Genomic DNA, 55,936 nt, shown 5'->3' with positions numbered 1-55,936 from the left:
CGCGATGACCGCGGTGGCGACCGCCCGAGCTACCCCCGTCGCGATGACGACCGTGGCGGCTTCCGCGGCGGTCGTGACGACCGTGGCGGCGACCGCCCGAGCTACCCGCGTCGTGACGACCGGGACGACCGTCCCGCCGGTGGTGGGTTCCGTCGGGACAACGACCGCCCGAGCTTCCCGCGCCGCGATGACCGCGGTGGCGACCGCCCGAGCTACCCCCGTCGCGATGACGACCGTGGCGGCTTCCGCGGCGGTCGTGACGACCGTGGCGGCGACCGTCCCAGCTTCCCCCGTCGTGACGACCGTGGTGGGGACCGTCCCTCGTACCCGCGTCGTGATGACGACCGTGGCGGCTTCCGCGGCGGTCGTGATGACCGCGGTGGCGACCGTCCCAGCTTCCCCCGTCGTGACGACCGTGGTGGGGACCGTCCCTCGTACCCGCGTCGTGATGACGACCGTGGTGGCTTCCGCGGTGGTCGCGATGACCGTGGCGGCGACCGTCCCAGCTACCCGCGCCGTGACGACCGTGGGGGCGACCGTCCGTCGTACCCCCGTCGCGACGACCGTGGCGGCGATCGTGGTGGGTACCGTGGCGGTCGTGACGACCGTGGTGGCGACCGCGACTTCCGTGCCGACCGTGACCGGGACCCGGTCAAGCGGCTTCCGATCGACGAGGACGTCACCGGCTTCGAGATCGACTCCGACGTTCGCCAGGAGCTGCTGAGCCTGCCCAAGGGCCTGGCCGAGGAAGTCTCCAAGAACCTGGTCATGGTGGCCCGGCTGATCGACGAGGAGCCGGAGCAGGCATACGCGTACTCGCGCATCGCCCTGCGACTGGCCTCCCGCGTCGCCGCCGTGCGCGAGGCCGCCGGCTTCGCCGCGTACGCCACGCAGAAGTACAGCGAGGCGCTCGCGGAGTTCCGCGCCGCCAAGCGGATGACCGGTTCCGTCGAGCTGTGGCCCGTCATGGCCGACTGCGAGCGCGGCCTCGGCCGTCCGGAGCGGGCGCTGGCCATGGCCGGCGAGCCCGAGGTGCAGAAGCTGGACAAGGCCGGCCAGGTCGAGATGCGTCTGGTCGCCGCCGGTGCCCGCCGGGACATGGGCGAGCTCGACGCCGCCATCGTGACCCTGCAGAGCCCGGAGCTGGCCTCCAACTCCGTGCAGCCGTGGACCGCGCGCCTGCGGTACGCCTACGCCGACGCCCTGCTGGCGGCCGGTCGTGAGGACGAGGCGCGCGAGTGGTTCGCGAAGACCCTCGAAGCCGACAAGGACGGGGCCACGGACGCCTCCGACCGCCTCGCCGAGCTGGACGGTGTCGAGTTCGTCGACGCCGGCGCCGGCCTGGACGACGACGAGGCCCTCGTCGACCAGGACGACCAGGACGACGAGGACGACGAGGACGACGACTCGAACGACCCCGAGGTGCTCGCCGCCGAGCGTGCCTCCGACGTCGCCGAGTACTACGACGAGGACGACGAGGAATACGAGTCGGACATCGATCTCACCGACGAGATCGTCGTCGTGGACGAGGACGACAAGGGCCGCGACCAGGCCTGAACGCGTCACTGAATGAGTGAGAAAGGGCGGTACCCCGGTCGGGGTACCGCCCTTTCGCATGTCCGGGACCGCTCGCCGGGCGAGCCGGTCAGTCCAGGCTGCGCAGGACCAGGCCGGTGGCCGGTTTCGGTCCGAAGGACGTCGACTTGCGGGGCATCGTCACACCCTGGCGGGCCAGCTCCCGGACCACTGCCTCGCGTACGGGATGCATGAGGACCGCGGTGCCGCCGTTGCGCTCGGCCATCGCGACGGTCGCCTCGGTGTCGTGGATGTACGAGATGTGGTCCGGGGCGTCGGGCACGTTCCACAGCGTGTCCAGCAGCGTGGCGTGCAGCACGGTGGCGTCCAGCCGGCGCCAGGCCTCGGGCCGGTCGTGGCGGACGGTGCGCTCGATCAGGGCCGGGTCGGGGTCGGTGACCAGGTGGAAGGTGCCGTCGCCGGTGAGCAGGAAGGCGTTGCCCCGCTCCGCGGCGTCCTCCAGGGCCTCCATGGCCAGCGGCAGCGGGCCGTCGACCCGGCGGACCCGGAAGTGGCCCTCGACCGCGGTCAGGGCCTTCGCCACCGGGAGGCGGCGCAGCATCCGGTGGATGGCGCGGACCTGGAGCGGGTAGCGGGCGGTGTCGACGAGGAGGACCAGGCCGAAGTCCCACGGGGTGGGGGAGGGGTGCTCCTCCTGGAGGCGCAGGTAGGTCGCCCATCGGTGGTGGCCGTCGGCGATGAGGGCCTGGCGGCGGCCGAGGTCGGCCGTGACGGCGGCCAGCTCGGCGGGGTCGGTGATGGACCACAGCCGGTGCTGGAAGCCGTCCTCGGTGGTCGTCGACAGGAGGGGCTCGCGCCGGGCGGTCCGCTCGACGACCGCGGCCGCGCCCGCGTCGGGGGTGTCGCCGCCGAGGTAGGTCAGCAGGAGGGGTTCGAGGTTGGCCGAGGTGGCCCGCATCAGGCCGGCCCGGTCGGTGACCACGTCCGGCATGACGTCCTCGTGGGGCAGGACGATGCCGGCGTCCGCCGCGGACAGGGCGAGGGCGCCGATGAGGCCGCGCTGGAGGAGGCCGGCCCGGCGCTGTTCGTACACGTAGAGCGCGGGCGCTTCGTCGGTGCTGAGGACGCCCTCGGCGAGCCAGTCGCGCAGGGTGTGCGCGGCCTGCTCGTTGCGTGCGGCGGGGGTGTCGGCCTGCGGGAGGATCAGGCGGACGATGTTGTGCGGGTCGGCGGATTCGAGGTGGTTGAGTCCGTCGGGGCGCACGACCACGTCGTACGGCGGCGAGGTGACGGCGGCCAGGCTGCCGACGCGCTCGGGGACGTAGCGCAGGCCATGGAACGGGATCAGGCGCAGTCCATGGTCCGCGGTGCCAGAAGTGGTCATTGGTGCATGGTAAGACCGGTCTCGCCATGCGGGATGATCGGGGAGTACGGAAACCGGACAAGATCGATCGTATGAGGAGCTGACACGATGACCCGGCAGAGCAGGACCAGCCCCGCGGGGAGCGAGCGGAGCTTGCACCAGGCGTACGACACAGCTCTGTTGGACCTCGACGGAGTGGTCTACGCGGGGGGCGAGGCCATCGCGCACGCGGTGGAGTCGCTCGCCGTGGCCCGGGCGGGCGGGATGCACCTCGCGTACGTGACGAACAACGCGCTGCGTACGCCGGACTCCGTGGCGGAGCACCTGAGCGAGCTGGGGATCCCGACCGAGGCGGGCGAGGTGATCACCTCGGCGCAGGCGGTGGCGCGGCTGATCTCGGAGCAGGTGCCGGCCGGGTCGAAGGTGCTGGTGATCGGCGGCGAGGGGCTGCGGGTCGCGCTGCGCGAGCGCGGGCTGGTGCCGGTGGAGTCGGCGGACGAGGAGGGGCTCGCGGCGGTCGCCCAGGGCTACGGGGGGCCGGACCTGCCGTGGGGGCGGTTCGCGGAGGCCGCGTACGCGGTGAACCGCGGGGTGCCGTGGTACGCGTCGAACACCGACCTGACGATTCCCGGTGCGCGGGGGATCGGGCCGGGCAACGGCGCCGCGGTGGAGGTCGTGCGGATCGCCACGGGCGCCGAGCCGCAGGTGGCGGGCAAGCCGCTGCCCCCGATGCACCGGGAGACGGTGCTGCGGACCGGGGCCGAGCGGCCGCTGGTGGTCGGGGACCGGCTGGACACCGACATCGAGGGGGCCTTCAACGGTGAGGTGGACTCGCTGCTGGTACTGACCGGGATCGCGGACGCGCAGGAGGTGCTGCGCGCCGAGCCGAGGCACCGGCCGACGTACGTGGACCGGGACCTGCGCGGGCTGCTGACCGGTCAGCCGGAGGTGGCGGCGGTCGCGGACGGCTTCCGCTGCGGGGGCTGGACCGCGGCCGCGCTGGACGGCGTACTGGAGCTGCGGGGCGAGGGTGATCCGCTGGACGGGCTGCGGGCGCTGTGCGCGGCGGCCTGGACGCACGCGGGTGACGGGTCGTGCGGGCTGGACGCCGGGAAGGCGTTGGCCAGGCTGGGCCTGTAGGCGGCGTGATGGTGGGGCCGTTCGGGTGATCCACGCAGGTACAGGGTAGGCTAACCTAACTTTCGTGTTGGTCGAGAGTCCTCCTGAACAGAGCGCGGCGCCGGGCGCCCCCACCCGCTCACGGCACGCCGTGCGTGCCGCCGGTCTGCTGGCCGCTTTCGCGGTGCTGGCCCTGATCGCGGTGGCGAGCATCGCCGTCGGTGCCAAACAGATGCCCCTCGGGGAGGTTTGGCACGGCCTGTTCGACTACTCGGGGACACCCTCCGACGTGGTGGTGCGGGACCTGCGCGTACCGCGCACCCTCCTCGGGCTGCTCGTCGGCCTGGGCCTCGGCCTCTCCGGCGCGGTGATGCAGGCGCTGACCCGCAACCCGCTCGCCGAGCCCGGCATCCTCGGCGTCAACGCGGGCGCCGCGGCGGCCGTCGTCTCCGCGATCAGCTTCTTCGGCGCCAACTCCCTGAGCGAGTTCGTGTGGTGGGCCTTCCTCGGCGCCGCCGTCGTCTCGGTCGTCGTGTACGTCCTCGGCGGCAGCCGCACCGCGACGCCGGTGCGCCTCGCCCTCGCCGGTACGGCGGCCAGCGCGGCCCTGGTCGGCTACATCAACGCCGTGCAGCTGATGGACAGCAAGGCGCTGGACAAGCTCCGCTTCTGGACGGTGGGTTCGCTGGCCTCGGCCAACATGGACACCGTCCGACAGGTCGCTCCGTTCCTGCTGGTCGGAGCCGTACTGGCGCTGTCGCTCGGCCGGCCGCTCAACGCGATGGCCATGGGGGACGACACCGCGCGGGCGCTCGGCGCCCATCTGACGCGGACCCGGATCGGCGCGATGGCCGCCATCACCCTGCTGTGCGGGGCGGCGACCGCCGCCTGTGGGCCCATCGTCTTCGTCGGCCTGATGATCCCGCACCTGGTACGGGCGGTCACCGGGCCGGACATGCGCTGGGTGCTCGCGTACTCGGCGGTCCTGTCGCCCGTGCTGCTGCTCGGCGCCGACGTCCTCGGCCGGGTCGTCACCCGCCCCGCCGAGCTCCAGGTCGGCATCGTGACCGCGCTCGTCGGCGGCCCCGTCTTCATCTACCTCGTCCGGCGCAAGAGGATGGCCCAGCTGTGACCGTGAAACTCGCCGCGGCCCGCCGTGGGCCCCGGCCGCTCCACCTGCCCGGCGGGGTGTCCCTGCGCGTCGAGCGGCGGGCGCTGGCCGTCGGGCTGCTGCTCGCCGTCGCCGCCCTGGTGCTGGCCGTACTGCTCATAGGCACCGGCGACTTCGAGATCGCCCCGATGGACGTCGTGCGGACCCTGCTGGGCAACGGGACTCCCGCGCACGACTTCATCATCAACGACCTGCGGTTGCCGCGGGTCCTGGTGGCGCTGCTGGTCGGCGCGGCCCTCGGGATGTCCGGGGCCGTCTTCCAGTCCGTGTCCCGCAATCCGCTCGGCTCCCCGGACGTGCTCGGCTTCGGCTACGGCTCGGCGGTCGGCGCGCTCACCGTCATCATCCTGTTCAAGGGCAGCGCCGGCGAGGTGGCGGTGGGCGCGCTCCTGGGCGGTGTGCTGGCCGGCCTGGCCGTCTACCTGCTCGCCTACAAGCAGGGGATCCAGGGCTACCGGCTGGTCCTGGTCGGCATCGGCGCCTCCGCGATGCTCGTCGCCGTCATCCAGTACCTGCTGACGAAGGCGCAGCTCGTCGACGCCACCCGCGCGATGGTCTGGCTGACCGGCTCGCTGGCCGGCCGGGACTGGGCGCAGGTGTGGCCGCTGCTGGCGGCCTGCGCGGTGCTCTTCCCGCTGATCCTGGGGCAGAGCAGGGCCCTGCGGATGATGGAGATGGGTGACGACGCGGCGTACGCGCTCGGGGTGCGGGTGGAGCGGACCCGGCTGCTGCTGATGGTGGCGGCGATCCTGCTCACCACCGCGGCGAGCGCCGCGGCCGGGCCCATCAGCTTCGTCGCGCTGGCCGCGCCGCAGCTGGCCCGGCGGCTGACCCGGTCGCCGGGGGCGAGCCTGCTGACCGCCGCCCTGATGGGCGCCGTGCTGCTGCTGGTGTCCGACTGGGCCTCGCAGCGGGCCTTCGGCTCCGACCAGCTTCCGGTGGGCGTGGTGACCGGGCTCGTCGGCGGTGTCTACCTGCTCTGGCTGCTCGTCACCGAGCGCAGGGCGGGACGTATATGAGCGCGACCGATCGGGCTGCGACCCGTCAGGAACTGAGGAGTACCCAAGTGCAGCGGCTGACCGCGGAGAACGTGACCCTCGGCTACGACCAGAGGGTCATCGCCGAGAACCTGTCGGTGGAGATTCCGGACAACTCCTTCACGGTGATCGTCGGTCCCAACGCCTGCGGCAAGTCCACGCTGCTGCGCGCCCTGTCGCGGATGCTGAAGCCGTCCGCCGGGCGGGTGCTGCTCGACGGGCAGGCCATCGGGTCCATGCCCGCGAAGAAGGTCGCCAAGACCCTCGGCCTGCTGCCGCAGTCCTCGATCGCGCCGGACGGCATCACGGTCGCCGACCTGGTCTCGCGCGGCCGGTACCCGCACCAGGGCCTGCTGCGCCAGTGGTCCGCGGAGGACGAGCGGATCGTGGGCGAGTCGATGGCCTCCACCGGGGTCGCCGAGCTCGCCGACCGGGCCGTGGACGAGCTGTCGGGCGGCCAGCGCCAGCGCGTGTGGATCGCGATGGCCCTGGCCCAGCAGACGCCGCTGCTGCTGCTGGACGAGCCGACGACCTACCTGGACATCCAGCACCAGATCGACGTGCTGGACCTGTGCGCGGAACTGCACGAGACCCGGGGGCGGACCCTGGTGGCCGTGCTGCACGACCTGAACCACGCCGCCCGCTACGCCACGCACCTGATCGCGATGCGCGGCGGGAAGGTCGTCGCGCAGGGCCCGCCGGCCGAGGTGGTCACGGCGGAGCTGGTGGAGGAGGTGTTCGGGCTGCGCTGCCAGATCATCGACGACCCGGAGACGGGGACCCCGTTGGTGATCCCCGCCGCGCGGGCGGCCCGTACGAAGGTCGTCGTCTGAGCCTCAGAGGAGGCTCTTGAGGCGCAGCAGGTCGCGGAAGCCGGCCTCCAGCCTGACCCGGCCGGAGGCCCAGGCCTTGGCGAACTTCAGCTCGCCCGCGACCAGCGAGACCAGGTCGTCGCCGCTCATCGCGAGCCGGATCTCGGCCTTCGCCGGCGGTGGCCCCGGGGCGACGGCGTCCACCCGGATCCGGCCTCCGTCGAGGCGGCCCGTGAACGTCCGGTCCAGGTCGGTGATGTGGCAGCTGAGGGAGCGGTCGAGCGCGGTCGCACCGCGCACGTCGCCTTCCGCCCGTGCCAGGTTGTCTGAGAGTCGGTCGAGTGCTTCGCGGCACTCCTCGATCGTAGCCATCGTGATCACGACCGTACCGCAGAGCCGTGCGTGGTCGTGAGGCGCTTCGGGGTAGCGTCAGGGCATGACCGACGAAGCGTGCGACGCACCCGGGGAGACGGCCGCGGAAGAGGCCCCGGCACAGGCTCCCGCCGAGCCCGCCGGCCCCGCCGCGCTGGGCGTCGTACGCACGCCCACCGGGCATCCCGGGGTGGACGCGCACCTGGAGCGGCTGGCGGACGCCGACCACCTCGCGGCGGACGGACACGTCGGGGTGTACGAGGATGTGCACAGGGGGCTGCGTGACGCGCTGACCGCGCTGGACGCGCCACCCGTACCATCCGCATCACCCGGACCTCGTCCGTACGAAAACAGGAGCTGAACCCAACGTGGCAGGAGTGGCACGCCGCCGTCTGGACGCCGAACTGGTACGCCGCAGCATGGCCCGCTCGCGCGAGCACGCGGCCCAGCTGATCGCCGCCGGCCGGGTGACCGTCGGGGGCGCCACGGCGACCAAGCCGGCCACCCAGGTCGAGACCAGCGCGGCCCTGGTCGTCCTCAAGGACGACAGCGACCCCGACTACGTCTCCCGGGGCGGCCACAAGCTCGCGGGCGCGCTGGCCGCCTTCCAGCCGCAGGGGCTGCTCGTCGAGGGCCGCCGGGCGCTGGACGCCGGGGCCTCCACCGGCGGGTTCACCGATGTGCTGCTGCGCGCCGGGGTGGACCACGTGATGGCCGTCGACGTCGGCTACGGGCAGCTCGCCTGGTCGCTGCAGAGCGACGACCGGGTCACGGTCAAGGACCGCACGAACGTCCGTGAGCTGACGGTCGAGCTGCTCGACGGTCTCCCGGTCGACCTGGTCGTCGGCGACCTGTCCTTCATCTCCATCGGCCTGGTCCTGCCGGCGCTCGTACGGTGCTGCGCGCCCGACGCCGACCTGGTGCTGATGGTCAAACCGCAGTTCGAGGTGGGCAAGGACCGCCTCGGCAGCGGCGGAGTGGTCCGCAGCCCGGAGCTGCGGGCCGAGGCCGTACGGGACGTCGCGGCGCAGGCCTGGAAGCTGGGCCTGGGAGTGCTCGGGGTGACCGCGAGCCCGCTGCCCGGCCCGTCGGGGAACGTCGAGTACTTTCTTTGGTTGAGGGCGGGGGCACCGGCACTCGACCCGGCGGATGTCGACCGTGCAGTGGCGGAGGGGCCGCAGTGACAGATTCATCAGCTTCAGGGGTGGGGCGGACCGTCTTCCTGCTCGCGCACACCGGACGGCCGGCGGCCATCCGCAGTGCCGAGCTGGTCGTACAGGGTCTGCTGAAGAGCGGTCTTGGCGTACGGGTCCTGCGGGCCGAGGCGGTGGACCTGCCGCTGCCGCCCGAGGTGGAGCTGGTGGACGAGTGCACCTCGGAGGTGCTCGTCGGCTGCGAGCTGCTGATCGTGCTCGGCGGCGACGGCACCCTGCTGCGCGGCGCGGAGTTCGCGCGCGGCTCGGGGGTGCCGATGCTGGGCGTCAACCTGGGCCGGGTGGGCTTCCTCGCGGAGGCCGAGCGGGACGACCTGGACAAGGTCGTGGACCGGGTGGTGACGCGGGCGTACGAGGTCGAGGAGCGGATGACCCTCGACGTCGTCGTGCGGACCAACGGAGACGTGGTCCACCAGGACTGGGCGCTGAACGAGGCCGCGGTCCAGAAGGTCTCCCCCGAGCGGATGCTGGAGGTGGTCCTGGAGATCGACGGGCGCCCGGTGTCGGGCTTCGGCTGCGACGGGATCGTCTGCGCGACTCCGACGGGCTCCACGGCGTACGCCTTCTCGGCGGGCGGGCCGGTGGTGTGGCCGGAGGTGGAGGCGCTGCTGATGGTGCCGATCAGCGCGCACGCGCTGTTCGCCAAGCCGCTGGTGACCTCGCCGGACTCGGTGCTGGCGGTCGAGGTGCAGACCGGGACCCCGCACGGGGTGCTGTGGTGCGACGGGCGGCGGATGCTGGAGCTGCCGTCCGGGGCGCGGGTCGAGGTCCGGCGGGGGGCAGTGCCGGTGCGGCTCGCCCGGCTGCACCACGCCTCGTTCACGGACCGGCTCGTCGCGAAATTCGCGCTGCCGGTGTCCGGGTGGCGCGGGGCCCCGCACTAATTAGTGCGACTGTTCGACTGGATCCGGATGGGTGACGTCACATGGCACCCGTGAAACCTCGGTATCGTCGTCCCGTGCTTGAGGAGATGCGGATACGGTCGCTCGGGGTCATCGACGACGCGGTGGTCGAGCTGTCGCCCGGTTTCACCGCGGTGACCGGCGAGACCGGCGCGGGCAAGACGATGGTCGTCACCAGCCTCGGGCTGCTGCTCGGCGGGCGCGCCGACCCGGCCCTGGTACGGATCGGCGCCAAGGCGGCGGTCGTCGAGGGCCGCATCGTCATGCGCCCGGACGCGCCCGCGGCCGTACGGGCCGAGGAGGCCGGGGCCGAGCTCGACGACGGCGCCCTGCTGATCAGCCGGACCGTATCCGCCGAGGGCCGCTCGCGCGCCCACGTCGGCGGCCGCTCCGTACCCGTCGGCCTGCTCGGCGAACTCGCCGACGACCTGGTCGCCGTACACGGGCAGACCGACCAGCAGGGCCTGCTGCGTCCCGCCCGGCAGCGCCAGGCCCTCGACCGGTACGCCGGCGACGCGGTCGCCGTCCCGCTGGAGAAGTACGCCTCCGCCTACCGGCGGCTGCGCGCCGTCGCCGTGGAGCTGGAGGAGATCACCACCCGGGCCCGGGAGCGGGCCCAGGAGGCGGACCTGCTGCGCTTCGGGCTCGACGAGGTCGCGGCCGTGGAACCGGTGGCCGGCGAGGACACCGAACTCGCGGCCGAGGCGGAGCGCCTGGGCCACGCCGAATCCCTGGCCTCGGCCGCGCAGGTCGCGCACGCCGCGCTGGCCGGCAACCCCGAGGACCCCGAAGGCGTCGACGCCAACACCCTCGTCGCGGGCGCGCACCGGGCACTGGAATCCGTACGCTCCCACGACCCGGCCCTCGGCGCGCTCGCCGAGCGGATCGGCGAGCTGGGGATCCTGCTCGCGGACGTGGCCGGGGAACTGGCCGGGTACGCCGACGACCTGGACGCCGACCCGCTGCGGCTGGCGGCGGTCGAGGAGCGCCGGGCCGCCCTGACCCAGCTCATGCGCAAGTACGGGGACCCGGCGCAGGGTCTGGGATCCGTACTGGAATGGGCCGAGCGCGGATCGGCGCGACTGCTGGAGCTGGACGGCGACGACGAGCGGATCGGGGAGCTCACCGCGGAACGCGACGGACTGCGGGCGGAACTCTCGCTGCTGGCCCAGGCGTTGACCGACGCCCGGGTCGAGGCGGCGACCCGCTTCGCGTCGGCGGTGACGCAGGAGCTGGCCTCGCTGGCGATGCCGCACGCGCGGGTCACCATCGACATCCGGCAGGCGGAGGATCCCGAAGGGGTCGAGGTGGACGGCCGCCCCGTCGCGTACGGGCCCTCGGGCACGGACGAGGTGGAACTGCTCCTGGCCCCGCACCCGGGCGCCCAGCCCCGGCCGATCGCCAAGGGCGCGTCGGGCGGTGAGCTCTCCCGCGTGATGCTGGCCGTGGAGGTCGTCTTCGCGGGCTCCGACCCGGTGCCGACGTACCTCTTCGACGAGGTCGACGCCGGCGTCGGCGGCAAGGCGGCGGTCGAGGTGGGCCGACGGCTCGCGAAGCTGGCCAAGTCGGCGCAGGTCGTGGTCGTCACGCACCTGCCGCAGGTGGCGGCCTTCGCGGACAGGCAGCTGCTGGTGGAGAAGACCAACGACGGCTCCGTGACCCGCAGCGGGGTCACCGTCCTGGAGGGCGAGGACCGGATCCGCGAGCTGTCGCGCATGCTGGCCGGCCACGAGGACTCGGTCTCCGCCCGGGCCCACGCCGAGGAACTCCTCGCGGCGGCGCGCGCGGACGCGTGAACGGCCGGCCGGAGGCCCGGGGCGCACGGCGTCCCGGGCCTCCGGCGGCTTCAGGGTGACGTGCGGCTAGCCCGTGTGGGTGAGGCTCGCAGGTGCGGAACGGTATCTCGTACGGCATCCGCACCCGTATGGTCCCGGAACGCGCGTGCGGAATGGCATCCTGGGCGACGTCTCTGCCTCCCTCACCCTGGAGCTTCGGCCCGTGAGCAGCTCCCCGGTCTCCGACCCCGTCCCCGCGCAGCCGTACGGGCGGCCACCGCTCCGTACCGTCCAGGTCCTCGGCGGTACGGGCGCGGGCAGCAGCGCACACGTGCGGTCGCTCGCGACCGGGCTCGCCGCCCGGGGCGTGGGGGTCACCGTGTGCGCCCCCGTCGCGGCGGAGGGGGAGTACGACTTCACCGGCGCCGGGGCGGACTTCCTGCCCGACGCCGTGAGCGCGCTGCGGGTCGCGTGCGCCGGAGCCGACGTGGTGCACGCGCACGGCGTACGGGCCGGGATGCGGGCGGCGCTGGCGCTGCGCGGGCGCCGGGTACCGCTGGTGGTGACCTGGCACGGCGGCGGCCCCGCGGCCGCCGGAGCGGTCGGGCGGCTGGGCCGGCTGCTGGAGCGGCACGTGGCGCGGGCCGCCGCCGTCGTACTGGGCTCCTCGCCGGACCAGGTGGAGCTGGCGCGGCTGCGCGGGGCGCGGGACGCCCGGCTGGCCCCGACGGCGCTGCCGGCCGGCGCGGCGGCCGCGGATCCGGGCAAGGTGCGGGCGGACCTGGGCTCGATGGAGCGGCCGCTGCTGATCGCCGTCGGCAGCCTGGTACCGCGGCGCGGGTACTCCGTACTGCTGGACGCGGCGCGCGCTTGGCGGGCGCTGGATCCGCTCCCGCTGCTGGTGATCGCGGGGGAGGGCCCCATGCGGGGCGAACTCGCGCGCCGGATCGAGGCGGAGGGGCTGCCGGTGCGGCTGCTGGGGCGGCGCCGGGATGCGGCGCAGCTGCTCGCGGCGGCGGACGTCGCGGTGCTGCCGAGCCGGTGGGAGGCGCGGTCGCTGCTCGCACAGGCGGCCCTGCGGGCCGGGGTGGCCCTGGTGGCCACGCGGGTCGGGGGAGTGCCGGAGCTGGTCGGGGACGCGGCCGTACTGGTCCCGTACGGGGATCCGGCCGCGCTGGCCGAGGCCGTCTCGGGGCTGCTCGCGGACCCGGACCGCCGTGCGGCCCTGGCCGCGGCGGGGCGCCTCCAGGCCGCGACGTGGCCGTCGGAGGACGACACCGTGGCCCAAGTCCTGTCGGTCTACGACGAACTGACGACCCGCGCCCGCTAGCCCCCCCCGCCGAGTTCCGCCCGGCGCCCCGCGCCTCAATCGCCGGCGGGGCTGGGTTTTGGCTGATGCCGCCTGCTGGCGGGCTGGATTGCCCGCAGGGCAATCTCAGCCCCGCCGGCGTTTGAGGCGCGGGTCCGGGCAGAGCCCGCTGCACCGCTGTACTGATTCAGCCCGTCCGGCGTTTGAGGCGCGGGTCCGGGCAGAGCCCGCTGCACCGCTGTACTGATTCAGCCTGTCCGGCGTTTGAGGCGCGGGTCCGGGCAGGGCCCGGGGAACGGTGGAAGGGCGGGTAGGGGACGGCCCCGCGCAGCGGCAACCCGCGCCCCCGGCGCCGCCCAAGGCCCGACGGACAAAGTCCGGCGCAGCGCGCCGAAGCCCGCGCAGCGGCGCGAGGGGCGCGTCGGGAAATGGGCCCGCGCAGCGGCGCGAGGAACGCGTCAAGAAGGCGTGTGGCGGCGCGCCCGGAGCGCCAGGCTCAGGGAGAGCACCGTCTCCGGGTCGTCCAGGTCCGTGCCCAGGAGCTCCGAGATGCGGGCCAGGCGGTTGTACAGCGTCTGGCGGTTCAGATGCAGCTCACGCGCCGTCTCGGCCTTGCGCCCCGCATGGGCCAGGTACGTCTCCAGCGTCGGCAGCAGCGGCGGCCGCGAGGTCGTGTCGTGCACCCGCAGCGCACCGATCGCGCGGTCCACGAAGGCCGCCAGGTCGGGGTGTTCGCGCAGGCGCCAGAGCAGCAGGTCGATGTCCAGGCGCCGGGCGTCGTACCAGGGGCGGGCCGGGAGCCCGTGCGCGGCGGTGGCGGTCTCCGCCGCGTGGCGCAGGCCCGCGGAGGCCGCCGCCCAGCCGCCCGCGACGCCGACGACCACCGCCGGCGGGGCGGTGGCCCGGTCCAGGCCGGCCCGCTCGACGCCGGCCCGCAGCGCGAGCGCGACCCGGTCCGCCACCGCCGTGCGCTCGGACTCCGTACGCAGCGAGACCAGCAGCGGGACCCGGCCCTCCACCGGTCGCACGCCCAGCAGGACCGGCACGCCGACGGAGGCCAGTTCCTCCAGCACCGCGCGGGCCAGCACCGCCCAGTTCCCCGACGGGCCCAGGTCCGAGGACAGCCGCATGACCACCGGCAGCAGGGGTCCCGCACCGGGCTTGAAGCCCAGGACACGCGCCTGCGCCGGCGCGTCCTCCGCCGAGATGCGGCCCTCCGCCAGGTCGGTCAGGAAGTCGCCGCGGCCGCGCGCCGCCAGCTCCTCCTCCTGGCGGGCCTGCATCATCACCACCGCCAGCACGCCCGCCGTCCGCTCGGCCGCCATCCTGTGCACGGGCAGCAGCGGCGCCGAGACACCGACCAGCACCACGCGGGCGCGGACCGAGCCCGTGCCGTGGCCGCCGCCGGGGACGTCGATCACCACCGTGTTGGCCGACGGCTGCGCCTCGCGCGGCCCGCGCAGGCCCTCCCACACCTGGAGCGGGTCCGCGGCCGCCTCTCCCGAGACCGGGCCCGCGGCGTACAGCAGTTGCCCGTCCGGGGTCTCCAGGAAGACCGGGTTCGCCGTGAAGTCGGCCAGGATCCGCAGCACTTGCGGGATCCCGCCGCCGCCGAGCAGGGCCTCCGTACAGCGCCGGTGGACCTCCTCGGCGCGCTGGAGCAGGGCGTAGTGACCGTTGACGATCTCGGTGTGGACCTCCTCCGTCACGGTGACGAAGGGCACTTCCCGGTGCAGTTGGACCAGTGGCAGCCCGGCCGTCCGGGCCGTCTCCACGATCGTGGCGGGCAGGCGGGTGAAGCGCGGGCCCAGTTCGACCACGAGCGCGGCGATGCCCCGGTCCGCGAGCCGGCGTACGAACGCGCGCTGTTCGGCGGGCCGGGTGCCGAGGCCGAGGCCCGTGGTCAGCAGCAGCTCGCCGCCCTTGAGCAGGGAGGCGATGTTGGGGACCTCGCCGGCGTGCACCCAGCGCACGGTGCGGCCCAGCCGGTCGGCGCAGGCCACCACCTCCGGCAGCCCGCTGCGCAGCCCCGGCAGCTCCAGTGCCCGCTGAACCGTGATCCCGCCCTGCCCGCCCTGGTCGTCCATATCGCGGGACGCTATCAGGGGGTCAGGCCGGCTTGATGTTGTGGTTGAAGCGGAAGACGTTGTCCGGGTCGTACTCCCGTTTCACGGCCCGCAGCCGCTGGAGGTTCGCCTCGCCGAGCCCTGCCGCCACGCGGTCCGGACCCTCGTCACCGGTGAAGTTGAGGTAGACCGCACCCGTGCTCCACGGCTGCACGTCGGCCCGTACGTCCTTGACCCACTGCCTGCACCGCTCGTCGTCGGCCGGGTCCTCCCAGATGCCGAACGGGTGCGTGGCCCAGGCCGCGTCCCGGTACGGAATCGGGAACTCCGGGGGCCCGTCCGCGATGGCCCCGCCCAGCGGGAAGAACACGTGCTGGGTCCCGGTCGGTACCGGCATCGAACCGGCCCTGGCGCAGAACACCTCCACCAACTCGTCGGGCAGCCCCGTCAGGTACTCCGCCGACCAGTAGTTCCGCATGCCCGGCGGGTCGTCCATCATGCACTGGAGGTCGGCGTAGGGGATGGCCGTGACGACCTCCGCCTCGTGCGGGATCGCCAGCAGCGGCTCCGCGAGCTTGCGCATCTGCTCCTCGGGGCCGGCGTACGTCAGCAGCGCACCCGCCAGCAACCGCCCCACCAGGTGCGGCGGTACGAAGTCCTCCGGCGGCCCCGTCATGTAGATGACCGCGCCGTTGGCCTCCACGGGCCCGGACTCGATCAGGTCCCGGTACGTCCGGGTCACCTCGGGGCCGCGCTCCGGCAGGTAGAGCACCAACGCCATCGACATCGCCGGCAGGTCGTGCAGGCGCAGCGTCAGCGAGGTCGCGACACCGAAGTTCCCGCCGCCGCCGTGCAGCGCCCAGAACAGCTCGGGGTGGTCCTCGGCGGTCGCCGTGAGCGTGCAGCCGTCGGCGGTGACCAGGTCCACGCCGAGCAGCCCGTCCACGGCCAGCCCGAACCTGCGGTCCAGCCAGCCCGAGCCGCCGCCCAGCACGAAACCCGCGACGCCGGTGGTGGAGACCCGGCCGCCCGTGGACGCCAGGTCGTACGGCTGGCACGCGCGGTCCAGGTGGCCCATCACCGCGCCGCCCGCCACCCGTACGGCCTTCGCCGCGGGGTGCACCGTGACCTCGTGCATCCGGCGCATGTCCACGACCAGGCCGCCGTCGTTGAGGGACATCCCGGCCACGCTGTGGCCGCCGCCGCGCACCGCGATCGGCAGGTCCAGCTCACGGGCGAAGCGCACGGCGGTGACCACGTCCGCCTCGCTCTCGCACTGGGCGAGGACGGCCGGCCGGCGGTCGATCATGGCGTTGAAGATCGTGCGCGCCTCGTCGTACCCCGGGTCCTCCGGGGCGAAGACGTCGCCGGCCAGATCCTCGCGGAGCGCGGCAAGGGCCGTACCCGCCTTCGAGAGGGGTGCCATGGCTACCCCCCCTTCCCAAGAAGGGCATAGGACCCTTCCAGCGTAGGCGGGCCCGGCCCGGCGGGCGCGTCAGCCTCCGTACGCCCCGCTCGCCGTGAGCCGCAGCGCCGTGTCGATCAGCGGAACGTGGCTGAATGCCTGCGGGAAGTTGCCGACCTGCCGCTGGAGCTTGGGGTCCCACTCCTCGGCCAGCAGCCCCAGGTCGTTGCGCAGCGACAGCAGCTTCTCGAAGAGCCGGCGCGCCTCGTCGACGCGGCCGATCATCGCCAGGTCGTCGGCCATCCAGAACGAGCACGCCAGGAAGGCCCCCTCGTCGCCCTCCAGGCCGTCCACGCCCGCCTCCTCGCCGGCCGTCGGGTAGCGCAGGATGAACCCGTCGGGGGTCGACAGCTCGCGCTGGATCGCCTCGATGGTGCCGATCACGCGCTTGTCGTCCGGGGGCAGGAAGCCCATCTGCGGAATCAGCAGCAGGGAGGCGTCCAGCTCCCTCGACCCGTAGGACTGGGTGAAGGTGTTGCGCTCCTTGTCGTAGCCCTTCTCGCACACGTCCTGGTGGATCTCGTCGCGCAGCTCGCGCCACCGCTCCAGCGGGCCGTCCGCGTCGCCGCTCTCGATCAGCTTGATCGTGCGGTCCACCGCCACCCAGGCCATCACCTTGGAGTGCACGAAGTGCCGGCGCGGGCCGCGCACCTCCCAGATGCCCTCGTCCGGCTGGTCCCAGTGCGTCTCCAGGTAGCGGATCAGCTTGAGCTGGAGCAGCGAGGCGTAGTCGCTGCGCGCCAGGCCCGTCATGTGGCCCAGGTGCAGGGCCTCGGTGACCTCGCCGTACACGTCGAGCTGGAGCTGGCCGGCGGCGCCGTTGCCGACGCGGACCGGGCGCGAGTTCTCGTACCCCGGCAGCCAGTCCAGCTCGGTCTCGCCGAGCTCCCGCTCGCCCGCGATCCCGTACATGATCTGCAGGTTCTCGGGGTCGCCGGCCACCGCGCGCAGGAGCCACTCGCGCCAGGCGCGGGCCTCCTCGCGGTAGCCGGTGCGCAGCAGCGAGGACAGGGTGATGGCCGCGTCGCGCAGCCAGGTGTACCGGTAGTCCCAGTTGCGCACGCCGCCGATCTCCTCCGGGAGGGAGGTCGTCGGCGCCGCGACGATCCCGCCCGTGGGGGCGTACGTGAGGGCCTTGAGGGTGATCAGGGAGCGGACCACCGCCTCCCGGTAGGGGCCGTGGTACGTGCACTGCTCGACCCAGTCGCGCCAGAACTCGGTGGTGGCCTCCAGGGCCTCCTCCGCCTCCGGCGGCTGCGGCTGCTCCTTGTGCGAGGGCTGCCAGCTGATGCAGAAGGCCATCCGGTCGCCGGGGCCGACGGTGAAGTCGGAGTAGGTCGTCAGGTCCTTGCCGTACGTCTGCGCCTCGGTGTCCAGCCAGACGGAGTCGGGGCCGGCCACGGCGACGGTACGGCCGTCCACCTTGTGCACCCAGGGCACGACCCGCCCGTAGCTGAACCGCATGCGCAGCGCGGAGCGCATCGGGACGCGTCCGCTGACGCCCTCCACGATGCGGATGAGCTGCGGTGCGTGGTCCTCGCGGGGAGGCATGAAGTCGATCACACGCACGGTCCCCCGCGGTGTGTCCCACTCCGACTCCAGCACCAGCGAGTCTCCGCGGTACCTGCGGCGGTCGGCTCGCGGGGCCTCGGCGCCGGCCGGGAACGCCGGGCCGATCCGCCAGAACCCGTGATCCTCGGTGCCGAGAATGCTCGCGAAGACGGCATGGGAGTCGAACCGTGGCAGGCACAGCCAGTCCACTGCCCCGTCCCGGCAGACCAAAGCCGCGGTCTGCATGTCCCCGATCAGTGCGTAATCCTCGATGCGCCCGGACACGTTGCTCTCCAGTCGAACAGCCACGACCGCCCCGAAGGGCGCTTGCATTGCGCGGTTGCGCGGTCTCCTGTGGTGTGGATCGCCGCGTGAGCCCATGATTCCGCCAGGCGGCGGGTTACGCCGTCCGGTGGACTGCTCGGCGGTGATGTGAGCGATATCCGAGCAGGATATGACGGCACCCTAGTGATCCCCTTAAGTCTTGGAACAATGAGACTCGGCTAAACGGGTGAGCTGGGACGATGCCCGTGGGACGGGCGGGGAAGCCGCCGGGCGGGGCTCGCGGAAGACGGCCGCGCCGCGTCGCCGGAGGCGGACCCTCCCGGGCGCTGATAGGCTGGTACCCCGTGGACCGGTGGTCTGCCTGTGCGAATCAGGAGCCCCGAAACCGCAGCTTCGGCGCCCCCAGAGACCCTTCGGATCGACGGTGGCCGGCGCCGGACGCACCTCACTTCGCGACCACGGGAGCCCCCTCTTGGCGATGCCGCCCAAATCCATGACGACCAAGCACATCTTCGTCACCGGGGGTGTCGCTTCCTCCCTCGGCAAGGGCCTGACGGCCTCCAGCCTGGGTGCGCTGCTGAAGGCGCGCGGTCTTCGGGTCACGATGCAGAAGCTCGACCCGTACCTGAACGTCGACCCCGGCACCATGAACCCGTTCCAGCACGGCGAGGTGTTCGTCACCAACGACGGCGCCGAGACCGACCTGGACATCGGCCACTACGAGCGCTTCCTCGACGTCGACCTCGACGGCTCGGCCAACGTCACCACCGGCCAGGTCTACTCGCAGGTCATCGCCAAGGAGCGGCGCGGCGAGTACCTCGGTGACACCGTGCAGGTCATCCCGCACATCACCAACGAGATCAAGCACCGCATCCGCCGCATGGCGACCGAGGACGTCGACGTCGTCATCACCGAGGTCGGCGGCACGGTCGGCGACATCGAGTCCCTGCCGTTCCTGGAGACCGTCCGCCAGGTCCGCCACGAGGTCGGCCGCGACAACGTCTTCGTCGTGCACATCTCGCTGCTGCCCTACATCGGCCCCTCCGGCGAGCTCAAGACCAAGCCGACCCAGCACTCGGTCGCGGCCCTGCGCAACATCGGCATCCAGCCCGACGCGATCGTGCTGCGCGCCGACCGCGACGTCCCCACCTCCATCAAGCGCAAGATCTCGCTGATGTGCGACGTGGACGAGGCGGCCGTGGTGGCGGCGATCGACGCCAAGTCGATCTACGACATCCCGAAGGTGCTGCACACCGAGGGCCTGGACGCCTACGTCGTCCGCAAGCTCGACCTGCCCTTCCGCGACGTGGACTGGACCGTCTGGGAGGACCTGCTGGACCGGGTCCACAACCCCGACCACGAGGTCAAGGTCGCGCTCGTCGGCAAGTACATCGACCTGCCCGACGCGTACCTGTCGGTGACCGAGGCGCTGCGCGCCGGCGGTTTCGCCAACAAGGCCCGCGTCCAGATCAAGTGGGTCACCTCCGACGACTGCAAGACCCCGGCCGGCGCGGCGGAGGTGCTCGGCGACGTGGACGCGATCTGCGTGCCCGGCGGCTTCGGCGACCGCGGTGTCAACGGCAAGGTGGGTGCGATCACCTTCGCCCGCGAGAACAAGATCCCGCTGCTCGGCCTGTGCCTCGGCCTGCAGTGCGTGGTCATCGAGGCCGCGCGCAACCTCGCGGGCATCGAGGACGCGAACTCCACCGAGTTCGACGCCTCCACCCCGCACCCGGTGATCTCCACGATGGAGGAGCAGCTGGCCTTCGTCGAGGGCGCGGGCGACCTGGGCGGCACCATGCGCCTGGGCATGTACCCGGCGAAGCTCGCCGAGGGCTCGATCGTCCGTGAGGTCTACGGCGACCAGGCGTACGTGGACGAGCGCCACCGCCACCGCTACGAGGTCAACAACGCCTACCGCGGCGAGCTGGAGAAGAAGGCGGGCCTCGTCTTCTCCGGTACCTCCCCGGACAACAAGCTCGTCGAGTACGTCGAGTACCCGCGCGAGGTGCACCCCTACCTGGTGGCCACCCAGGCCCACCCGGAGCTGCGCTCGCGCCCCACGCGCCCGCACCCGCTCTTCGCCGGGCTGGTCAAGGCGGCGGTGGAGCGGCAGCAGTCCGCGAAGTGAACGCCTGACCGCATAACGTAGGCAGCCGGGGCACGGATCGTGCCCCGGCTGTCTGTTTTCGGGGAAGGTACCGGTCATGGCCTTGGGCAACAACGACAACGGCGTCCGCGTCGTCGACACACCGGAGTCGTGGGAGGTCGTCGGCTCGCAGACCCCGTTCCAGGGCGCGAAGACGGCGGTCCGCTCGGACGAGGTGCGGATGCCGGACGAGTCCGTGGTGCGGCGCGACTACCAGGTGCACCCGGGGTCGGTGTGCGTGCTCGCCCTCGACGAGCAGCAGCGGGTGCTCGTCCTGAGCCAGTTCAGGCACCCGGTGCGGCACCGCCTGTGGGAGCTGCCGGCCGGGCTGCTCGACGTACAGGGGGAGAACCCGCTGCACGCGGCCCAGCGGGAGCTGTACGAGGAGGCGCACGTCAAGGCCGAGGACTGGCGGGTGCTGGTGGACTTCTTCGCGTCGCCGGGCGGCTCCGACGAGGCGATCCGGATCTTCCTGGCGCGCGACCTCGCGGAGGCGGAGGGGGAGCGCTACGCGGTGTCGGACGAGGAGTCGGACATGCAGTTCGCCCGGGTTCCGCTCGCGGAACTGGTGGCCGGGGTGCTGGCCGGCCGGCTCGGCAACCCGGGGCTGGTGACGGGGGTCCTGGCGCTCTCCGCCGCCCTCGCGGCCGGCGGCGTGGACAGCCTGCGCCCCGCCCAGGCCCCGTGGCCGGCCCGCCCCTACGAGGCCTAGCAGCCGGAGGCCGGCGCCCGGGCCCGGTCCCGGGCGCGGTCCCGGGCGCCGGGCGAGGGTGCTGATGTGACCATCCGCTGATCCGATCGGGCGATTTGCCCGCCGCGCTCCACCCGGGTCGTCGCTCTGCGTGAACTACGCTCGCAACCCGAAGGCAGGGAGAGGAGCGGATCGTGGCGGATTTCGTCGGGCGGCGGCGTGAGCTCAAGGAGCTGCGCGAGGACATCGCGAGGACCGGGCTCGACACCCTCTCCGGCCGCAAGGCCAAGGCGCCCCGCGCGAGGGTGCTCCTCGTCGCCGGTCGGCCCGGGTCGGGGCGCACCGCCCTCGCCGAGGCGTTCGTCCGCGAGATCGCCGACGACTACCCCGACGGCGTGCTCAGGACCCGCCTCACCGCGCCCGGCGGGGAGACCGTGGCCACCGAGCGGGCCGTCCGCACCCTGCTGGAGGGGCTCGGGGAGCCGACCCCGCCCGGCGCCGGGGAGGACGAGCTCAGCTCCGCCCTGCGCGCCGCGCTCCAGGGGCGCCGGGCGATCATCCTGATCGACGACGCCGCCGACCCGCACCAGGTCGACGCGCTGCTGCCCGACACCCCCGAGTGCCTGGTCCTGGTGACCGCAGAAGGACCCCTCACCGGGATTCCGGATGTCCGGCCCTGCACCCTCGGCGGACTGGACACGCCCTCCGGGGTACGGATGCTCGTCCATCGCATCGGCGACATCCGCGTCACCGCCGACCCCCGCGCGGCCGAGGCCCTCGCCGAGGAGTGCGGAGGCCAGCCCGCCGTGCTCAGCCTGGTCGGCGGCTGGCTCGCCGCCCACCCCAAGGCCTCCGTAGCCGACGTGGCCAAACAGCTCCACGACATGCCCCCGGGCATCAGCGGCCCGCTCGGCCGGGGCTTCCGGTTCGTCTACGAGTCCCTGCCGCAGCCCGCCCAGCGGACCCTCCGGTTGCTGCCCCTGGCGCCGGCCGGGGTCGTCGACTCGCACACCGCCTCCGCGCTCGCCGGGTGCTCGGTGGCCGCCGCGCAGTCCACGCTGGAGGACTTCGCCGCGCTGGGCCTCGTACACAGCGCCCAGGACGGGCTGTTCATGCTGCCCGGCTGCCTCGCGCCGCTGCTGCAGGCCTTGCTGGAGGCCAAGGAGCGCCCCGCCGAGGTCCAGCTGGCGCGGGCCCGGATGCTGGAGCGCACCGTACGGCTGCTCACCTCGTGCCGGGCCATGGCCGAAGCCGGGGACGGCGAAGACGCCGACCTCGTACGGGAGCGCCTGGACGGGCTGCCGCGCGCCCTGCGCTTCCCCGACCGGCGGGCCGCCGCCACCTGGCTGGACACCCGGCTGCCCGCGCTCTCGGCGGCCGCCGCGCTCGCTGTGGCCGACGGCGGGCTGGACACCCTGGCCCGCCGGCTGGTCGCGGCCCTCGTACGGGCGCTGGCGGAGCACCGCGGGACCGCCGAGGCGGCTCCCGAGCTGTACGGGCTGCACCGGCTGGTCCTGGACGTGGCCGAGCGGCGCGACCTGCACCGCGAGCAGGCCGCCGCGCTGCTGAACCTGGCCGACCTGGACGCCGCGACCGGCCGGACCCAGGAGGCGCTGGAGCGCTACCGGGCCGCGCTGGTCGCCGGAAAGGCGGCGAACGACCCGTACGCGACGGGCCGCGCGATGGAATCCGTAGGCGGCGCGTACCAGGAGCTGGCGGACTGGCACCGGGCCTCCGACTGGTTCGGCCGGGCCCTGTCCCAGGCCCTGGCCAGGGGCGAGCGCGGCGACGAGGCGCGGCTGTACGGACGGCTCGGGAACGTCCACACCTACGCGGGCCGGTACGGGGACGCGCTGCGCAGCTGGCGGGCGGCCGCCGCGGGCTACCGGAAGCTGGCCGATGTGCCGGGCCAGGCCAAGGCGTTGAGTGAAATGGCACGCGTCCAGGAGTACGCCGGGCGGCCCGAGGAATCCCTGCACACCTGCCGGGAGGCGGTGGAGCTGGCGCGCAGAGCCGGGGACCTGCGGCTCCAGGCCGCACTCCAGGTGCGGCTGGCAGACACGCTCGACCGGCTCGGCGACCCGGCAGCCGCCAGGCTGCACCGGTCCGCGGCCGACAGATTGTTGGGAGATGACCCCGCAGCCTGCGAAATCCGTAGTGGTTCCGACTGAGATTATTGCTTTGCAAGGCTAGACAGCGACTCATCCTTCATTAGACTGGCTTCACCAGGTCATCCCCTGGTGCATCCCGTTGCGCGTTCTTGTGAACGGGTATGTATGGAAGTACCCCGAAACATCCCCTGAGCCAAGGACCGTGAGCCACGATGAAGGTCGGCATCCCCCGCGAGGTCAAGAACAACGAGTTCCGGGTCGCCATCACGCCCGCCGGCGTGCATGAGCTGGTCCGCAACGGCCACCAGGTCTTCATCGAGCAGAACGCCGGTGTGGGCTCCTCGATCACGGACGCGGAGTACGTCTCCGCCGGCGCCGAGATCCTCGGCACCGCCGACGAGGTCTGGGCGACCGCTGACCTGCTGCTGAAGGTCAAGGAGCCCATCGCGGAGGAGTACCACCGCCTCCGCAAGGACCAGACCCTCTTCACCTACCTGCACCTGGCGGCCTCCCGCGAGTGCACGGACGCCCTGCTGGAGTCCGGCACCACCGCCATCGCGTACGAGACGGTCGAGCTCGCCAACCGCGCGCTCCCGCTGCTCGCCCCGATGTCCGAGGTCGCGGGCCGGCTGGCCCCGCAGGTCGGCGCGTACCACCTGATGCGCTCGGTCGGCGGCCGCGGCGTCCTCCCGGGCGGCGTCCCCGGCACCCACGCCGGTGAGTGCGTCGTCATCGGCGGCGGCGTCTCCGGCTGGAACGCCGTGCAGATCGCCGTCGGCATGGGCTTCCACGTGACCCTGCTGGACCGCGACATCAACAAGCTCCGCGAGGCCGACAAGATCTTCGGCACGAAGATCAAGACGATCGTCTCCAACGCCTACGAGCTGGAGAAGGCCGTCATCGAGGCCGACCTCGTCATCGGCGCGGTGCTGATCCCGGGTGCGAAGGCCCCGAAGCTGGTCACCAACGAGCTCGTCGCCAAGATGAAGCCCGGAAGTGTCCTTGTCGACATTGCGATCGACCAGGGCGGCTGCTTCGAGGACTCCCGTCCGACCACCCACGCCGAGCCGACCTTCCAGGTCCACAACTCGGTCTTCTACTGCGTCGCCAACATGCCGGGCGCGGTGCCGAACACCTCCACCTACGCGCTGACCAACGCCACGCTGCCCTACATCGTGCAGCTCGCGAACCTCGGCTGGGTCGAGGCGCTGCGTCGCGACCCCGCGCTCGCGCTGGGCCTCAACACCCATGACGGCCAGGTCGTTTACGGCCCGGTCGCCGAGGCCCACGGCCTGGAGACCCTTGAGCTGAGCACGCTGCTCGGCTGAGGCGTCAACGACTGACGTCAATCTCACGTATCCGGCCGGACCTTGCCCGCAAGGTCCGGCCGGACGCGTTTGCGGAGGGCCCGCGAGGGCGGCTCAACTCGCCTCGAACGTAACCCTTTAACCCTTTCGCACACCCGCGAAACTTCGCGGCGACAGCTCGGACGCCCTTGACAGAGAGGTGTTCGGTTGCCGACACATCGTGCCGGGTCCGACGGATTGTGTTGCCGCTGAGCGGTGACACGCCATAGAGTCGCCAACCGTCGGCATGGTGCCACGCTGACCTATCGATAAGTGTCCTGGTCACGTCCGAGGAGGTAAGACGACTTGTGAATGAGTCGACATTTGCTCCTGGGGGTGGTCGAGCAGAGACGGCTGCGCGGGGCCAAGGTCCTGCCGGGCTCGAAGCAGTCGGCTCCGTCGCAGTCCGCACCTTCGCAAACCACCAGCACATGACGACGCCCCAAAAGAGCATGGACGGCCTAGACGTGAACTCCAGGGCCGGCGACCTGAGCGGCGAAAAGCCCACTGGTTTCGCCGACTATGACAATGTGCCCGAAGGGCACTTCTACGACCCGGACGCGGAGTACGAACCCGACCCCGAGTACGCGGCCACTCTCGCCCCCGACGCTGCCCGTCAGCGCCGGGAGCGGATCGGTCCGACCGGACGGCCGCTGCCGTACTTCCCGATCCCGGGTCCGCTGACCGACCACGGTCCGGCGAAGATCATCGCGATGTGCAACCAGAAGGGCGGCGTGGGAAAGACCACGTCGACCATCAACCTGGGTGCCGCACTCGCCGAGTACGGGCGCCGCGTGCTGCTCGTCGACTTCGACCCGCAGGGCGCGCTGTCCGTGGGTCTCGGCGTGAATCCGATGGAACTCGACCTGACGGTCTACAACCTGCTCATGGAGCGGGGGATGTCGGCCGACGAGGTGCTGCTCAAGACCGCGGTTCCGAACATGGACCTGCTGCCGAGCAACATCGACCTGTCCGCTGCCGAAGTGCAGTTGGTCAGCGAGGTCGCGCGTGAGTCGACCCTCCAGCGGGCCCTCAAGCCCCTGATGGCCGACTACGACTACATCGTGATCGACTGTCAGCCCTCGCTCGGTCTGCTGACCGTGAACGCCCTGACGGCGGCTCACAAGGTCATCGTCCCCCTGGAGTGCGAGTTCTTCGCGCTGCGCGGGGTGGCGCTGCTGACCGAGACCATCGAGAAGGTGCAGGAGCGGCTCAACCCCGAGCTGGAGCTCGACGGCATCCTCGCCACGATGTACGACTCCCGTACGGTGCACAGCCGCGAGGTGCTGGCGCGTGTCGTCGAGGCCTTCGACGACCACGTCTACCACACGGTCATCGGCCGCACGGTGCGCTTCCCGGAGACTACGGTCGCCGGAGAGCCGATCACCACGTACGCCTCCAACTCCGTCGGTGCCGCCGCCTATCGCCAGTTGGCCAGGGAGGTGCTCGCCCGGTGTCCCGCCGAGTGAGTCTGCCCGGAGCCGACGAACTCTTCCGTACGACCGGGGGGATGGCGCTCCAGTCGTCATCGCCGCGGCGCGGCACGGACGAGTCGCCCGCCGCGGAGCACGCGGCGGCGTCGGCGGAGGGCATGGCGGGGGAGGGCCGCAGCCGGGAGGCTGAGGCCGGTACGGAGGGCTCGGTCGGCGCGCAGCGGCGGCCGCAGGAAGGTTCCGGTGCCTCCACCCCCGCCCCCCGGCGGGGGAAGGGGCAGGGCCGCGGGGCGAACCGGCGGCCGAGCGGGCGCGAGCGGCACGACGAGAAGATCACGGTCTACGTCTCCGCGGAGGAGCTCATGGACCTGGAACACGCGCGGCTGGTGCTGCGCGGGGAGCACGGCCTGGCCGTGGACCGGGGCCGCATCGTCCGCGAGGCGGTGGCGGTGGTCCTGGCGGACCTGGAGTCCCGCGGCGACGCGAGCATCCTGGTCCGCCGCCTGCGGGGCCGCTGAGCCCCTGACGCGTGCCGCGCCGGTGTCCGGTGCGGGGCCGCGGCGCGACCCGGGCCCGCCGAGCGCTACCGCCGCCTCTCGCGGCGCGCCCCGAGCGCGGTAGCGCGGGCTCTGCCCGGATCCGCGTCCCGTACGCCGGCCAGGCCGGTCGGCCGGTGCCGCCGGTGCGGCCCGAGAGCGCCGCGCGGTACGGCGGGCTCTGCCCGGGCCCGCGTCCCGTACGCCGGCCAGGCCGGTCGGCCGGTGCCGCCGGTGCGGCCCGAGAGCGCCGCGCGGTACGGCGGGCTCTGCCCGGATCCGCGTCCCGTACGCCGGCCAGGCCGGTCGGCCGGTGCCGCCGGTGCGGCCCGAGAGCGCTGAGCGGTAGCGCGGGCTCTCGCGGCCCAAAAGGGCTGAGCGGTAGCGCGGGCTCTGCTCGGATCTGCGTCCCGGACGTTGGCGGGGCTGCCGGTTCTCGGCTGGTGCCGGGGCGGAGCCGCAGGAGTGGCGGTGCGGACGCCGGCGCGGCCGCGTGGCAGCCTAGGCCGGACAGCCGAGCCTCCCGCACCACCCTGGACCCCGATGCCCTCTCCCGCCGAACCCGGCCGCCCGACCCGCCGACGACCGCTGGGCCGGGGCCCTGGCGCCCCCGCCGCACCGGCGGAGCCCGCCGCGCGGGCCGTGGCGGGCCTGGACGGGCCCGTGGGCGACCCCGGGGCGCCGGAGGCACCCGCCGCACCTCGTGACCCCGTACCGCCCCCGGAGGGCCCCGGGGCGCCCCCCGAGGACACTGCGGCACCGAGCGGCCCCCTGCCCGACCCCGAGGTGCCCGACGCACCCCTGCCCGGCTCCGAGGGCCCCGACCCGTCCCCGCACGTTCCCGCGGCACCCGCAGCGCCGGTTCAGGAGGGCCCCGTAGGGTCCGGGAAGCCCGCATCCCCCGCCGTCGACGGTCCTGCCGGACCCTCGGCACCGGCCGTACCCGCCGTGCCGGCCGTACCCGCCGTGCCGGCCGTACCCGCGGGGCCGGCGGTACCCGTGGCGTCGGGCGGGGAGGGCCCCGTGGGGTCCGGCGCGGCCCTGGACGCCTCCGAGGCGTCGGCATCCCCCGCCGCGGCCCACGGCCCCGCCGCAGCCGCGGCACCGGCACCCACCGCACCCGCCGCACCGGCGGTACCCGCGGCGCCGCTCCAGGAGGGCCCGGTGGGGTCCGGCGCGGCCCCGGACGCCTCCGCGGCGCCCGCGGCCGACGGTCCCGCAGCGCCCGCGGCACCGGCACCCGCGGCGCCGGTCCGGGAGGGCCTCGCGGGGTCCGGCGCGGCCCCGGACGCGTCCGCGGCATCGGCGGCACCCGTGGCGCCCGCGCCCGCCGTCGCCGACGGGACCGTCGGAGGCGAGGGGCGGTTTACCCTGCGGCTCGCCAACTTCGAGGGGCCGTTCGATCTGCTGTTGCAGCTGATCTCGCGGCACAAGCTCGACGTCACCGAGGTCGCGCTCTCCAAGGTCACCGACGAGTTCATGGCGCACATCCGCGCCATGGGGCCCGACTGGGATCTCGACCAGACCACCGAGTTCCTGGTCGTCGCCGCCACCCTGCTCGATCTGAAGGCCGCCCGGCTGCTGCCCGCCGCCGAGGTCGAGGACGAGGCCGACCTGGCCCTGCTGGAGGCGCGGGACCTGCTCTTCGCGCGACTGCTCCAGTACCGGGCGTACAAGCGGATCGCCGAGATCTTCGAGGCCCGCGCGGAGTCCGAGGGCAAGCGCTACCCGCGGACCGTGGGGCTGGAGCCGCACCACGCCGAACTGCTGCCCGAGGTGGTCATCAGCATCGGCGCGGAGGGCTTCGCCCGGCTGGCGGTGAAGGCGATGCAGCCCCGCGCCAAGCCGCAGGTGTACGTCGACCACATCCACGCGCCCCTGGTCAGCGTGCGGGAGCAGGCCGGTCTCGTCGTCGCGATCCTCAAGGCCCGCGGCGAGGCGACCTTCCAGGAGCTCACGGAGGACACCGACGACACCCTCACCGTCGTCGCCCGCTTCCTGGCCCTGCTGGAGCTGTACCGGGAGAAGGCCGTGGTCCTCGACCAGGAGGAGGCCCTGCAGACGCTCACCGTGCGCTGGAGCGGCGGGGACGGCGACGGGATGCCGACGGTGACCGACGAGTTCGACCGGATCGTGGAGGTCAAGGAATGACGGAGACCGCGGTGGCGGCCCTCGCGCTGAAGCCCGCCCTGGAAGCTGTCCTCATGGTCGTGGACGAGCCCGCGACCGAGGCGCACCTCGCCAAGGTGCTGGAGCGGACCCCGCGCGAGGTGGCGGACGCGCTGCTGGAGCTCGCCGACGAGTACGCGGCCTCGGGGCGCGGCTTCGAGCTGCGGCTCGTCGCCGGCGGGTGGCGCTTCTACACCCGCGCGGAGTATTCCGCGGCGGTGGAGCGCTTCGTACTGGACGGGCAGCAGGCCCGGCTGACCCAGGCCGCGCTGGAGACGCTGGCGGTGGTCGCGTACCGCCAGCCGGTCAGCCGGTCCAGGGTCTCGGCGGTCCGCGGAGTCAACTGCGACGGGGTCATGCGGACCCTCTTGCAGCGCGGTCTGGTGGAGGAGGCGGGGACGGAACCCGAAACAGGTGCGATCCTGTACAGGACGACGAACTACTTTCTGGAGCGGATGGGCCTGCGCGGCCTGGACGAGCTCCCGGAGCTCGCGCCCTTCCTCCCCGAGGCGGACGCGATCGAAGCCGAGACGCAAGAGGGTGTTCCGTCGTTCGATCCGGATGCACCGGATACCGATGAAGACGACAAGACGACGGAACTTTGATGCGAAGCAGCGGCAACAACGGCGGCGGTAACAGGAACAGCGGCGGCGGCGGTGGTGGCGGTCGCGGCGGCTCCCGCGGCGGCAGCTCCTCCGGCGGCGGTTCGCGGGGCGCCAGCTCCGGCGGCGGCTCCCGCGGGGGCAGCTCCTCCGGTGGCGGCTACCGCGGGGGTAGCTCCTCCGGCGGCGGTGGCTACCGCGGTGGCGGCTCTTCCGGCGGCGGCGGTGGCTACCGCGGCGGCAGCTCCTCCGGTGGCTACCAGGGCGGCGGCGGTGGCGGCTACCAGGGCGGCGACCGCGACCGCGACCGCGAGCCGGCCCCCCGCATCCGCAACCCCCGCCCCGAGGAGCGTCGCTACGACGTCGGCCCCGAGGGCGAGCGCAGCGGCCGCAGCGGCCCCAAGGCCGGTGGCGGCGGCGCCCGCGGCGCGGCGGCGCGCGGCGGTGCCAAGGGCGGCCCCAAGCCCTCCAAGACCCCCGGCATCGGCGGGGCCGGCGGCCCGCGCCGCGGTCCCGGCAGCCGTAGCGGCCAGTCGCGCCCCCGCGAGCTGGACGCGCGCATCGAGGAGCGCGTGCGCGACCGGTACGCCGACAAGCCCGTGATCAAGACCCCGAAGACCTTCCCGGGCGCCGAGCAGGAGGGTGAGCGCCTTCAGAAGGTGCTCGCCCGCGCCGGCATGGGCTCGCGCCGCGCGTGCGAGGAGCTCATCGAGCAGGCCCGCGTCGAGGTCAACGGCGAGATCGTGCTGGAGCAGGGCAAGCGCGTCCAGCCGAAGGACGAGATCAAGGTGGACGGCCTGACCGTCGCCACCCAGTCGTACCTGTTCTTCGCGCTGAACAAGCCCGCCGGCGTCGTCTCCACCATGGAGGACCCGGACGGCCGCCAGTGCCTGGGCGACTACGTCACCAACCGTGAGACGCGCCTCTTCCACGTCGGCCGGCTCGACACCGAGACCGAGGGCATCATCCTCCTCACCAACCACGGTGAGCTGGCCCACCGCCTCACGCACCCGAAGTACGGCGTGAAGAAGACCTACGTCGCCGCGATCACCGGCCCGCTGCCGCGCGACATCGGCAAGCAGCTCAAGGACGGCATCGAGCTGGAGGACGGGTACGCCCGCGCCGACCACTTCCGCGTCGTCGACCAGGTCGGTAAGAACTACCTGGTCGAGGTGACCCTCCACGAGGGCCGCAAGCACATCGTCCGCCGCATGATGGCCGAGGCCGGCTTCCCGGTCGAGAAGCTCGTCCGGACCTCCTTCGGGCCGATCGAGCTCGGTGACCAGAAGTCCGGCTGGCTGCGCCGCCTGACCAACACCGAGGTCGGCATGCTGATGCGCGAGGTCGGTCTGTAGACCGTCCGCCACCCCGCGGTGCGAGAAGCCCGCAGTGCCTCCCGGCGCTGCGGGCTTCTCCCTTGTCCGGGACCCCGAACCCTGTTTATAGTCAGTCTGACTATTAAAGCCTGAAGGGATGAGGGAGGGGCCGTCATGGGCTGGACAACGACCTGGACGGAGGCGCTGGGGTTCGCCACCGGCGCGGCGTGCGTGTGGCTCGTCGCCCGGCAGCACATCGCCAACTGGCCGATCGGCATCGCCAACAACGTCTTCTTCATCGTGCTCTTCACCCGGGCCGGCCTCTACGCCGACGCCGGCCTCCAGATCGCCTTCATCGCCCTGGCCGCGTACGGCTGGTGGTCCTGGACCCACGGGGGTGGCCCGGGAACCGCCGGAGCCCTGCCGGTGCGCCGCACCACGCGCACCGAATGGGCCTGGCTGGCCGCGGCCGGGGCGGTGGGGGTGCTCGGCCTCACCCTGCTGCTCGGCGCGGTCACCGACTCCACCGTCCCGTTCTGGGACGCGGCCACCACCGGGCTCTCGCTCATGGCCACCTACGGCCAGTGCCGCAAGCTCGTCGAGTCCTGGTGGCTGTGGATCGCCGCCGACCTCGTGTACATCCCGCTCTACGCCTACAAGGAGCTCTACCTGACCTCCCTGCTCTACGCGGGCTTCCTCGCCCTGTGCGTGGCGGGGCTGGTCGGCTGGCGGCGGATGCTGCCGGACGCGGGGGCCCGTACGGCAGTGGGGGCGACGGCATGAGCGGCGGGAAGCGCTACGGGCACGGCCTGGTCCTCGGCAAGTTCTACCCGCCGCACGCCGGCCACCACCACCTGGTGCGCACCGCCCAGGACCAGTGCGAACGCCTCACCGTGCTGGTGTGCGCCGCCTCGGTGGAATCGGTCCCGCTCGCCGACCGGGTCGCCTGGATGCGCGAGGCCCACCCGGGGGCGGACGTGGTCGGAGCGGTGGACGACATCCCGGTCGACCTGCACGACCCGGCGATCTGGGAGGCCCACATGGCGATCTTCCGGCGCGCGGTGGGCCGCCGCGTCCAGGCCGTCTTCACCTCGGAGGAGTACGGGACCGAGCTCGCCCGGCGGTTCGGCGCCGAGGAGGTCTGCGTGGACCCGCGGCGCACCATGTTCCCGGTTTCCGGCACGGCCGTACGGCGGGACCCGGCCGGTTCCTGGGAGTACCTGGGGCCTGCCGTACGGGCCTCCCTGACCCGCAGGGTCGTCGTACTCGGCGCCGAGTCGACCGGCACCACCACGCTGTCCCGGGACCTGGCCGCCCACTACCGCAGGCGCGGCGGGGTGTGGGCCAAGACGGGCTGGGTCGCGGAGTACGGGCGGCGCTACAGCGAGGAGAAGCTGGCGGCGGCGCGCGCCGCGGACCCGGCGGCGTCCTGGGCGGACGTGTCCTTCGCCTCGGCGGAGTTCCCGGTGATCGCGCGGCGCCAGGACGCGGAGGAGGAGCGGGCGGCCCGGCTGGGATCGCCCGTGCTGTTCTGCGACACCGACTCCTTCGCCACCGGCATCTGGCACGAGCGGTACATGGGCGGCCGCAACGCCGAGGTCGAGGAGATCGCGGCGCTGACCCGGCGGGACCTGTACCTGCTCACGGACCACGCCGACGTGCCCTTCGAGGACGACGGGCTGCGCGACGGACCGCAGTTGCGGCCGTGGATGACGCGGCGGTTCCGGGAGGAACTGGAGGGGACCGGCAGGCGTTTCACCGTCGTCACGGGGGACCGGGAGGCGAGGCTGGCGGCGGCGGTGGCCGCCGTCGACGCGCTGCTGGCCGAGGGCTGGTACTTCGCCGATCCGCTGCCCGAGAACGAACGGGAGCGGAGCCGGTGAGCGCCCCCCAGGACCCGCCCGCCCAGGACCCGCACGCCTACGACCCGCACGCCTTCGAGCCGTTCGCCGTGACCGTGGACCTCGCCGTCTTCACCGTGCGCGGGGGCGTGCTGCACGTACTGCTGATCCGGCGCGGCCAGGAGCCGTACGCCGGTGCCTGGGCGCTGCCCGGCGGCTTCGTCCTGCCCAGGGAGTCCGCGGAGACGGCGGCGCGCCGCGAACTCGCCGAGGAGACGGGCCTGGCGCCGGAGGTGGTCGCGGCCCTGCACCTGGAGCAACTGCGCACCTACAGCGATCCGGACCGCGACCCCCGGATGCGGGTCGTCTCGGTGGCCTTCGCGGCACTGGTCCCCGACATGCCGGACCCCGCGGCCGGGGGCGGCGGGGACGCGGCCCAGGCCCGCTGGACCCCGGTGGCCGAGGCGGGCGCCGGGGCCGGCGGGCCGGTGGGCGGGCTGGCCTTCGACCACCCCGCGATCCTGGCCGACGCCCGGGAACGGGTGGGCGCGAAGCTGGAGTACACCTGCCTGGCCACCGCCTTCTGCCCGCCCGAGTTCACCCTCGGGGAACTCCAGAGCGTCTACGAGACCGTCTGGGACACCGCCCTGGACCGGCCCAACTTCCGGCGCAAGGTCCTGGCCACGCCCGGCTTCGTCGAGGCCGTGCCCGGCGCCGCCCGCCTCACCGGAGGCCGCGGCAAACCGGCCGCGCTGTACCGGCCCGGGCCCGCGAACACGCTCCACCCGCCCCTGCTCCGCCCCTCGGAAGGAAACTGACCATGACGACCGCCAAGCGAGCGGCGACGGGTGCCATGACCGGCCTCGCGCTGGGGGACGCCCTCGGCTTCCCGACGGAGTTCAACGACGTGCCGTCGATCCTGGCGAAGACGGGCCCGTGGCGCGAGATGGCGCTGCCCCGGCCGGCGATAGTCACCGACGACACCCAGATGACGCTGGCGCTGGCCCGCGGCATGCGCACGGCCGCGGAGCGGGGCCCGGTCGGCCCGCTGCGCCTCACCCGGCCGGTCCGGGAGGAGTTCGTCGACTGGTACCACTCGCCGGAGAACAACCGGGCGCCGGGGAACACCTGCCTGAAGGCCTGCAGCCTCCTGAACCTGCCCGAACGCGACTGGCGCGACGCCAGCCAGATCGGCTCCAAGGGCTGCGGCGCGAACATGCGGGTGGCGCCGATCGGGCTGGTGCCCGCCTGGACGGACGAGGAGCGGGCCGGCGCGGCCCAGCTCCAGTCGGCCCTCACGCACGGCCACCCGACGGCGCTCGCCGCCTCCGACCTCACCGCGCGGGCCGTGCACCTGCTGGCGGCGGGGACCGAGGTGACGGGCCTGGTCGGGCAGCTGCGCTCGTACGCGCTGGAGAACCGCACCCGCTACCACGAGCGCTGGCTCGGCGACCTGTGGATGCGGGCGACGTCCGACGCCTCGCCGCAGTCCTTCATCGCGCGCGGCTGGGACGAGTGCCTGGCCGTCCTGGACCGGCTCACGGCGGCCCTGCGCAGCCCCTCGACGGAGACGGACCCCTGCCTGACGACCGGCGACGGCTGGATCGCAGAAGAGGCCCTGGCCACGGCCCTGCAGTGCTTCCTGCTCTTCCCCGAGGAGCCGCTCCTCGCCCTGCGCCGGGCCGCCTGCACCCGCGGCGACTCCGACTCCCTCGCCTGCCTGGCCGGCGCCTTCGCGGGCGCCCACCTCGGCGCGGACGCCTGGCCCCAGGACTGGACGGACCGCATCGAGTACCGCGACGAACTCCTCGCCTTCGGCGCCCTCTGGGACGCGTGAGCCGTGCTCGACTAGGGGGTCTGACGGGTGTCCGTGGGGAATGAGCGGCGTCCGGTGCGTGCCGGGCGTCGCGACGCCGCGGACACCCGTCGGACACCCCCTAGAGCAGTGCCGAGGCCGTGGCCGAGGCGAGGCGGGTGCGGAGGAGGAAGTCCTCCACGCGGGCCCGGTCGGGTTCGGCGGGGAGCGGGGTGGTGGTCAGGGCGGCGTCGCACTCCGCGCTGAGGCGGGCCATCCAGGCGTCGACCTCGGGCCAGGAGAGCTCGCCGTGCCTGACCGCCAGCAGGCGGTCGCGGTGGGCGCCGGCATCGAGGGTGAGGCGGCCCATGCGCAGCAGGTCGCGGCAGGACAGCAGCAGCCGCAGCAGGTGCATGGCGTGCTTCCAGCGCGGGGCACCGTGGTTGCGGAGGTCCGCGAGGAGTTTGCCGCGCTGGGAGACCGCGTACCGGGTGAAGGTGGTGTGGGCCGAGCGGGAGAGGAACGCCTCGCGCAGCGAGAGGAGTTCCTCGCCGACCGGGGTCAGGCGTTCGACCAGCGGGGAGTGCAGGCACTCCAGGATGTTCGGGTTGGCGCGCAGGGCGAGCTCGCAGAAGCGTTCCAGCTCCCAGGAGAACTCCTCCTCGCGCGGCCCGTCCACATGCGTCGGCGGCTTCTCGAAGCGCCAGAACAGCGGCGTCGGGGCGAGGTAGACACCGCGCCGGTCGGTGTCGCTCGCCCCCGTCGCCAGCCCGAACGCCCGCGAACCCATCACACACGCGTAGACCGTGTGGTCCCGCACCAGAGCGAGGCCCGCGGCGGGGGCTGACGGGGTCTCGGACGTTCGTTCGTTCATCCGGGGAGGGTAGGCGGCCGCGGCACGGCTACGCGAGCGAAATGTTGCCGTCCGCGGCGACCGTGATCTTCTTCTCGGCCAGCGGGCGGGTGGCCGGGCCGTGGGCCACCGCACCGTCCGCGACCTCGAACTTGCTGCCGTGGCAGGGGCAGTCGATGGTGCCGTTCTCCACCTTGTTCACGAGGCAGCCCTGGTGCGGGCACACCGCCGTGAAGCAGCGGAAGGAGCCGGCCGTCGGCTGGGTGACGACCAGCTTCTCCTCCTTGAGGACCGTGCCGCCGCCGACCGGCACCGCCGAGGACTTCAGCAGGACCTTGCCCGCCGCGGCGGGGGCCGACGTCGCCGGGGACCCGGAGCCCTGGGGGGTGGCCGCGCTGCCGCTCTCGTTCGTCGGCTTCTTCTCCTCGCCGTTACCGCCGCACGCGGTCAGCGCACCGCCCGCCAGGGCGGCGGCGCCCACCGCGAGTACCGTGCGCCGGGCGGTGGGCGCGGCTTCGCTCGTACGGCTTGCATCGGTCATGAGGGCTCCTCGCTCGAGTGCCGGGATGGCGTGGAGCATCCTGGCGTGTGGCCGGGCTCCGGGTGAAGCCCGCCACACGCTTTCACGTGGCGGGCCGCCAGGGGATCAGTTCCGCGGGGCTGCCCGGAGTCCGTACGACCTCCCACACGTCGATCACGGCGTCCCGGTTCAACGGCCCGTGGACATGCGGGTAGCGGTCGCCGGATTCACCCTCACGGCGGACCTCGGACGTCAGGGCGAGCTCGTCGAGCCCCAGGGCCAGCAGGGTGCCCGGCACCTCGGCGTAGTACGCGTCGGCGATGGCCAGAGCCGTCGGCCGGTCCGCCGAGCAGTGCACGAAGCCCTCGGCGCCGAGCGAGGGCGGGGCGTACGGGAGCTCGGGTTCGGCGGTCCAGTCGGAGAGCGGTACGAGGTGGAAGATCATGCCGATCGTTCTACCGCAGCGGGCGCCGAGGGGTTGCGCCAAGTGGCAGCGCCGTCCGGTCTGGGTGACATTGTCCGTGTCTCGAAGCCGGGTACGACACCTGCCGTGCGGCCCGGTCCCTCTGCGAAAGGCATGACCATGGCGGGTAACGACCTCGGCTCCCTTCTGGGCGGTCTCCTCGGCGGCGGCCAGGGCGGCGGCACGGGCGGCGCCGGTGGCGGCGGCAACATCCTCGGCTCCCTGCTCGGCGCCCTCCTGGGCGGCGGCGCGGGCGGCGCCCAGGAGGCCGGAGGCGCCGGGAACAACCCGCTCGGCGGGTTGCTGGACATGCTGACCAAGTCGGGTCTGGCCGATCAGACCCAGTCCTGGGTCGGTACGGGCGAGAACAAGTCGGTCACCGGCGCCGAGATCGCCGGCGCGCTGCCGGCCGACACCCTCCAGCAGGTCGCAGAACAGGCGGGCGTCACCCCCGAGAAGGCCGCCGACGAGATCGCCCAGGCCCTGCCGCAGGCGGTGGACAAGCTGACCCCCGACGGATCGCTGCCCAGCGGTTCCCTGGAGGACATCATCAAGCAGCAGCGCATCTAGGTCGTGTCGTCAAAGTCCCGTCTGGCCGGCGGGGCCTGGCACTTTGACGACACTCCCTAGCCGCTCCCGCCGTCGTATCGCGAGGGCCCGGCCGCGCCGTCCCACCGGACGGGCCGCCGGGCCCTCGTACCGTGCGCTCTGGCTACCCTGAGTCAGGCCCCGCCGTCACGCACCCCTGGAGCACCCCGTGAGAACCGCCGTCGTCATCGGAACCGGACTGATCGGCACCTCCGCGGCGCTCGCCCTGTCCGGCCGCGGCATCACCGTGCACCTGGTCGACCACGACCCGGCGCAGGCCCACACCGCCGCCGCCCTCGGGGCCGGCACGGACGAGCCGTACGAGGGCACGGTGGACCTCGCGATCATCGCCGTACCCCCCGCCCACGTGGCCCGGGCCCTCGCCGACGCGATCGGGCGCGGCCTGGCACGGGCGTACGTGGACGTGGCCAGCGTCAAGGGCGGTCCCCGGCGCGAGCTGGCGGAGCTCGGCGTGGACCTCACGGCGTACATCGGAACCCACCCGATGGCGGGCAAGGAGCGGTCCGGGCCGCTCGCGGCGACGGCGGACCTGTTCGAGGGCCGCCCCTGGGTGCTCACGCCCACCCGGGACACCGACCACGAGGTGCTGAACCTGGCGCTGGAGCTGGTCTCGCTCTGCCGGGCCGTACCGGTCGTGATGGACGCCGACGCGCACGACCGGGCGGTCGCGCTGGTCTCCCACACCCCGCAGCTCGTCTCCAGCATGGTCGCCGCACGTCTGGAGGAGGCCGACGAGACCGCGGTGCGGCTGTGCGGACAGGGCATCCGGGACGTGACGCGGATCGCCGCGTCCGACCCCCGGATGTGGGTGGAGATCCTGTCGGCGAACCCGGGGCCGGTGGCGGACGTCCTGGCCGGGATCGCGGCGGACCTGGACGAGACGGTGCGGGCCCTGCGCGGATTGCAGTCGGCCGACGAGGACAAGCGCCGCGGCGGCGCCGCCGGGATCGAGGACGTGCTGCGGCGGGGCAACGCGGGCCGGGTACGCGTGCCGGGCAAGCACGGCGCGGCGCCCACCGTGTACGAGACGGTCGCCGTGCTCATCAGCGACCAGCCGGGCGAGCTGGCCCGGATCTTCGCCGACGCGGGCCGGGCCGGCGTCAACATCGAGGACGTGCGGATCGAGCACGCCACGGGCCAGCAGGCCGGCCTCGTGCAGCTGATGGTGGAGCCCCGCGCCGTGGCCGGTCTCACGGCCGCGCTCCAGGAGCGCGGCTGGGCGCTGCGGCAGCAGTAGCCCGGGGCGGGGACCGGGGCTCCCGGGGGCCGGTAACCTTGGGGAGGGGCGCTTTGGCGCGCCCGGACACGTACGCGCAACCAGGAAGGTGCCCGCACCGTGGAAACCGCAGCTCCGTCCGCCGTGATCGTCGCCATCGACGGTCCCTCCGGCACGGGCAAGTCCAGCACCTCCAAGGCCGTGGCCGCCAAGCTCGGGCTGCGCTACCTGGACACCGGCGCCCAGTACCGGGCCATCACCTGGTGGATGATCACCAACGGCGTCGACACCGACGACCCGCACGCGATCGCCGTCGCCGCCGGCAAGCCCGTCATCGTGTCCGGCACCGATCCGGCCGCGCCCACCATCACCGTCGACGGCGAGGACGCCGCGGGCCCCATCCGGACCCAGGAGGTCACCTCCAAGGTCAGCGCGGTCAGCGCCGTCCCCGAGGTCCGCACCCGGATCACCGAGCTGCAGCGCTCCATCGCGGCCGAGGCGGCCGGCGGGATCGTCGTCGAAGGCCGGGACATCGGCACCACCGTGCTGCCCGACGCCGACCTGAAGATCTTCCTGACGGCCTCTGCCGAGGCCCGCGCCGCCCGCCGCAGCGGAGAGCTCCGCGGCAAGGAGGCCGCGGACCTCGCGGCCACCAAGGAGGCGCTGATCAAGCGGGACGCCGCCGACTCGGGGCGCAAGACCTCCCCGCTGGCCAAGGCCGGCGACGCCGTCGAGGTCGACACCACCGAGCTCACGCTCGACCAGGTGATCGAGTGCGTCGTGACGCTCGTGGAAGAGAAGCGGGCGGGCCGCACGTGAGCGATACGCCCTCCCTCAAGGGTGCGGCGGTCGGCCGGCGGATCGGCATCGGGCTCATGTACGGGCTGTGGAAGCCGCGTGTGCTGGGGGCCTGGAAGGTGCCCGCCTCCGGCCCCGTCATCCTGGCCGTGAACCACTCGCACAACATCGACGGGCCCATGCTCATGGGCACCGCCCCCCGGCCCCTGCACTTCCTGATCAAGAAGGAAGCATTCGTCGGCCCCCTCGGCCCCTTCCTCGAAGGGATCGGCCAGGTCAAGGTCGACCGCAGCGGCGCCGACCGCACCGCGATAGGCCGCGCCCTCGGCGTGCTCGACGAGGGAGGAGCCCTGGGCATCTTCCCCGAGGGCACCCGGGGCGAGGGCGACTTCGCCTCGCTGCGCGCGGGCCTCGCGTACTTCGCGGTCCGCAGCTGCGCGCCCATCGTGCCCGTCGCGGTCCTGGGCTCCACCGAGCGCCGCGGCCGGCTGGTCAAGGCGCTGCCGCCGCTGAAGAGCCGAGTGGACGTCGTCTTCGGCGACGCCTTCGACGCCGGGGACGGCAGTGGCCGCCGCACCCGCAGCGCGCTCGACCAGGCCACCGTACGCATCCAGGAGCGGCTGACCGCCCACCTGGCCGACGCCAAGCGCCTCACCGGGCGCTGAGCGAGACTTGACCTAGTAGTGGAACCGCGCTGCGCGGGTGCCACCGATCACCACGAACGACGAGGAACGGACTTCATGAACGACCAGCACGACCACGGAGCACTTGGCGACGCCGAGTACGCGGAGTTCATGGAGCTCGCCGCGGAGGAAGGCTTCGACATCGAGGATGTCGAAGGCGCGATCGAGGAGGCGGGTCACGGCCCGCTTCCCGTACTCGCCGTCGTCGGCCGCCCGAACGTCGGCAAGTCGACCCTGGTGAACCGCATCATCGGCCGCCGCGAGGCCGTCGTCGAGGACAAGCCGGGCGTCACCCGCGACCGCGTCACCTACGAGGCCGAGTGGGCCGGGCGGCGCTTCAAGGTCGTCGACACCGGCGGCTGGGAGCAGGACGTCCTCGGCATCGACGCCTCCGTCGCCGCCCAGGCCGAGTACGCCATCGAGACCGCCGACGCGGTCGTCTTCGTCGTGGACGCCAAGGTCGGCGCCACCGACACCGACGAGGCCGTCGTCAAGCTGCTGCGCCGGGCCGGCAAGCCCGTCGTGCTGTGCGCCAACAAGGTCGACGGCCAGAGCGGTGAGTCCGACGCGGCCTCCCTGTGGTCGCTGGGCCTCGGCTTCCCGCACCCGGTCTCCTCGCTGCACGGCCGCGGCACCGGCGACATGCTGGACGCCGTCCTGGAGGCCCTGCCCGAGGCCCCCGAGCAGACCTTCGGCGGTGTCGCCCCCGGCGGCCCGCGCCGCATCGCGCTGATCGGCCGCCCGAACGTGGGCAAGTCCTCGCTGCTCAACAAGGTCGCGAAGGAGGACCGTGTCGTCGTCAACGAGCTGGCCGGCACCACCCGCGACCCGGTCGACGAGCTGATCGAGCTCGGCGGCATCACCTGGAAGTTCGTCGACACCGCGGGCATCCGCAAGAAGGTGCACCTCCAGCAGGGCGCCGACTACTACGCCTCGCTGCGCACGGCCGCCGCCGTCGAGAAGGCGGAGGTCGCGGTCATCCTGATCGACACCACCGAGACCATCAGCGTCCAGGACCAGCGCATCATCACCATGGCCGTCGAGTCCGGCCGCGCCATCGTGATCGCGTACAACAAGTGGGACGAGCTCGACGAGGAGCGCCGCTACTACCTCGAGCGCGAGATCGAGACCGAGATGCAGCAGGTCTCCTGGGCCCCGCGGGTGAACGTCTCGGCGCTCACCGGCCGCCACATGGAGAAGCTGGTCCCGGCGATCGAGACCGCCCTCGCGGGCTGGGAGACGCGCGTTCCCACCGGTCGGCTGAACGCCTTCCTCGGCGAGGTCGTCGCCGCCCACCCGCACCCGATCCGCGGCGGCAAGCAGCCCCGCATCCTGTTCGGCACCCAGGCCGGCAGCAAGCCGCCGCGCTTCGTCCTCTTCGCCTCCGGCTTCCTGGAGCACGGCTACCGGCGCTTCATCGAGCGCCGCCTGCGCGAGGAGTTCGGCTTCGAGGGCACCCCGATCCACATTTCGGTGCGGGTGCGCGAGAAGCGCGGTGCGCAGCACAAGAAGAAGAAGTAGAAGTACGGCGGCGTACGCGCCACCGGGCGCCGGGGTCAGTAGCCCCGGCGCGGAGCGGGCGGCAGGGCCGCCGGGATGTGCTGCATCCCGGTCTGGTGCTGCCGCCCGCCGGCGTATGCGTACGAGTACGCGGGCTGCGGCTGCGGGGTGTACGAGGGCTGCCAGGTGTCCGTCTGCTGCCACGCGGAACTGTTCCAGCCGCTGCCGTACGAGCTCCCCGTGCTGCTGCCGTACAGACCGCCGGCCGAGCCGCCGTACGAGAACGCCGTGAACCCGAGGTCCTCCTCGCCCGTACGGTCGCCCGGCAGCGCCCGGAAGGCGCGCAGGTACTCCGAGTACAGCGTGTCGTAGATCGGGGTGTGCGAGGCGGCCGGAGCGCTGTCCCGGTCCCGTGCGGGGCGCATCGGGGGGACGGTGCTCGGATAGGACGGGGCGCGGGAGACGTCGTATGAATGCACGTATCAGCCAACGAACCCGGGGCCCTGCGGATGCGGGGTGAGTGGGCGGAAAACGCAGATCGCCGGGGGTGTGCGGGACGGACCGCACACCCCCGGCGCACGCCGCCCGGCCCCCTCTGCGGGGGGCGGACGGCCGTTTGCGGGGCGAAAGGGCGTCAGGCGCCCGGGGTACCCGCCAGGGGCATCGAGGCGGCCACGAGCTTGCCGTCGGCCGCGGCCTTGTCCAGGGCGTCGCGGAGCAGGTCCTCGCGGGGCTGCTGGCCGATGGAGCCGACCGGGGCGGCGTAGATCAGGACGCGCTGGGTCTTGTTGACGGCGGCCCGCCAGCCGTCGGTGACCGACAGCGCCTGGTGCGCCTGCCACCAGGCGACCGGGCCGCCGCCGTCGGTGCCGGGCTGGAGCACGGCGTGCAGCTGGCCGGCGGCGAGCAGGACCGACCAGCCGTTCAGCGGGGAGGGCAGCTCACCGGTGTCGGTGACGGGGACGAAGCCCTGCTCGATGAGGAGCGGCAGGAAGTCGTCGCCGGGGCCGGTGGTGCCGGGGCGGGCGATGGCCGCGGTGGGCTCGACGACCAGGGCCGGGTGCAGCTCCCCGCCGATCAGGACGAGCCCGCTGGTGATGCCGAGGACGGCCTGGCCGCCGGGGACGGACTGCGGCGTGTCGCCGCCGGGGCCGGCCGGGGTGGCGGCAGGGCTGTAGCCGGTGATGGAGCGGACGGCGCCCTGGAGCTGCTCCTCGGAGACGGCGACGACCTGCGAGGGGATGCAGCCGGCGTGGGCGAACGCGAGGACGGCGGTCTCGTCCCCGACGAACAGCACGGTGCTGGTCTGCTCGCGCTCGGAGTCGCCCGGGGTGCGGCAGGAGGTGCAGTCGTAGCTGCCGGGGGACCCGTCGCCGACGAGCAGCCGTTCGGCCTCTTCGTCGCCGATCTCGGCACGTACCTCATCACTGACGTCGAGCATGCGCGGCACGGGGTGGCTCCTCGGACTAGGCGTGCGGGGCCGGGGGTTTCCCGGCTCGCCGGGCTCAACGGGGGAGCGGCTGCCGGGGTCACGCCGTTTGAGGGAACGGAATCGAACCGGACACCCGCAGGGGTGAACGGTGGGACTGCGGCTTTGTTTTCTTGCCAACTGTTTTTTGGTTGTGCGCAGTTGATGTCCGGAGATGGTTGTTTCGGGGTGGGTGGCGGCGTGGGCCGAGCGGGTGGGGCGCGATGGCGCGCGGAGTGGCGGGGCGGGGGGCGGGGGTGCGCTGCGTAGCGTGACGCGATGCGCAACCTCGGGATCCCGGCTGCCGTTGCCGTTGCCGCGTTGGTGTTCGTCCTCGGGCCGGGTCCGGTGGCCGCGGCCGCCGCACCCGCCGTCGCCCCGCCGCCGCCGGCGCCGGGCTCGCCGGGGGTGAGCGCGCGGTACACGGGGGACTGCGGGCCGGGCGGGCAGTGGCCGTGGGACTGCGTGGCCGACTGCGAGAGCGGTGGGCGGTGGGCGGTGAACACCGGCAACGGCTTCTACGGGGGGCTGCAGTTCTGGCAGCCGACCTGGGAGGAGCACGGGGGCCTCGCGTATGCCCGGCGGGCGGACCTCGCGAGCCGGGAGCAGCAGATCCGGGTCGCGGAGGAACTGCTGGGCAAGCAGGGGTGGGAGGCGTGGCCGGTGTGCGCGAGGCGGTACGGGCTCGCGGGGCGGATGCACGTGGTGCGGCGGGGGGACACGTTGGTGGGGATCGCGCGGAGGCATCGGGTGGTGGGGGGCTGGAGGGCGCTGTACGAGGCGAACCGGGGGGTGGTCGGGGCGCGGCCGGAGGTTTTGGTGGTGGGGACGTTCCTCACGCTTCCGGCTGGGCCGGTGCCGGTGCCGGTGCCGGTGCCCGCGGGTCCCGTCCCGGCGCCGGTGCCTGCCGGGCCCGCCCCGGTTCCGGCTCCCGCGAGCCCGGCACCCGTGTCCCCGTAGCGGGGGTTGTCGCTGCGCGGAGCCGTCCCCTACCCGCCCTTCCACCGTTCCCCGGGCTCTGCCCGGACCCGCGGGGCTCCGCCCCGGACCCTGCGCCTCAAACGCCGGCGGGGCTGGATTGGGCTGAGGCCGCTCCCGGGCTCCGCCCCGTACCCCGCGCCTCAAACGCCGGCGGGGCTGGATTGGGCTGAGGCCGCTCCCGGGCTCCGCCCCGGACCCCGCGTCTCAAACGCCGGCGGGGCTGGATTGGGGCTGAGGCCGCGGGTTCGGGCCGAGGCCGCCTCCGGGCGGGGGTGCAGGGAGCGGCACGGCAGACTGGGCGGATGCTTGAGACCTCCGCGCGGTTGTTGCGTCTGTTGTCGTTGTTGCAGGCCCATCGGGAGTGGACCGGTCCCGATCTCGCCGAGCGGCTCGGGGTCACGCCGCGGACCGTGCGGCGCGACGTGGACCGGCTCCGCGAGCTCGGGTACCCGGTGAACGCCAGCCCCGGCACCGGCGGCGGGTACCAGCTCGGGGCCGGGGCCGAGCTGCCGCCGCTGCTCCTCGACGACGACGAGGCCGTCGCCGTGGCCGTTGGCCTGCGTACGGCCGCCGGGAACGGGGTCGAGGGGATCGGGGAGGCCTCGGTACGGGCCCTCGCCAAGCTGGAGCAGGTGCTGCCCTCCCGGCTGCGCGGCAGGGTCTCCGCGCTCAACCGGTTCACCGTGCCGATGCTGCGCGGCGCGCAGCGCTCCGCCGTCGACCCCGCCGTGCTGACCGAGCTGGCCACCGTGTGCCGCGACAGCGAGCGGCTGCGCTTCGGGTACCGGGACCACGGGGGCGCGGTCACCCGCCGTACGGTCGAGCCGCACCGGCTCGTGTGCACCGAGCGCCGCTGGTACCTGGTCGCCTGGGACCTCGACCGCGGGGACTGGCGGACCTTCCGGGCCGACCGCATCGAGCCGAGGCCGCCGCACGGCCCGCGCTTCACCCCGCGCCCGGCGCCGGCCGAGGACCTGGCCGCGTACGTCTCCGAGGGGGTCTCCCAGCGGGTGTACGCGACGAAGGCCGTCGTACGGCTGCGGGTGTCCGTGCAGGAGGCCGCGCAGATCGTCGGGCCGAGCGACGGGATCCTGGAACCGGTCGACGAGGAGAGCTGCATCCTGCGCACCGGGGCGGTGAACCTCGACGTTCTTGTGATTCACATCATGATGATCGGCTGTGAGTTCGAAGTCGTCGAACCCGTTGAGCTGACGGACCGTATCAGGGCTGCCAGGGATCTTCTCGGCCGGGCTCTGGAGCCCCGCGAGGTGAAGGAGTTGTAAGGAACCAGGGAGGGTTCGGAACCGAATTCAGGGGCCCTGTGCGGGAATTCCGAAGAGAATTTCCGCCGGGCGTGTCGCGGGGCGGAAAGAGATTTCTCCACCCGAACTCCACCGTCAAACAACTGTCGACAATCCGTGACACAAGCGTGACCCGGGACGGACGAACCTCCGGGCGTACGGCTGACGTTCCGGCCATATGAACGACAAAACGGCGGGCCCGGTCGAAGAGACCGGGCCCGCCGTTGTCGTCCGTCGGTACGCGCGTGCGTGCGTGGCGCGTACCGCCCCGGCTAGCCCCCGGCCACCGGGCGGGCGGCGGCGCGGGCGGCGGCCCGCTCGCCGTGGGCCGGGCGGCGGCTGCCCGCCGGGGTGAGCGGGGTGCGCTCGGAGCGGATCAGGTGCGGGCGGGACGGGATGTGCGCGGCGGGCCGGGGCGCGGGGGCGTGCCCGGAGGCCGGGGCCGGCTGCGCCGCAGGCTCCGCGGTCGCGGCCGGGCCCTGGAACTGCCACTTTCCGCCCGCCGAGAGCAGCGGTACGAGTACGCCGGTGAGCGGCGCGGGCACCTGCCCGGCCTCCATCCGGCGGCGCAGCTGCTCGCGCAGGCCGAAGACGCGGGCCTCGATCGCGGAGATGAGCGGCTCGCACCAGGGCAGCGCGAGCAGGACGAGCAGGCCGGCGGACCAGCCGAGCAGGACATCGCTCACCCAGTGGGTGCCGAGGTACACGGTCGTGGCCCCGACGCTGAGCGAGACCACCGCGGAGACCACGGACAGCACGCGCCGGGTGACCACGGTGGAGGCCAGGTAGGCCAGGATTCCCCAGGTCACGACGGCGTTGGCGGTGTGGCCGGAAGGGAATATATCGCCGCCCGCGAAGAGCTCGGCGGAGCCGATCTCGGTGGCGTAGTGCGGGCCGAGCCGGCCGAGGCCGAGCTTCACGGCGCCGACCGTGATGTTGAGGAGCAGCAGCGCCACGCCCAGGGTGATCAGCGGGCGGAGGGTGTGCTGCCGCCAGGAGCGCCACCCGAGCCAGGCGGCGACCATGACCGCGGTGGGTCCGCGCTGGCCCAGGACGACGAGGTAGTCGAGGAAGGCGTGCAGCTGCGGCCACTGCTCGTAGGGCCGGAAGAACATGACCTGCCAGTCCAGACGGACGAGCCAGGACGTGGTCAGTACGGCCACCACGATCGCGATGTAGAAGGCCAGAGTTGACCCGAGGAGCACGACGCGGTGCCGGCTCATCCGCGGTGTTTGCAGATGAGCCGGTCGCTCTGGTTCCCGGTCGAGCCGGGCGAACACCCGCTCCAGACGGGTCAGGATTTGATCGGTACGCACTCAATCGACGTTACCGCGCGCCGATGGTCGGCCCGGTCGAATCGCGGGCTTTGTGATGACCATGTGATGTGGAGTGGGTCTCACACAGTGCTTAATTCCTGGTATTCGGGCATTAGTTGGAGCGGTGCCGATCCAATGCCCCGGACATTTCCCGAAGACTTAGCCCGGCTTTATCGGTGCAGGTCAATCACCCTGCTTACGGCGGGCCCGAGCCGTTCAGCCAGAACGCCCCGTAGACCGCCGAGGCCAGGGCCGCAGCGCCCAGCACGGCGACCGCGCGGCCCGTCCGCCACCGGGCCAGCGCCACCGCCGCGGGCAGCAGCAGCGGGAAGGCGGGCAGCAGCAGCCGGGGCTTGGAACCGAAGTACCCGGACGCGCACAGCGCCAGCGCCACCACGATCCCGCAGTAGATGAGGAGCGGCGCCGGCTGGCGCCGGCGCACGCACAGCCCGTACAGCCACAGCACCAGGGCGACGCCCGCGATCAGTCCGACCCCGGCGAGGAAGGCGGAGGAGACCAGCTTCGCCCCGATGAACCGGGCGAAGGCCCAGCCGCCGTCGAAGCCGTTGCCCCAGCCGCCCTGCACGTCCAGGTACCCCAGCAGCCCGCCGCCGGTGCGCGCGCCGACCCACAGGACGTACGCCGCCGCGCCCATCGGGGCCAGCAGCGCCCCGACTGCCATCCGCCAGGACCGTTCCCCGCGCCGCCAGGCCAGTACGGCGGCCACCCAGAGCGCCGCGACGACCGCGGCCCCGACCGGGCGGGTCAGGCCCGCCCCGGCCGCGAGCAGCCCCGCGGTGATCCAGTGCCTGCGCAGGACCCCGTACAGGGCCCAGGCCGCGAGGGCGGTGAACAGCGACTCGCTGTACGCCATGGACTGGACGACAGCGACGGGCAGCGCGGCCCAGACCGCGACGGCGCAGACCCCGGCCCGCCGGCCGTGGAGGAAATCGGCGACGGCGAAGATCCCCCAGGCCGCGGCGAGCCCGGCGACCGCGGACACCACCAGGCCCGCCGAGCCGTGGGACAGCCCGGTCGCCGCCGACACCAGCCGCTCCAGCCAGGGCAGCAGGGGGAAGAAGGCGAGGTTGGAGTGGACGTCCCCGTTGGGCAGGGCCACCTCGTACCCGTACCCCTCGGCGGCGATGCGGGCGTACCAGAGGGAGTCCCAGCGGGCGGAGAGCAGTGTGTGCGGGCTGCTGCCGGCGGCCGCTCCCCACACGCCGAGCACGGCCAGCCCGAGCAGCCGGACCGCCGCGAAGACGGCCAGGGCGGGCGCGGCCCGGCGAAATCCAAGATCTTTCACGGGCATGATTATCGACGGCGGGGGCGTCCGCGCGTGGCCGGGAACCACCGGGCGTGAGCGCGCGTGCACTCCGGGGAAGGGCGGGGGGAAGGCGAGGTGCGGGGAGTGGCGTACACCACACGGCGGCCGGTGCCGGGATGAGAGCTTGGCCACGTGTCGGACGGCCGAACTCGCGTACGCTGACTCTTCACTCGCGTGTCGACGCCGGACCCCGTAGGACGCCACACCGCACACGGAACACCCCGTGGCCCCACAAAGACGCTGGTCCGCCGAGTGCGAGGGATCATCTGGGAGGTACATGCATGTCGGGGACGAACACGGCCGGCGACAGGAGCCCTTCCCTCTGGCAGCGGCTCGGCGCGGTCTCCGGCGGGGCCAACCGCTGGGTCGTCCTGGCGGTGCTGTGCGTCAGCCTGGTCCTCGTCGCGCTCGACGCGACGATCCTCCACGTCGCCGTCCCGTCCGTCACCGAGGACCTGCGCCCTGGCTCGATCGAGCTCCTGTGGATCGTCGACGCCTACCCGCTGGTGTGCGCGGCCCTCCTGATCCTCTTCGGCACCCTCGGCGACCGTGTCGGCCGCCGCCGGATCCTCCTCCTCGGCTACGCGCTCTTCGGCGCCGCCTCCGCCGTGGCCGCCCTGGCCGACAACGCCCAGGTCCTCATCGCGGCCCGCGCCCTGCTCGGCGTCGGCGGAGCGATGATCATGCCGGCCACCCTCTCGATCCTGCGCCAGGTCTTCCCCGACCGGCGCGAGCGGGCCCTCGCCATCGGCATCTGGACCGCCGTCGCCGCCATCGGCGCGGCCGGCGGCCCGGTCCTCGGAGGCTTCCTGGTCCAGCACTTCTGGTGGGGTTCGGTCTTCCTCATCAACATCCCGCTGATGGCGCTGATCCTGCCGCTCGGACGCTGGCTGCTGCCCGAGTCCAAGGGCTCCTGCGACGGGCCGTGGGACGTGCTCGGCGCGCTCATGGCCGCCGGCGGTGTGCTCGGCGCGGTCCTCGGGGTCAAGCGGCTCGGTGCGGAGCGGCAGCTGGCCGACCCCGAAGCGCTGCTCCCGCTGGCGCTCGGCGCGGCGCTGCTGATCCTGTTCGTCCGGCGGCAGAAGCGGCGTCCGCATCCGCTGATCGACATGCGGATGTTCTCCCGCGCCGCCTTCACGACGTCCGTCGGCTGCATCGTGCTCGCCATGCTGGCGCTGGTCGGCCTGGAGCTGATCGCCGTGCAGTACCTCCAGCTCGTGCTGCACCTCAGCCCGCTGGAGACCGGCCTGCGGCTGCTCCCGCTCACCTTCGCGGCCATGGCCGCCGGGGCCACCGGGTCGTACACGCTGGCGCGGATCGGGCCGCGCACGATGGTGTCGCTGGGCTTCGTACTGACCGCCGGCGCCGTGCTCCTGCTGACCTTCATGGGGCAGCAGGACCGGCCCGTACTGCTGACGGTCGGGTTCATCCTGCTCGGCTTCGGGCTCCAGACCACGCTGTTCGCGGCGTACGAGTCGATGCTGAGCGAGGCCCCGGCGGCCACCGCCGGCGGAGCGGCCTCGATCGGCGAGACCTCGTACCAGCTGGGCGCGGGCATGGGCATCGCGCTGCTGGGCAGCGTCATGAACGCGGCCTACGCGCCGGGGCTCGCGCACGTGCCGGGGGTCTCCCCGGCGGATTCGGCGAGGGCCGCGAACTCCCTCGGCGAGGCCTACCAGATCGCCGCGCACCTGGGCGGTCCGGCGGGCGAGTCGCTGTACGCGGCCGCACGGCACTCGTTCGTGCAAGGGCTGCACGTGACGCTGATGGTCAGCGCAGGGCTGCTGCTCGCCGGCGCGGTGATGGCACTGAAGCTTCCGCGCGCCATGGAGTGCCCCGAGCCGGCGGAGGCCGAGCCCGTCGGGACCGAGCCCGTACGCCTCCCCGCGCAGGCGACCTCGGAGCGCGCCCCGGCCGTCGGCTGACCCGCCCGTCGACCGGGCGGGGGTGGACCCGCGGCGGGGCCGGGGCCAAACTTGCACCGCTAGGTTTCGCCCTCAGGCCCGCCGGGAGGCCCCCGTGTCCTTCGTTCCCACCGATCCGCTCGGCCTCGACGAGCTCCTCAGCCCCGAGGACCTCGCCATCCGCGACACCGTCCGCGGCTGGGCCGCCGACCGCGTGCTGCCGCACATCGCCGAGTGGTACGAGAGCGGCGAGCTGCCCGCCATCCGCGAGCTGGCCCGCGAGCTCGGCTCGATCGGCGCGCTCGGGATGTCCCTGACCGGCTACGGCTGCGCGGGCGCCAGTGCCGTCCAGTACGGCCTCGCCTGCCTGGAGCTGGAGGCCGCCGACTCCGGGATCCGGTCCCTGGTGTCCGTACAGGGGTCGCTCGCCATGTACGCGATCTGGAAGTACGGCTCGGAGGAGCAGAAGCAGCGCTGGCTGCCCGGGATGGCGGCCGGCGAGCTGATCGGCTGCTTCGGGCTCACCGAGCCCGACGTGGGCTCCGACCCGGCAGCCATGCGCACGTACGCGAAGCGCGACGGCGCCGACTGGGTGCTCAACGGCCGCAAGATGTGGATCACCAACGGAAGCGTCGCGTCCGTCGCCGTGGTGTGGGCGCAGACGGACGAGGGGATCCGCGGCTTCGCCGTGCCCACGGACACCGCCGGCTTCTCCGCGCCGGAGATCAAGCACAAGTGGTCGCTGCGCGCCTCGGTGACGAGCGAGCTGGTCATGGACGACGTACGACTGCCCGCGGACGCGGTGCTCCCGGAAGTCACCGGGCTCAAGGGGCCGCTCGGCTGCCTCAGCCACGCGCGGTACGGGATCATCTGGGGGTCCATGGGCGCGGCGCGCGCGAGCTTCGAGTCCGCGCTCGGCTACGCGAGGACGCGCGAGCAGTTCGGCAGGCCCATCGGCGGCTTCCAGCTCACCCAGGCCAAGCTCGCGGACATGGCGCTGGAGCTCCACAAGGGCATCCTGCTCGCCCACCACCTGGGCCGGCGGATGGACGCGGGCACCTTGCGGCCCGAGCAGATCAGTTTCGGCAAGCTCAACAACGTCCGCGAGGCCATCGAGATCTGCCGCACCGCGCGGACCATCCTCGGCGCCAACGGGATCTCCCTGGAATACCCCGTCATGCGGCACGCCACGAACCTCGAATCGGTCCTCACCTACGAGGGCACCGTCGAGATGCACCAATTGGTGCTGGGCAAGGCGCTCACCGGGCTCGACGCCTTCCGTTAGGCACGGGCGCCGGGAGGACCGGGGGGCCGGTGAGGGCCCTGCTCAGCTCTGGTTGAAGAAGTCGCGCGAGCGGCCGCCGGGCTCGCCGCTCACGATCTGGGTGTCGGCCGGGGTCAGCAGGAAGACCCTGGTCGCCACCCGCTCGATCGAACCGCGCAGCCCGAAGGTCAGTCCGGCCGCGAAGTCGACCACGCGCTTCGCGTCGCCCGGGTCCATGGACGACAGGTTCACGATGACCGGGACGCCCTCGCGGAACAGCTCGCCGATGCCGCGGGCGTCACGGAAGCCGTCCGGGGTGACCGTCGCGATCCGACGGCCCTGCTCGACGGCGGACTCCGACGCCACCTTGACGCGCGGGTCGGTGACCCACTGCTCGCCGGGGCCGACCACCGAGCCCTGCGGGGCCTCCGCGTAGTCGTCGTCGTAGTAACGCTCGTCGTCGCTGTCCTCCACGAGACCCAGCCAGGCACTCGCCTTGCGCACCGAACCCATGGACGCCTCCTTTCATCGCGGTCAGTCTGTCTTCTCTTCCGCATCCCTATCGTCGTCCATGATGCTGACAACGCGCCAAGTGGATAGCCGCCGCGCAGGGGTTTCGTGACGGTACTGGTGCAGAACATCCGTTGCACCGTCAAGGATCCTGGTGGGTACCACTGCTGACTGAGTGAAAATACGACCGCTGCTGCCGTATGGGTGACCGATGGGGACGTACGGGTGAAGGACCCGGCTCGATACGATGCCCGTCGAGTACGCGTATGACACACGGGGGAAGTGGATTGTTCGGCATCGTCAGACCTTGTACGCACCGGCTGGGAGAGCGGTTCAAGGCGGAGTGGATGGCCCATCTGTGCGGGCTCTGCCTGGCACTTAGGGGCGATCACGGCCAGTTCGCCCGGATCGTCACCAACTACGACGGGCTGCTCGTCTCGGTTCTGACGGAGGCTCAGTCCGGTCCGGCGGCCGGCTCCCGGCGCACCGCGGGCCCCTGCCCGCTGCGCGGCATGCGGACCGCCGCGGTGGCGAAGGGCGAGGGTGCGCGGCTCGCGGCCGCCGTCTCGCTCGTGCTGGCCTCCGCGAAGGTACGGGACCACGTGGCCGACCGGGACGGGCTGTTGGCCCGCGCTCCGATCGCCGCCGCCGCGCGCCGGGTGGCCCGGGGCTGGGACCGTGCGGGCGCCCGTACCGGTGCCTCGCTCGGCTTCGACACCGCGGTGCTCGTCGACGCCGTGGACCGGCAGGCGGGCATCGAGACGCTGGCCGGCCTCGGCACGCCCGTGCTCGTCGTCACCGAGCCCACCGAGACCGCGACGGCCGCCGCGTTCGCCCATACCGCGACCCTCGCCGGCCGGCCAGGCAACGCCCCCGCGCTGGCCGAGGCGGGCCGGTACTTCGGGCGCCTGGCACACCTGCTGGACGCGGTCGAGGACCAGGCCGCGGACCGCGCCGCCGGGGCCTGGAACCCGCTGACCGCCACCGGGACCACGCTCGCCGAGGCCCGGCGGCTGTGCGACGACGCCCTCCACGGCATCCGGCTCGCGCTGCGCGAGGTGGAGTTCGCGGACGCGGGCCTCGCCCACCGGCTGCTGGTGCACGAGCTGCGCACCTCCGTGGACCGGGCCTTCGGGACCGGCAGCTGTGCGACGCACGGGCACGGCGCCACCGCCTCGGCGGGGGGCTTCGGGCCGCCGCCGCAGGGATACGACGCCCCGGGCGCGGGCCCCGCGTACGGCACGGCGTACGGCACTCCGTACGGCAGCGGGAACGGCAACCCGTACGCCCCGAACCCCCCGTACGCCCCCGGCGGGCCCGGGATGCCGCCACCGCCCATGGGGCCGGGCGGCGGTGGCGGCGGTGGCGGAGGCGGCTGGATGCCCCCGCAGAAGCCCCGCCGCGGGCTGCTCGCCGGCTGTGCCGTGGCCATCGGGCTGTTCTGCACCTGCCAGCTGTGCTGCGCCGAGCACGAGGGGCCGTGGTCCCGGGAGAAGAAGCAGGCGTGGTGCGACAACTGCGACTGCGGGGGCTGTGACTGCGGCGGCTGCGGATGCGGCGACTGCTGCTGCTGTCCCTGCGACGGCTGCTGAGGCCCCGTCAGAAATCCACAGGTCCGGACGGGGTACGGGGAGGTTCCCGTCCGGGCTGATGTGGAAAGGGTGAGCGGCATGAGCGTTGACGCAGGCGACGACCCGGCCGCGGCCTGGCGGCAGTGGCACGAACACCGGGTGGCCGCCGTGTCCGCCCCCTACGGCCCCCTCGCGCTGATCGGCACCCACTGGCTCGCCGATTACCCGGAAGGTCGAATTCCGGCCGTTCCGGGGCGCTGGCGCACCAGCGGGGCGGGAGTGGCCCTCACCGCGGCCGCCGAGGACGGCATCAGCCTGGACGGCGCGCCCTTCACCGGTGACGTCGTACTCGCCGCCGACGAGGCCCCGCCCTCGCACTCCCGGGTCGCGGCCGGGGACGTACGGCTCCTCGTGCTCCGGCGGGAGGGCGAGTGGGCGGTGCGCGTCTTCGACCCCGACTCCGAGGCCCGCGCCGCCTTCGCGGGCATCGAGGCCACCCCGTACGATCCGGTCTTCGTGCTGCCGGGGCACTTCCGGCCGTACGCCGAGGACCGGACCGTCCAGGTGGAGAACGCCGACGGGCGGGCCCGCGGGCTCGGCCTCGGCGGTGAGCTGAGCTTCCGCTTCGAGGGCGCCGAACACCGGCTCCAGGTGGCCGTGGACGAGGAGGACGCCAGCCTCTGGGCGGTCATCGGCGATGCGACCGGCGGCCGCTCCAGCTACCGCTTCCGGTTCCTCAAGCCCGGCGCGGCGGCCGCGGACGGCTCGATCGCCGTGGACCTCAACCGGGCCCTGCTGCCTCCCTGCGCCTTCGCGGATCACTTCATCTGCCCATTCCCGCCCCCCGGGAACACCCTGCCGTTCGAGATCGCCGCGGGCGAGCGTCGGCTGAAAGCCGCCCTTGCGACCGGTATCTGACGCCAGGACACTCCCGACAGCGTCTCTCGGGTTTGTCAGGGGCACGTCGAAAGGCCTCGTGCCCGCCGCGTCCCTGACCGCCCCCCACGGGCACCGGCACCCCCACGACCGCCGGGCCCCCGATCCCTACCGGGAGGACGAGAAGTGAGCATCAACCGCATCACCCGTACCAGGCTCTTCGCGATGGCCACCGGCCTGGCCGCGGTGGCCGCCCTGGCCGTCCCCGCAGCGGCGCAGGCCGACGACACGGCCCGGGACACCCCGGGAGCGGGCTTCAGCGCCGCCCGCCTCGCCTCCGCCGGGGCCTCGGTCCTGCGCGCCGACGTCGCGGGGACCGCCTGGCACACCGACCCCGCGACCGGGACCCTGGTGGTCAGCGCCGACTCCACCGTCTCGGCCGCCGACCTCGAGAGAATCCGCCGGGAGGCCGGAGCGGACGCCGCGGCCCTGCGCATCGAGCGCACCCCCGGCAAGCTCACCAAGCTGGCCTCCGGCGGCGACGCCATCTACGCGTCGGGCTGGCGCTGCTCCCTCGGCTTCAACGTGCGCAGCGGAAGCAACTACTACGCCCTGACCGCCGGGCACTGCACCGACGGCGCGGGCACCTGGTGGACCAACTCCGCCCGCACCAACGTGCTCGGCTCCACCACCGGATCCAGCTTCCCCACCAACGACTACGGCCTGATCAAGTACGCCAGCAACTCGCCCGTGCCCCCCGGCACCGTCGGCAGCCAGGACATCACCAGCGCCGTCAACGCCACCACCGGCATGGCCGTGAAGCGGCGCGGCTCCACCACCGGCACCCACAGCGGCTCGGTGACCGGCCTCAACGCCACCGTCAACTACGGCGGCGGCGACATCGTCTACGGCATGATCAAGACCAACGTCTGCGCCGAGCCTGGCGACAGCGGCGGCCCGCTGTACTCCGGCACCCGCGCGGTCGGCCTCACCTCCGGCGGCAGCGGCAACTGCTCCTCGGGCGGAACCACCTACTTCCAGCCCGTCGTCGAAGCGCTCAACGCGTACGGGGTCAGCGTCTACTAGACCCACCGCGCAGCCCCACCGCGCAGACCCACGCGCCCCCGCTGCACCCCTGGACGTCCTCCCGCCTTCTGGGAGGATGTCCAGGGCGTCACACGGGGGAGGTCTCTGCATGAAACGTATCGGCGTGACCGGGCACCGCTCGATCCCGGACGAGGTGCACGGCCATGTGGTGGAGGGCCTGAGGGCCGTACTGGAAGGCCACGAAGGGCCGTTGGAGGCGCTCTCCAGCCTGGCGGACGGAGCGGACCAGCTCTTCGCCGCCATCGCCCTGGAACACGGCGCGGACCTCACCGTGGTGATCCCCAGCGGGGACTACGAGGACGCCTTCGAGGGCGCCGAGGCGCTCGCCCGCTACCTCGGGCTCAAGGGCCGGGCCACCCAGGAGGTCCGGATGGCCTTCGACCGCTCCACCGACGAGGCCTACTACGCCGCCGGCACCTACATCGCCGACTCCTGCGACCGGCTCGTGGCCGTCTGGGACGGACAGCCCGCCCGCGGGCACGGCGGAACCGGCGAGATCGTCGCCTACGCCCGCGGGATCGGCAAGCCCGTCACCGTGATCTGGCGCGAGGGCGTGACCCGGGACTGAGCCCCGCCCCCGAAGCCGCCCCCGACACCGCCCCGCGGCAGCGCAGCGGGACACCTCAACTGCTGTGCCGGGCCAGCCAGTCCGTGTGCATCGGGGACACGTACCGCTCGGTCTCGTACACCGCGGACGGCCACTGCGACTCGGTGATGGTCGTCTGCATCACGACCATCATCGCCGCCAGGTCCTGCTCGATCAGGGTGTGCGCCTCGATCAGCGGATGGTGGCGCCGCACCTCGTTCCAGGCGATCCCGGCCGCCGCGGCCGCGCTCAGGAGCCCGGTCAGCTTCGGCGCCGGCCCCGAACCGAAGGCCCCGATCAGCGCGAACAGCAGCGCCAGACAGGTCAGCAGCACGATCGTCCACGACCACAGGGCCGTCGCCCGCCGCGACACCTCCGTCTTGCGCTGGTACCAGTTGCGCTGCTCGATCAGCCGGTCCCGGACGTACGTCTCCCGCCGGACCTGGTAGGCCAGTCCGCGCAGCCGGTGCATCGCGCCGGTGATCTCCCCGCCCTCCGGGACCGTCCCGGAGCCGCGCGGATCCGCCCAGCCCATCTTCTTCAGCTCGTCCAGACCCGCCTCCAGGCGCGTGCGGTACGCGGCCTCCGGCCCGAACACCTCGCTGCCGAACGGTGCCCCGTGCACGGCGTACCGCCAGGCCAGGGACTTGATGAACTCCGCCGCGCTGCGGTTGAGCTGCCACTGCGGGCGCGCCCGGCGCCGGGTCGCCCGTACGCCCACGGCCAGCACCCCGGTGTACGCGAGCACGCTCAGCAGTCCGAACAGGTGCAGCGATCCCAGCTTCGGCCCCGAAGGCAGGGCGGCGGCGGCCGCGGCCGCGACGAGCAGCATCAGCTGCGCGCGCGTGGCCTGGGTGGACTCCCGCTGCCGGGAGATGGCCGCCTGGTCGGTGTGGTGGAAGAGGGCCGGCAGGTCCTCGTTGCGAAAGGTCATGCTGTCGGTCACAGCGCCCCCCAGTGTGCTGTCGGGCTGTCCGCCGTCATGGTGGCGGGGGGGGGGGGGGGGGGGGGGGGGGAGGGGGGGAGGGTGGGGGGGGGGGGGGGGGGGGGGGGGGGGGGGGGGGGGGCGGGGGTGGGGGGGGGGGGGGGAGGGGTCGAGGCGTGGTTCTTCGAATAG

General features: G+C 73.3%; 50 protein-coding genes and 1 pseudogene. 37 read left to right on the top strand and 14 right to left on the bottom strand.

Annotated elements, in window-relative coordinates; all coding sequences use genetic code 11:
• Positions 1 to 504, top strand: a pseudogene (locus tag ACZ7GJ_RS16150) (tetratricopeptide repeat protein); the annotation flags it as partial.
• Between the two features lie 216 nt (positions 505 to 720).
• Positions 721 to 1,557 carry a tetratricopeptide repeat protein gene (locus tag ACZ7GJ_RS16145; RefSeq protein WP_470752170.1) on the top strand — a complete coding sequence of 279 codons (837 nt, stop codon included), beginning with the start codon at positions 721 to 723 and terminating at the stop codon, positions 1,555 to 1,557.
• An 88-nt stretch (positions 1,558 to 1,645) separates the two neighbouring features.
• Here the strand turns inward: ACZ7GJ_RS16145 and ACZ7GJ_RS16140 are convergent, their stop codons facing one another.
• The gene (locus ACZ7GJ_RS16140; protein WP_470752145.1) at positions 1,646 to 2,920 is read right to left on the bottom strand and encodes a DUF1015 family protein; all 1,275 of its coding nucleotides are present in this window, start codon (positions 2,918 to 2,920) and stop codon (positions 1,646 to 1,648) included.
• 87 nt (positions 2,921 to 3,007) lie between these two features.
• Between ACZ7GJ_RS16140 and ACZ7GJ_RS16135 the strand changes: the two genes are divergently transcribed.
• The 4 genes from ACZ7GJ_RS16135 to ACZ7GJ_RS16120 all read left to right on the top strand — a co-directional run bounded on the left by ACZ7GJ_RS16135 (position 3,008) and on the right by ACZ7GJ_RS16120 (position 7,059).
• Positions 3,008 to 4,039, top strand: coding sequence for an HAD hydrolase-like protein (locus ACZ7GJ_RS16135; protein ID WP_470752143.1), 1,032 nt, complete (start codon positions 3,008 to 3,010; stop codon positions 4,037 to 4,039).
• Between the two features lie 67 nt (positions 4,040 to 4,106).
• Positions 4,107 to 5,150 carry a FecCD family ABC transporter permease gene (locus ACZ7GJ_RS16130; RefSeq protein WP_470752169.1) on the top strand — a complete coding sequence of 348 codons (1,044 nt, stop codon included), beginning with the start codon at positions 4,107 to 4,109 and terminating at the stop codon, positions 5,148 to 5,150.
• A complete protein-coding gene (locus ACZ7GJ_RS16125; RefSeq protein WP_470752141.1) occupies positions 5,147 to 6,208 on the top strand; it encodes a FecCD family ABC transporter permease in 1,062 nt (353 codons plus the stop codon). The genes ACZ7GJ_RS16130 and ACZ7GJ_RS16125 overlap by 4 nt, the downstream gene beginning before the upstream one ends.
• A complete protein-coding gene (locus ACZ7GJ_RS16120) occupies positions 6,205 to 7,059 on the top strand; it encodes an ABC transporter ATP-binding protein (RefSeq protein ID WP_470752140.1) in 855 nt (284 codons plus the stop codon). Before ACZ7GJ_RS16125 ends, ACZ7GJ_RS16120 begins: the two co-directional genes overlap by 4 nt.
• A gap of 3 nt (positions 7,060 to 7,062) precedes the next feature.
• On the opposite strand, the gene ACZ7GJ_RS16115 is transcribed toward ACZ7GJ_RS16120, so the two are convergent.
• Positions 7,063 to 7,410, bottom strand: a complete 348-nt coding sequence (locus ACZ7GJ_RS16115) for an SCP2 sterol-binding domain-containing protein (RefSeq protein ID WP_470752139.1) — start codon at positions 7,408 to 7,410, stop codon at positions 7,063 to 7,065.
• A gap of 64 nt (positions 7,411 to 7,474) precedes the next feature.
• On the opposite strand from ACZ7GJ_RS16115, the gene ACZ7GJ_RS16110 reads away from it, so the two are divergent.
• The 5 genes from ACZ7GJ_RS16110 (at position 7,475) to ACZ7GJ_RS16090 (ending at position 12,631) form a co-directional block, all read left to right on the top strand.
• On the top strand, positions 7,475 to 7,771 hold the full coding sequence (locus ACZ7GJ_RS16110; RefSeq protein WP_470752136.1) for a hypothetical protein: 297 nt from the start codon (positions 7,475 to 7,477) through the stop codon (positions 7,769 to 7,771).
• Between the two features lie 7 nt (positions 7,772 to 7,778).
• Complete coding sequence (locus tag ACZ7GJ_RS16105) at positions 7,779 to 8,594, top strand: TlyA family RNA methyltransferase (protein ID WP_470752135.1); 816 nt, start codon at positions 7,779 to 7,781, stop codon at positions 8,592 to 8,594.
• A complete protein-coding gene (locus tag ACZ7GJ_RS16100; RefSeq protein WP_470752134.1) occupies positions 8,591 to 9,508 on the top strand; it encodes an NAD kinase in 918 nt (305 codons plus the stop codon). Before ACZ7GJ_RS16105 ends, ACZ7GJ_RS16100 begins: the two co-directional genes overlap by 4 nt.
• A gap of 86 nt (positions 9,509 to 9,594) precedes the next feature.
• Positions 9,595 to 11,322, top strand: a complete 1,728-nt coding sequence (gene recN / locus ACZ7GJ_RS16095) for a DNA repair protein RecN (RefSeq protein ID WP_470752167.1) — start codon at positions 9,595 to 9,597, stop codon at positions 11,320 to 11,322.
• 202 nt (positions 11,323 to 11,524) lie between these two features.
• Complete coding sequence (locus tag ACZ7GJ_RS16090) at positions 11,525 to 12,631, top strand: glycosyltransferase family 4 protein (RefSeq protein WP_470752133.1); 1,107 nt, start codon at positions 11,525 to 11,527, stop codon at positions 12,629 to 12,631.
• A 437-nt stretch (positions 12,632 to 13,068) separates the two neighbouring features.
• Here the strand turns inward: ACZ7GJ_RS16090 and ACZ7GJ_RS16085 are convergent, their stop codons facing one another.
• From ACZ7GJ_RS16085 to ACZ7GJ_RS16075, 3 genes are all read right to left on the bottom strand, one after another.
• The gene (locus tag ACZ7GJ_RS16085; RefSeq protein ID WP_470752132.1) at positions 13,069 to 14,697 is read right to left on the bottom strand and encodes a PucR family transcriptional regulator; all 1,629 of its coding nucleotides are present in this window, start codon (positions 14,695 to 14,697) and stop codon (positions 13,069 to 13,071) included.
• A 22-nt stretch (positions 14,698 to 14,719) separates the two neighbouring features.
• Positions 14,720 to 16,102 carry an FAD-binding protein gene (locus tag ACZ7GJ_RS16080; RefSeq protein WP_470752131.1) on the bottom strand — a complete coding sequence of 461 codons (1,383 nt, stop codon included), beginning with the start codon at positions 16,100 to 16,102 and terminating at the stop codon, positions 14,720 to 14,722.
• Between the two features lie 69 nt (positions 16,103 to 16,171).
• Complete coding sequence (locus tag ACZ7GJ_RS16075; protein ID WP_470752130.1) at positions 16,172 to 18,025, bottom strand: glycoside hydrolase family 15 protein; 1,854 nt, start codon at positions 18,023 to 18,025, stop codon at positions 16,172 to 16,174.
• A 430-nt stretch (positions 18,026 to 18,455) separates the two neighbouring features.
• Here ACZ7GJ_RS16075 and ACZ7GJ_RS16070 point away from each other — a divergent pair, with 430 nt between their 5' ends.
• The 13 genes from ACZ7GJ_RS16070 (at position 18,456) to ACZ7GJ_RS16010 (ending at position 34,008) form a co-directional block, all read left to right on the top strand.
• Entirely contained in the window at positions 18,456 to 20,108 is a 1,653-nt protein-coding gene (locus ACZ7GJ_RS16070; protein WP_470752129.1) for a CTP synthase, read from the top strand.
• Between the two features lie 76 nt (positions 20,109 to 20,184).
• On the top strand, positions 20,185 to 20,838 hold the full coding sequence (locus ACZ7GJ_RS16065) for an NUDIX domain-containing protein (protein WP_470752127.1): 654 nt from the start codon (positions 20,185 to 20,187) through the stop codon (positions 20,836 to 20,838).
• A gap of 173 nt (positions 20,839 to 21,011) precedes the next feature.
• A complete protein-coding gene (locus ACZ7GJ_RS16060; protein ID WP_470752126.1) occupies positions 21,012 to 22,988 on the top strand; it encodes a tetratricopeptide repeat protein in 1,977 nt (658 codons plus the stop codon).
• A gap of 152 nt (positions 22,989 to 23,140) precedes the next feature.
• Positions 23,141 to 24,256 carry an alanine dehydrogenase gene (ald, locus tag ACZ7GJ_RS16055; RefSeq protein WP_385394579.1) on the top strand — a complete coding sequence of 372 codons (1,116 nt, stop codon included), beginning with the start codon at positions 23,141 to 23,143 and terminating at the stop codon, positions 24,254 to 24,256.
• 326 nt (positions 24,257 to 24,582) lie between these two features.
• Positions 24,583 to 25,743 carry a ParA family protein gene (locus ACZ7GJ_RS16050; protein WP_393816928.1) on the top strand — a complete coding sequence of 387 codons (1,161 nt, stop codon included), beginning with the start codon at positions 24,583 to 24,585 and terminating at the stop codon, positions 25,741 to 25,743.
• On the top strand, positions 25,728 to 26,225 hold the full coding sequence (locus ACZ7GJ_RS16045) for a hypothetical protein (protein ID WP_470752124.1): 498 nt from the start codon (positions 25,728 to 25,730) through the stop codon (positions 26,223 to 26,225). Before ACZ7GJ_RS16050 ends, ACZ7GJ_RS16045 begins: the two co-directional genes overlap by 16 nt.
• A 1,041-nt stretch (positions 26,226 to 27,266) precedes the next feature.
• Positions 27,267 to 28,394 carry a segregation and condensation protein A gene (locus ACZ7GJ_RS16040; protein ID WP_470752123.1) on the top strand — a complete coding sequence of 376 codons (1,128 nt, stop codon included), beginning with the start codon at positions 27,267 to 27,269 and terminating at the stop codon, positions 28,392 to 28,394.
• Positions 28,391 to 29,017 carry an SMC-Scp complex subunit ScpB gene (gene scpB, locus ACZ7GJ_RS16035; protein WP_470752122.1) on the top strand — a complete coding sequence of 209 codons (627 nt, stop codon included), beginning with the start codon at positions 28,391 to 28,393 and terminating at the stop codon, positions 29,015 to 29,017. The genes ACZ7GJ_RS16040 and scpB overlap by 4 nt, the downstream gene beginning before the upstream one ends.
• A complete protein-coding gene (locus ACZ7GJ_RS16030; protein WP_470752121.1) occupies positions 29,017 to 30,369 on the top strand; it encodes a pseudouridine synthase in 1,353 nt (450 codons plus the stop codon). The genes scpB and ACZ7GJ_RS16030 overlap by 1 nt, the downstream gene beginning before the upstream one ends.
• A 135-nt stretch (positions 30,370 to 30,504) precedes the next feature.
• Positions 30,505 to 31,113 (top strand): nicotinamide riboside transporter PnuC, encoded by a 609-nt coding sequence (gene pnuC / locus ACZ7GJ_RS16025; protein ID WP_470752119.1) that lies wholly within the window; start codon positions 30,505 to 30,507, stop codon positions 31,111 to 31,113.
• Positions 31,110 to 32,213, top strand: a complete 1,104-nt coding sequence (locus tag ACZ7GJ_RS16020; RefSeq protein WP_470752117.1) for an AAA family ATPase — start codon at positions 31,110 to 31,112, stop codon at positions 32,211 to 32,213. The genes pnuC and ACZ7GJ_RS16020 overlap by 4 nt, the downstream gene beginning before the upstream one ends.
• Complete coding sequence (locus ACZ7GJ_RS16015) at positions 32,210 to 32,989, top strand: NUDIX hydrolase (RefSeq protein ID WP_470752116.1); 780 nt, start codon at positions 32,210 to 32,212, stop codon at positions 32,987 to 32,989. The genes ACZ7GJ_RS16020 and ACZ7GJ_RS16015 overlap by 4 nt, the downstream gene beginning before the upstream one ends.
• Positions 32,986 to 34,008 (top strand): ADP-ribosylglycohydrolase family protein, encoded by a 1,023-nt coding sequence (locus ACZ7GJ_RS16010; RefSeq protein WP_470752165.1) that lies wholly within the window; start codon positions 32,986 to 32,988, stop codon positions 34,006 to 34,008. The genes ACZ7GJ_RS16015 and ACZ7GJ_RS16010 overlap by 4 nt, the downstream gene beginning before the upstream one ends.
• 100 nt (positions 34,009 to 34,108) lie before the next feature.
• On the opposite strand, the gene ACZ7GJ_RS16005 is transcribed toward ACZ7GJ_RS16010, so the two are convergent.
• From ACZ7GJ_RS16005 to ACZ7GJ_RS15995, 3 genes are all read right to left on the bottom strand, one after another.
• Positions 34,109 to 34,840 carry a nucleotidyltransferase domain-containing protein gene (locus ACZ7GJ_RS16005; protein WP_470752115.1) on the bottom strand — a complete coding sequence of 244 codons (732 nt, stop codon included), beginning with the start codon at positions 34,838 to 34,840 and terminating at the stop codon, positions 34,109 to 34,111.
• A gap of 28 nt (positions 34,841 to 34,868) precedes the next feature.
• On the bottom strand, positions 34,869 to 35,360 hold the full coding sequence (locus ACZ7GJ_RS16000; protein WP_470752113.1) for a Rieske (2Fe-2S) protein: 492 nt from the start codon (positions 35,358 to 35,360) through the stop codon (positions 34,869 to 34,871).
• A gap of 82 nt (positions 35,361 to 35,442) precedes the next feature.
• Positions 35,443 to 35,784 carry a DUF952 domain-containing protein gene (locus ACZ7GJ_RS15995; RefSeq protein WP_470752111.1) on the bottom strand — a complete coding sequence of 114 codons (342 nt, stop codon included), beginning with the start codon at positions 35,782 to 35,784 and terminating at the stop codon, positions 35,443 to 35,445.
• Here ACZ7GJ_RS15995 and ACZ7GJ_RS15990 point away from each other — a divergent pair.
• The 5 genes from ACZ7GJ_RS15990 (at position 35,692) to der (ending at position 40,629) form a co-directional block, all read left to right on the top strand.
• Positions 35,692 to 36,372 carry a YidB family protein gene (locus ACZ7GJ_RS15990; protein ID WP_470752110.1) on the top strand — a complete coding sequence of 227 codons (681 nt, stop codon included), beginning with the start codon at positions 35,692 to 35,694 and terminating at the stop codon, positions 36,370 to 36,372. The two genes, ACZ7GJ_RS15995 and ACZ7GJ_RS15990, sit on opposite strands and share 93 nt — an antisense overlap.
• Before the next feature lie 187 nt (positions 36,373 to 36,559).
• Positions 36,560 to 37,648: a prephenate dehydrogenase gene (locus ACZ7GJ_RS15985; protein WP_470752108.1), complete on the top strand. Its 1,089-nt coding sequence runs from the start codon at positions 36,560 to 36,562 to the stop codon at positions 37,646 to 37,648.
• 99 nt (positions 37,649 to 37,747) lie between these two features.
• Positions 37,748 to 38,446, top strand: coding sequence for a (d)CMP kinase (gene cmk / locus ACZ7GJ_RS15980; protein ID WP_470752107.1), 699 nt, complete (start codon positions 37,748 to 37,750; stop codon positions 38,444 to 38,446).
• 56 nt (positions 38,447 to 38,502) lie between these two features.
• Positions 38,503 to 39,090, top strand: coding sequence for a lysophospholipid acyltransferase family protein (locus ACZ7GJ_RS15975; protein ID WP_470752164.1), 588 nt, complete (start codon positions 38,503 to 38,505; stop codon positions 39,088 to 39,090).
• A 75-nt stretch (positions 39,091 to 39,165) separates the two neighbouring features.
• Positions 39,166 to 40,629 (top strand): ribosome biogenesis GTPase Der, encoded by a 1,464-nt coding sequence (gene der, locus ACZ7GJ_RS15970; protein WP_470752104.1) that lies wholly within the window; start codon positions 39,166 to 39,168, stop codon positions 40,627 to 40,629.
• Positions 40,630 to 40,664: 35 nt separating this feature from the next.
• Here the strand turns inward: der and ACZ7GJ_RS15965 are convergent, their stop codons facing one another.
• The gene (locus ACZ7GJ_RS15965) at positions 40,665 to 41,087 is read right to left on the bottom strand and encodes a hypothetical protein (protein WP_470752102.1); all 423 of its coding nucleotides are present in this window, start codon (positions 41,085 to 41,087) and stop codon (positions 40,665 to 40,667) included.
• 155 nt (positions 41,088 to 41,242) lie between these two features.
• Positions 41,243 to 42,058: a hypothetical protein gene (locus ACZ7GJ_RS15960; protein WP_470752101.1), complete on the bottom strand. Its 816-nt coding sequence runs from the start codon at positions 42,056 to 42,058 to the stop codon at positions 41,243 to 41,245.
• A 297-nt stretch (positions 42,059 to 42,355) separates the two neighbouring features.
• On the opposite strand from ACZ7GJ_RS15960, the gene ACZ7GJ_RS15955 reads away from it, so the two are divergent.
• Together ACZ7GJ_RS15955 and ACZ7GJ_RS15950 are read left to right on the top strand one after the other, a co-directional pair.
• Entirely contained in the window at positions 42,356 to 43,036 is a 681-nt protein-coding gene (locus ACZ7GJ_RS15955; protein ID WP_470752099.1) for a LysM peptidoglycan-binding domain-containing protein, read from the top strand.
• Between the two features lie 323 nt (positions 43,037 to 43,359).
• Positions 43,360 to 44,340 carry a helix-turn-helix transcriptional regulator gene (locus tag ACZ7GJ_RS15950; RefSeq protein WP_470752098.1) on the top strand — a complete coding sequence of 327 codons (981 nt, stop codon included), beginning with the start codon at positions 43,360 to 43,362 and terminating at the stop codon, positions 44,338 to 44,340.
• Between the two features lie 290 nt (positions 44,341 to 44,630).
• On the opposite strand, the gene ACZ7GJ_RS15945 is transcribed toward ACZ7GJ_RS15950, so the two are convergent.
• Together ACZ7GJ_RS15945 and ACZ7GJ_RS15940 are read right to left on the bottom strand one after the other, a co-directional pair.
• Positions 44,631 to 45,674, bottom strand: coding sequence for a phosphatase PAP2 family protein (locus ACZ7GJ_RS15945; RefSeq protein ID WP_470752096.1), 1,044 nt, complete (start codon positions 45,672 to 45,674; stop codon positions 44,631 to 44,633).
• A gap of 196 nt (positions 45,675 to 45,870) precedes the next feature.
• Positions 45,871 to 46,986: a glycosyltransferase family 39 protein gene (locus ACZ7GJ_RS15940; RefSeq protein WP_470752095.1), complete on the bottom strand. Its 1,116-nt coding sequence runs from the start codon at positions 46,984 to 46,986 to the stop codon at positions 45,871 to 45,873.
• 296 nt (positions 46,987 to 47,282) lie between these two features.
• On the opposite strand from ACZ7GJ_RS15940, the gene ACZ7GJ_RS15935 reads away from it, so the two are divergent.
• A complete protein-coding gene (locus ACZ7GJ_RS15935; RefSeq protein WP_470752094.1) occupies positions 47,283 to 48,926 on the top strand; it encodes an MFS transporter in 1,644 nt (547 codons plus the stop codon).
• Between the two features lie 94 nt (positions 48,927 to 49,020).
• The gene (locus tag ACZ7GJ_RS15930; protein WP_470752093.1) at positions 49,021 to 50,190 is read left to right on the top strand and encodes an acyl-CoA dehydrogenase family protein; all 1,170 of its coding nucleotides are present in this window, start codon (positions 49,021 to 49,023) and stop codon (positions 50,188 to 50,190) included.
• A gap of 42 nt (positions 50,191 to 50,232) precedes the next feature.
• Here the strand turns inward: ACZ7GJ_RS15930 and ACZ7GJ_RS15925 are convergent, their stop codons facing one another.
• Complete coding sequence (locus tag ACZ7GJ_RS15925) at positions 50,233 to 50,682, bottom strand: cell division protein SepF (RefSeq protein WP_365917832.1); 450 nt, start codon at positions 50,680 to 50,682, stop codon at positions 50,233 to 50,235.
• A 284-nt stretch (positions 50,683 to 50,966) separates the two neighbouring features.
• Between ACZ7GJ_RS15925 and ACZ7GJ_RS15920 the strand changes: the two genes are divergently transcribed.
• The 4 genes from ACZ7GJ_RS15920 to ACZ7GJ_RS15905 all read left to right on the top strand — a co-directional run bounded on the left by ACZ7GJ_RS15920 (position 50,967) and on the right by ACZ7GJ_RS15905 (position 54,801).
• The gene (locus ACZ7GJ_RS15920; RefSeq protein ID WP_470752091.1) at positions 50,967 to 52,271 is read left to right on the top strand and encodes a DUF5685 family protein; all 1,305 of its coding nucleotides are present in this window, start codon (positions 50,967 to 50,969) and stop codon (positions 52,269 to 52,271) included.
• A 78-nt stretch (positions 52,272 to 52,349) separates the two neighbouring features.
• On the top strand, positions 52,350 to 53,168 hold the full coding sequence (locus tag ACZ7GJ_RS15915; RefSeq protein ID WP_470752089.1) for a DUF1684 domain-containing protein: 819 nt from the start codon (positions 52,350 to 52,352) through the stop codon (positions 53,166 to 53,168).
• A gap of 183 nt (positions 53,169 to 53,351) precedes the next feature.
• Positions 53,352 to 54,212 (top strand): S1 family peptidase, encoded by an 861-nt coding sequence (locus ACZ7GJ_RS15910; protein WP_470752162.1) that lies wholly within the window; start codon positions 53,352 to 53,354, stop codon positions 54,210 to 54,212.
• A gap of 109 nt (positions 54,213 to 54,321) precedes the next feature.
• The gene (locus tag ACZ7GJ_RS15905) at positions 54,322 to 54,801 is read left to right on the top strand and encodes a hypothetical protein (protein ID WP_470752088.1); all 480 of its coding nucleotides are present in this window, start codon (positions 54,322 to 54,324) and stop codon (positions 54,799 to 54,801) included.
• 55 nt (positions 54,802 to 54,856) lie between these two features.
• On the opposite strand, the gene ACZ7GJ_RS15900 is transcribed toward ACZ7GJ_RS15905, so the two are convergent.
• Complete coding sequence (locus tag ACZ7GJ_RS15900; RefSeq protein ID WP_470752161.1) at positions 54,857 to 55,753, bottom strand: DUF4231 domain-containing protein; 897 nt, start codon at positions 55,751 to 55,753, stop codon at positions 54,857 to 54,859.
• Between the last annotated feature and the right edge of the window lie 183 nt (positions 55,754 to 55,936).

It is taken from the genome of Streptomyces sp. NPDC037242 (assembly GCF_055604165.1).
This window is presented reverse-complemented; position numbering and strand designations above follow the sequence as displayed.

What these genes read in the sequence shown, in the direction of transcription:
- ald (WP_385394579.1), top strand. Translation starts at nt 23,141, where the DNA reads ATGAAGGTCGGCATCCCCCGCGAGGTCAAGAACAACGAGTTCCGGGTC.
- ACZ7GJ_RS16075 (WP_470752130.1), bottom strand. Translation starts at nt 18,025, where the DNA reads ATGCAAGCGCCCTTCGGGGCGGTCGTGGCTGTTCGACTGGAGAGCAAC.
- ACZ7GJ_RS15925 (WP_365917832.1), bottom strand. Translation starts at nt 50,682, where the DNA reads ATGGGTTCGGTGCGCAAGGCGAGTGCCTGGCTGGGTCTCGTGGAGGAC.
- ACZ7GJ_RS16120 (WP_470752140.1), top strand. Translation starts at nt 6,205, where the DNA reads ATGAGCGCGACCGATCGGGCTGCGACCCGTCAGGAACTGAGGAGTACC.
- ACZ7GJ_RS15905 (WP_470752088.1), top strand. Translation starts at nt 54,322, where the DNA reads ATGAAACGTATCGGCGTGACCGGGCACCGCTCGATCCCGGACGAGGTG.
- ACZ7GJ_RS16085 (WP_470752132.1), bottom strand. Translation starts at nt 14,697, where the DNA reads ATGGACGACCAGGGCGGGCAGGGCGGGATCACGGTTCAGCGGGCACTG.
- ACZ7GJ_RS16030 (WP_470752121.1), top strand. Translation starts at nt 29,017, where the DNA reads ATGCGAAGCAGCGGCAACAACGGCGGCGGTAACAGGAACAGCGGCGGC.
- der (WP_470752104.1), top strand. Translation starts at nt 39,166, where the DNA reads ATGAACGACCAGCACGACCACGGAGCACTTGGCGACGCCGAGTACGCG.
- ACZ7GJ_RS15950 (WP_470752098.1), top strand. Translation starts at nt 43,360, where the DNA reads ATGCTTGAGACCTCCGCGCGGTTGTTGCGTCTGTTGTCGTTGTTGCAG.
- ACZ7GJ_RS16135 (WP_470752143.1), top strand. Translation starts at nt 3,008, where the DNA reads ATGACCCGGCAGAGCAGGACCAGCCCCGCGGGGAGCGAGCGGAGCTTG.
- ACZ7GJ_RS15995 (WP_470752111.1), bottom strand. Translation starts at nt 35,784, where the DNA reads ATGATCTTCCACCTCGTACCGCTCTCCGACTGGACCGCCGAACCCGAG.
- ACZ7GJ_RS15900 (WP_470752161.1), bottom strand. Translation starts at nt 55,753, where the DNA reads ATGACCTTTCGCAACGAGGACCTGCCGGCCCTCTTCCACCACACCGAC.
- ACZ7GJ_RS16080 (WP_470752131.1), bottom strand. Translation starts at nt 16,102, where the DNA reads ATGGCACCCCTCTCGAAGGCGGGTACGGCCCTTGCCGCGCTCCGCGAG.
- ACZ7GJ_RS15935 (WP_470752094.1), top strand. Translation starts at nt 47,283, where the DNA reads ATGTCGGGGACGAACACGGCCGGCGACAGGAGCCCTTCCCTCTGGCAG.
- ACZ7GJ_RS15955 (WP_470752099.1), top strand. Translation starts at nt 42,356, where the DNA reads ATGCGCAACCTCGGGATCCCGGCTGCCGTTGCCGTTGCCGCGTTGGTG.
- ACZ7GJ_RS16020 (WP_470752117.1), top strand. Translation starts at nt 31,110, where the DNA reads ATGAGCGGCGGGAAGCGCTACGGGCACGGCCTGGTCCTCGGCAAGTTC.
- ACZ7GJ_RS15975 (WP_470752164.1), top strand. Translation starts at nt 38,503, where the DNA reads ATGTACGGGCTGTGGAAGCCGCGTGTGCTGGGGGCCTGGAAGGTGCCC.
- ACZ7GJ_RS16005 (WP_470752115.1), bottom strand. Translation starts at nt 34,840, where the DNA reads ATGAACGAACGAACGTCCGAGACCCCGTCAGCCCCCGCCGCGGGCCTC.
- ACZ7GJ_RS15910 (WP_470752162.1), top strand. Translation starts at nt 53,352, where the DNA reads ATGGCCACCGGCCTGGCCGCGGTGGCCGCCCTGGCCGTCCCCGCAGCG.
- recN (WP_470752167.1), top strand. Translation starts at nt 9,595, where the DNA reads ATGCGGATACGGTCGCTCGGGGTCATCGACGACGCGGTGGTCGAGCTG.
- ACZ7GJ_RS16140 (WP_470752145.1), bottom strand. Translation starts at nt 2,920, where the DNA reads ATGACCACTTCTGGCACCGCGGACCATGGACTGCGCCTGATCCCGTTC.
- ACZ7GJ_RS16115 (WP_470752139.1), bottom strand. Translation starts at nt 7,410, where the DNA reads ATGGCTACGATCGAGGAGTGCCGCGAAGCACTCGACCGACTCTCAGAC.
- ACZ7GJ_RS16110 (WP_470752136.1), top strand. Translation starts at nt 7,475, where the DNA reads ATGACCGACGAAGCGTGCGACGCACCCGGGGAGACGGCCGCGGAAGAG.
- scpB (WP_470752122.1), top strand. Translation starts at nt 28,391, where the DNA reads ATGACGGAGACCGCGGTGGCGGCCCTCGCGCTGAAGCCCGCCCTGGAA.
- ACZ7GJ_RS16070 (WP_470752129.1), top strand. Translation starts at nt 18,456, where the DNA reads ATGCCGCCCAAATCCATGACGACCAAGCACATCTTCGTCACCGGGGGT.
- ACZ7GJ_RS15915 (WP_470752089.1), top strand. Translation starts at nt 52,350, where the DNA reads ATGAGCGTTGACGCAGGCGACGACCCGGCCGCGGCCTGGCGGCAGTGG.
- ACZ7GJ_RS16065 (WP_470752127.1), top strand. Translation starts at nt 20,185, where the DNA reads ATGGCCTTGGGCAACAACGACAACGGCGTCCGCGTCGTCGACACACCG.
- ACZ7GJ_RS15940 (WP_470752095.1), bottom strand. Translation starts at nt 46,986, where the DNA reads ATGCCCGTGAAAGATCTTGGATTTCGCCGGGCCGCGCCCGCCCTGGCC.
- ACZ7GJ_RS16000 (WP_470752113.1), bottom strand. Translation starts at nt 35,360, where the DNA reads ATGACCGATGCAAGCCGTACGAGCGAAGCCGCGCCCACCGCCCGGCGC.
- pnuC (WP_470752119.1), top strand. Translation starts at nt 30,505, where the DNA reads ATGGGCTGGACAACGACCTGGACGGAGGCGCTGGGGTTCGCCACCGGC.